The 57,100-nt window shown below is 69.2% G+C and carries 56 protein-coding genes (2 of these 56 only partly in view); 42 read left to right on the forward strand and 14 right to left on the reverse strand.

The window, feature by feature from the left end:
* The 11 genes from metH to NG1_RS19425 form a co-directional block, all read left to right on the forward strand.
* Window positions 1-2,851: the 3' portion of a methionine synthase gene (gene metH / locus NG1_RS19375; RefSeq protein ID WP_157114128.1), read on the forward strand. Its footprint begins 746 nt before the window's first position; only the last 2,851 of its 3,597 coding nucleotides appear in the window; the start codon falls outside the window, past its left edge; it ends in the stop codon at window positions 2,849-2,851.
* Between the two features lie 350 nt (window positions 2,852-3,201).
* Complete coding sequence (locus NG1_RS19380; protein WP_062972756.1) at window positions 3,202-5,013, forward strand: serine/threonine-protein kinase; 1,812 nt, start codon at window positions 3,202-3,204, stop codon at window positions 5,011-5,013.
* Window positions 5,014-5,317: 304 nt separating this feature from the next.
* Window positions 5,318-5,989, forward strand: coding sequence for an HAD family hydrolase (locus tag NG1_RS19385; protein ID WP_369691020.1), 672 nt, complete (start codon window positions 5,318-5,320; stop codon window positions 5,987-5,989).
* Window positions 5,990-6,148: 159 nt separating this feature from the next.
* Entirely contained in the window at window positions 6,149-7,012 is an 864-nt protein-coding gene (locus tag NG1_RS19390; protein ID WP_062972760.1) for a HalD/BesD family halogenase, read from the forward strand.
* A gap of 44 nt (window positions 7,013-7,056) precedes the next feature.
* Window positions 7,057-7,893 carry a class I SAM-dependent methyltransferase gene (locus tag NG1_RS19395; RefSeq protein WP_174315382.1) on the forward strand — a complete coding sequence of 279 codons (837 nt, stop codon included), beginning with the start codon at window positions 7,057-7,059 and terminating at the stop codon, window positions 7,891-7,893.
* Complete coding sequence (locus NG1_RS19400) at window positions 7,890-9,704, forward strand: choline/carnitine O-acyltransferase (RefSeq protein ID WP_062972764.1); 1,815 nt, start codon at window positions 7,890-7,892, stop codon at window positions 9,702-9,704. Before NG1_RS19395 ends, NG1_RS19400 begins: the two co-directional genes overlap by 4 nt.
* Window positions 9,705-9,806: 102 nt before the next feature.
* Window positions 9,807-10,088 (forward strand): phosphoribosyl-ATP diphosphatase, encoded by a 282-nt coding sequence (locus NG1_RS19405; protein ID WP_174315390.1) that lies wholly within the window; start codon window positions 9,807-9,809, stop codon window positions 10,086-10,088.
* 44 nt (window positions 10,089-10,132) lie between these two features.
* A complete protein-coding gene (gene hisG, locus NG1_RS19410; RefSeq protein ID WP_040867212.1) occupies window positions 10,133-10,984 on the forward strand; it encodes an ATP phosphoribosyltransferase in 852 nt (283 codons plus the stop codon).
* Between the two features lie 295 nt (window positions 10,985-11,279).
* A complete protein-coding gene (locus NG1_RS19415) occupies window positions 11,280-12,041 on the forward strand; it encodes a hypothetical protein (protein ID WP_157114129.1) in 762 nt (253 codons plus the stop codon).
* Complete coding sequence (locus NG1_RS19420) at window positions 12,038-12,325, forward strand: hypothetical protein (protein ID WP_062972768.1); 288 nt, start codon at window positions 12,038-12,040, stop codon at window positions 12,323-12,325. Before NG1_RS19415 ends, NG1_RS19420 begins: the two co-directional genes overlap by 4 nt.
* Window positions 12,318-12,899: a flavin reductase family protein gene (locus tag NG1_RS19425; RefSeq protein WP_062972770.1), complete on the forward strand. Its 582-nt coding sequence runs from the start codon at window positions 12,318-12,320 to the stop codon at window positions 12,897-12,899. Before NG1_RS19420 ends, NG1_RS19425 begins: the two co-directional genes overlap by 8 nt.
* 13 nt (window positions 12,900-12,912) lie before the next feature.
* Here the strand turns inward: NG1_RS19425 and NG1_RS19430 are convergent, their stop codons facing one another.
* Window positions 12,913-13,824 (reverse strand): RecB family exonuclease, encoded by a 912-nt coding sequence (locus tag NG1_RS19430; protein WP_062972772.1) that lies wholly within the window; start codon window positions 13,822-13,824, stop codon window positions 12,913-12,915.
* Window positions 13,825-13,899: 75 nt separating this feature from the next.
* On the opposite strand from NG1_RS19430, the gene NG1_RS19435 reads away from it, so the two are divergent.
* Entirely contained in the window at window positions 13,900-14,733 is an 834-nt protein-coding gene (locus NG1_RS19435; protein WP_040867339.1) for a tRNA (adenine-N1)-methyltransferase, read from the forward strand.
* 39 nt (window positions 14,734-14,772) lie between these two features.
* Here NG1_RS19435 and NG1_RS19440 read toward each other — a convergent pair whose 3' ends face one another.
* Window positions 14,773-15,291 carry a WKL family lipoprotein gene (locus NG1_RS19440; protein WP_062972774.1) on the reverse strand — a complete coding sequence of 173 codons (519 nt, stop codon included), beginning with the start codon at window positions 15,289-15,291 and terminating at the stop codon, window positions 14,773-14,775.
* Between the two features lie 178 nt (window positions 15,292-15,469).
* Between NG1_RS19440 and arc the strand changes: the two genes are divergently transcribed.
* Entirely contained in the window at window positions 15,470-17,230 is a 1,761-nt protein-coding gene (arc, locus tag NG1_RS19445; RefSeq protein ID WP_062972891.1) for a proteasome ATPase, read from the forward strand.
* Between the two features lie 81 nt (window positions 17,231-17,311).
* On the opposite strand, the gene NG1_RS19450 is transcribed toward arc, so the two are convergent.
* Window positions 17,312-18,322: an RNA polymerase subunit sigma-70 gene (locus NG1_RS19450; RefSeq protein ID WP_062972776.1), complete on the reverse strand. Its 1,011-nt coding sequence runs from the start codon at window positions 18,320-18,322 to the stop codon at window positions 17,312-17,314.
* Window positions 18,323-18,426: 104 nt separating this feature from the next.
* Between NG1_RS19450 and NG1_RS19455 the strand changes: the two genes are divergently transcribed.
* Both NG1_RS19455 and NG1_RS19460 read left to right on the forward strand, forming a co-directional pair.
* Window positions 18,427-18,792, forward strand: coding sequence for a nuclear transport factor 2 family protein (locus tag NG1_RS19455; protein ID WP_062972778.1), 366 nt, complete (start codon window positions 18,427-18,429; stop codon window positions 18,790-18,792).
* A gap of 181 nt (window positions 18,793-18,973) precedes the next feature.
* Complete coding sequence (locus NG1_RS19460) at window positions 18,974-19,171, forward strand: hypothetical protein (RefSeq protein WP_062972780.1); 198 nt, start codon at window positions 18,974-18,976, stop codon at window positions 19,169-19,171.
* 50 nt (window positions 19,172-19,221) lie between these two features.
* Here NG1_RS19460 and NG1_RS19465 read toward each other — a convergent pair whose 3' ends face one another.
* The gene (locus NG1_RS19465; protein ID WP_062972893.1) at window positions 19,222-21,306 is read right to left on the reverse strand and encodes an acyltransferase family protein; all 2,085 of its coding nucleotides are present in this window, start codon (window positions 21,304-21,306) and stop codon (window positions 19,222-19,224) included.
* 225 nt (window positions 21,307-21,531) lie between these two features.
* Between NG1_RS19465 and NG1_RS19470 the strand changes: the two genes are divergently transcribed.
* Window positions 21,532-22,014, forward strand: a complete 483-nt coding sequence (locus NG1_RS19470) for a cation:proton antiporter regulatory subunit (protein ID WP_062972782.1) — start codon at window positions 21,532-21,534, stop codon at window positions 22,012-22,014.
* Window positions 22,015-22,018: 4 nt separating this feature from the next.
* The gene (locus tag NG1_RS19475; protein WP_062972784.1) at window positions 22,019-23,200 is read left to right on the forward strand and encodes a cation:proton antiporter; all 1,182 of its coding nucleotides are present in this window, start codon (window positions 22,019-22,021) and stop codon (window positions 23,198-23,200) included.
* 59 nt (window positions 23,201-23,259) lie between these two features.
* On the opposite strand, the gene NG1_RS19480 is transcribed toward NG1_RS19475, so the two are convergent.
* Window positions 23,260-23,991 (reverse strand): peptidylprolyl isomerase, encoded by a 732-nt coding sequence (locus NG1_RS19480; RefSeq protein WP_245659959.1) that lies wholly within the window; start codon window positions 23,989-23,991, stop codon window positions 23,260-23,262.
* A 205-nt stretch (window positions 23,992-24,196) separates the two neighbouring features.
* Here NG1_RS19480 and NG1_RS19485 point away from each other — a divergent pair, with 205 nt between their 5' ends.
* Genes NG1_RS19485 through NG1_RS19500 form a run of 4 tightly spaced genes read left to right on the forward strand, consistent with a single transcriptional unit; the run spans window position 24,197 to window position 28,862 of the window.
* Window positions 24,197-25,033, forward strand: a complete 837-nt coding sequence (locus tag NG1_RS19485) for a nitrilase-related carbon-nitrogen hydrolase (protein WP_062972786.1) — start codon at window positions 24,197-24,199, stop codon at window positions 25,031-25,033.
* Window positions 25,034-25,047: 14 nt separating this feature from the next.
* On the forward strand, window positions 25,048-26,469 hold the full coding sequence (gene hydA / locus NG1_RS19490) for a dihydropyrimidinase (protein WP_062972788.1): 1,422 nt from the start codon (window positions 25,048-25,050) through the stop codon (window positions 26,467-26,469).
* 34 nt (window positions 26,470-26,503) lie between these two features.
* Window positions 26,504-27,550: a TIGR03842 family LLM class F420-dependent oxidoreductase gene (locus NG1_RS19495; protein ID WP_062972790.1), complete on the forward strand. Its 1,047-nt coding sequence runs from the start codon at window positions 26,504-26,506 to the stop codon at window positions 27,548-27,550.
* Window position 27,551: 1 nt separating this feature from the next.
* Window positions 27,552-28,862, forward strand: a complete 1,311-nt coding sequence (locus NG1_RS19500; protein WP_062972792.1) for an aspartate aminotransferase family protein — start codon at window positions 27,552-27,554, stop codon at window positions 28,860-28,862.
* Window positions 28,863-28,871: 9 nt separating this feature from the next.
* Here the strand turns inward: NG1_RS19500 and NG1_RS19505 are convergent, their stop codons facing one another.
* A complete protein-coding gene (locus NG1_RS19505; RefSeq protein WP_062972794.1) occupies window positions 28,872-29,375 on the reverse strand; it encodes a nitroreductase/quinone reductase family protein in 504 nt (167 codons plus the stop codon).
* Between the two features lie 102 nt (window positions 29,376-29,477).
* Between NG1_RS19505 and NG1_RS19510 the strand changes: the two genes are divergently transcribed.
* Together NG1_RS19510 and NG1_RS19515 are read left to right on the forward strand one after the other, a co-directional pair.
* Window positions 29,478-29,846 carry an arsenate reductase family protein gene (locus tag NG1_RS19510; RefSeq protein ID WP_062972796.1) on the forward strand — a complete coding sequence of 123 codons (369 nt, stop codon included), beginning with the start codon at window positions 29,478-29,480 and terminating at the stop codon, window positions 29,844-29,846.
* A 44-nt stretch (window positions 29,847-29,890) separates the two neighbouring features.
* Entirely contained in the window at window positions 29,891-30,571 is a 681-nt protein-coding gene (locus NG1_RS19515; RefSeq protein ID WP_062972798.1) for a TIGR00266 family protein, read from the forward strand.
* A 19-nt stretch (window positions 30,572-30,590) separates the two neighbouring features.
* Here NG1_RS19515 and NG1_RS19520 read toward each other — a convergent pair whose 3' ends face one another.
* Complete coding sequence (locus NG1_RS19520) at window positions 30,591-31,160, reverse strand: NUDIX hydrolase (protein WP_062972800.1); 570 nt, start codon at window positions 31,158-31,160, stop codon at window positions 30,591-30,593.
* Between the two features lie 54 nt (window positions 31,161-31,214).
* Here NG1_RS19520 and NG1_RS19525 point away from each other — a divergent pair, with 54 nt between their 5' ends.
* Entirely contained in the window at window positions 31,215-31,595 is a 381-nt protein-coding gene (locus NG1_RS19525; protein WP_062972802.1) for a nitroreductase family deazaflavin-dependent oxidoreductase, read from the forward strand.
* A 9-nt stretch (window positions 31,596-31,604) separates the two neighbouring features.
* Here NG1_RS19525 and NG1_RS19530 read toward each other — a convergent pair whose 3' ends face one another.
* The 5 genes from NG1_RS19530 to NG1_RS19550 form a co-directional block, all read right to left on the reverse strand.
* Complete coding sequence (locus NG1_RS19530; protein WP_084499036.1) at window positions 31,605-32,801, reverse strand: L,D-transpeptidase; 1,197 nt, start codon at window positions 32,799-32,801, stop codon at window positions 31,605-31,607.
* 444 nt (window positions 32,802-33,245) lie between these two features.
* The gene (locus NG1_RS19535) at window positions 33,246-34,043 is read right to left on the reverse strand and encodes an AraC family transcriptional regulator (RefSeq protein ID WP_309247300.1); all 798 of its coding nucleotides are present in this window, start codon (window positions 34,041-34,043) and stop codon (window positions 33,246-33,248) included.
* Between the two features lie 220 nt (window positions 34,044-34,263).
* Window positions 34,264-34,551, reverse strand: a complete 288-nt coding sequence (locus tag NG1_RS19540; RefSeq protein ID WP_062972804.1) for a DUF427 domain-containing protein — start codon at window positions 34,549-34,551, stop codon at window positions 34,264-34,266.
* A gap of 66 nt (window positions 34,552-34,617) precedes the next feature.
* Window positions 34,618-35,169 (reverse strand): NUDIX hydrolase, encoded by a 552-nt coding sequence (locus NG1_RS19545; RefSeq protein WP_062972806.1) that lies wholly within the window; start codon window positions 35,167-35,169, stop codon window positions 34,618-34,620.
* Between the two features lie 108 nt (window positions 35,170-35,277).
* On the reverse strand, window positions 35,278-36,495 hold the full coding sequence (locus NG1_RS19550; RefSeq protein WP_084499038.1) for a DUF418 domain-containing protein: 1,218 nt from the start codon (window positions 36,493-36,495) through the stop codon (window positions 35,278-35,280).
* Between the two features lie 121 nt (window positions 36,496-36,616).
* Between NG1_RS19550 and dop the strand changes: the two genes are divergently transcribed.
* From dop to NG1_RS19615, 13 genes are all read left to right on the forward strand, one after another.
* The gene (gene dop, locus NG1_RS19555) at window positions 36,617-38,116 is read left to right on the forward strand and encodes a depupylase/deamidase Dop (RefSeq protein ID WP_040867183.1); all 1,500 of its coding nucleotides are present in this window, start codon (window positions 36,617-36,619) and stop codon (window positions 38,114-38,116) included.
* A 689-nt stretch (window positions 38,117-38,805) separates the two neighbouring features.
* On the forward strand, window positions 38,806-39,000 hold the full coding sequence (locus NG1_RS19560; protein ID WP_014986166.1) for a ubiquitin-like protein Pup: 195 nt from the start codon (window positions 38,806-38,808) through the stop codon (window positions 38,998-39,000).
* The gene (gene prcB, locus NG1_RS19565) at window positions 38,997-39,851 is read left to right on the forward strand and encodes a proteasome subunit beta (RefSeq protein ID WP_062972808.1); all 855 of its coding nucleotides are present in this window, start codon (window positions 38,997-38,999) and stop codon (window positions 39,849-39,851) included. Before NG1_RS19560 ends, prcB begins: the two co-directional genes overlap by 4 nt.
* A gap of 2 nt (window positions 39,852-39,853) precedes the next feature.
* Window positions 39,854-40,630 (forward strand): proteasome subunit alpha, encoded by a 777-nt coding sequence (prcA, locus tag NG1_RS19570; protein ID WP_062972810.1) that lies wholly within the window; start codon window positions 39,854-39,856, stop codon window positions 40,628-40,630.
* A 219-nt stretch (window positions 40,631-40,849) separates the two neighbouring features.
* Complete coding sequence (gene pafA, locus NG1_RS19575) at window positions 40,850-42,208, forward strand: Pup--protein ligase (protein WP_174186519.1); 1,359 nt, start codon at window positions 40,850-40,852, stop codon at window positions 42,206-42,208.
* Window positions 42,209-42,218: 10 nt separating this feature from the next.
* The gene (locus tag NG1_RS19580; RefSeq protein WP_062972812.1) at window positions 42,219-42,515 is read left to right on the forward strand and encodes a thiamine-binding protein; all 297 of its coding nucleotides are present in this window, start codon (window positions 42,219-42,221) and stop codon (window positions 42,513-42,515) included.
* A 119-nt stretch (window positions 42,516-42,634) separates the two neighbouring features.
* Entirely contained in the window at window positions 42,635-43,630 is a 996-nt protein-coding gene (locus NG1_RS19585) for a helix-turn-helix transcriptional regulator (RefSeq protein WP_174315383.1), read from the forward strand.
* Window positions 43,627-44,604, forward strand: coding sequence for a helix-turn-helix transcriptional regulator (locus tag NG1_RS19590; protein ID WP_062972814.1), 978 nt, complete (start codon window positions 43,627-43,629; stop codon window positions 44,602-44,604). The genes NG1_RS19585 and NG1_RS19590 overlap by 4 nt, the downstream gene beginning before the upstream one ends.
* Window positions 44,605-44,626: 22 nt before the next feature.
* Window positions 44,627-45,676, forward strand: coding sequence for a 2-dehydropantoate 2-reductase (locus NG1_RS19595; protein ID WP_062972816.1), 1,050 nt, complete (start codon window positions 44,627-44,629; stop codon window positions 45,674-45,676).
* A 64-nt stretch (window positions 45,677-45,740) separates the two neighbouring features.
* Entirely contained in the window at window positions 45,741-45,998 is a 258-nt protein-coding gene (gene tatA / locus NG1_RS19600) for a Sec-independent protein translocase subunit TatA (RefSeq protein WP_062972818.1), read from the forward strand.
* Window positions 45,999-46,096: 98 nt separating this feature from the next.
* Window positions 46,097-47,050 (forward strand): twin-arginine translocase subunit TatC, encoded by a 954-nt coding sequence (gene tatC, locus NG1_RS19605; RefSeq protein WP_062972820.1) that lies wholly within the window; start codon window positions 46,097-46,099, stop codon window positions 47,048-47,050.
* 24 nt (window positions 47,051-47,074) lie between these two features.
* A complete protein-coding gene (locus NG1_RS19610; RefSeq protein ID WP_062972822.1) occupies window positions 47,075-49,756 on the forward strand; it encodes a DEAD/DEAH box helicase in 2,682 nt (893 codons plus the stop codon).
* Window positions 49,757-49,919: 163 nt separating this feature from the next.
* Entirely contained in the window at window positions 49,920-50,612 is a 693-nt protein-coding gene (locus tag NG1_RS19615) for a DUF4333 domain-containing protein (RefSeq protein ID WP_062972824.1), read from the forward strand.
* 304 nt (window positions 50,613-50,916) lie between these two features.
* Here the strand turns inward: NG1_RS19615 and NG1_RS19620 are convergent, their stop codons facing one another.
* Window positions 50,917-51,882 carry a 5'-3' exonuclease gene (locus NG1_RS19620; RefSeq protein WP_062972826.1) on the reverse strand — a complete coding sequence of 322 codons (966 nt, stop codon included), beginning with the start codon at window positions 51,880-51,882 and terminating at the stop codon, window positions 50,917-50,919.
* An 84-nt stretch (window positions 51,883-51,966) separates the two neighbouring features.
* Between NG1_RS19620 and NG1_RS19625 the strand changes: the two genes are divergently transcribed.
* Window positions 51,967-53,094 carry a M24 family metallopeptidase gene (locus tag NG1_RS19625; RefSeq protein ID WP_062972828.1) on the forward strand — a complete coding sequence of 376 codons (1,128 nt, stop codon included), beginning with the start codon at window positions 51,967-51,969 and terminating at the stop codon, window positions 53,092-53,094.
* A gap of 36 nt (window positions 53,095-53,130) precedes the next feature.
* Here the strand turns inward: NG1_RS19625 and NG1_RS19630 are convergent, their stop codons facing one another.
* The gene (locus NG1_RS19630; protein ID WP_062972830.1) at window positions 53,131-53,562 is read right to left on the reverse strand and encodes a PPOX class F420-dependent oxidoreductase; all 432 of its coding nucleotides are present in this window, start codon (window positions 53,560-53,562) and stop codon (window positions 53,131-53,133) included.
* A 101-nt stretch (window positions 53,563-53,663) separates the two neighbouring features.
* Here NG1_RS19630 and dprE2 point away from each other — a divergent pair, with 101 nt between their 5' ends.
* The 4 genes from dprE2 to NG1_RS19650 all read left to right on the forward strand — a co-directional run.
* Window positions 53,664-54,419: a decaprenylphospho-beta-D-erythro-pentofuranosid-2-ulose 2-reductase gene (gene dprE2 / locus NG1_RS19635; RefSeq protein WP_062972832.1), complete on the forward strand. Its 756-nt coding sequence runs from the start codon at window positions 53,664-53,666 to the stop codon at window positions 54,417-54,419.
* Window positions 54,398-55,681 carry a bifunctional cobalt-precorrin-7 (C(5))-methyltransferase/cobalt-precorrin-6B (C(15))-methyltransferase gene (locus NG1_RS19640; protein WP_062972834.1) on the forward strand — a complete coding sequence of 428 codons (1,284 nt, stop codon included), beginning with the start codon at window positions 54,398-54,400 and terminating at the stop codon, window positions 55,679-55,681. The genes dprE2 and NG1_RS19640 overlap by 22 nt, the downstream gene beginning before the upstream one ends.
* 78 nt (window positions 55,682-55,759) lie before the next feature.
* The gene (locus tag NG1_RS19645; protein WP_040867153.1) at window positions 55,760-56,377 is read left to right on the forward strand and encodes a DUF8020 domain-containing protein; all 618 of its coding nucleotides are present in this window, start codon (window positions 55,760-55,762) and stop codon (window positions 56,375-56,377) included.
* Window positions 56,374-57,100: the 5' portion of a cobalt-precorrin-6A reductase gene (locus NG1_RS19650; RefSeq protein ID WP_062972905.1), read on the forward strand. Its footprint extends 20 nt past the window's final position; 727 of the gene's 747 nt are visible here — the first part of the coding sequence; the start codon lies at window positions 56,374-56,376; the stop codon falls past the right edge of the window. The genes NG1_RS19645 and NG1_RS19650 overlap by 4 nt, the downstream gene beginning before the upstream one ends.

Below are 57,100 nucleotides of genomic sequence, written 5' to 3' on the forward strand. Positions count from 1 at the left end.
GCACGCGCAGGTGCCGGTCTCGGTGATGCCGAACGCGGGGCTGCCGGTGCTCGGCGCCCACGGGGCGGAGTATCCGCTCACGCCCGAGGAACTCGCGGTCGCGCTGCGCGGGTTCGTCAGCGAGTTCGGGCTGGCCCTGGTCGGCGGCTGCTGCGGGACAACGCCCGAGCACATCCGTCAGGTCACCGCCGCGGTGCGCGAGGTCGAGCAGGCCCTGCCGCCGATCGCCGAGCGGCGCAAGCCGGTGCACGAGCCGAGCGTGTCCAGCATGTACACCGCGGTGCCGTTCGAACAGGACGCCTCGGTCCTGATGATCGGCGAGCGCACGAACGCCAACGGCTCCAAGGCCTTCCGCGACGCCATGCTGGCCGAGGACTGGCAGAAGTGCCTGGACATCGCCAAGGACCAGACCCGCGACGGCGCGCACATGCTCGATCTGTGCGTCGACTACGTCGGCCGGGACGGCACCCGCGACATGAGGGAGCTGGCCGCCCGGCTGGCCACCGCCTCGACGCTGCCGATCATGCTCGACTCCACCGAGGCCCCGGTGTTGCAGGCCGGGCTGGAACATCTCGGCGGGCGTTGCGCGGTCAACTCGGTGAACTACGAGGACGGCGCAGGCCCCGATTCGCGTTTCCAGCAGACCATGCGGCTGGTGGCCGAGCACGGCGCCGCGGTGGTTGCGCTGACCATCGACGAGGAGGGCCAGGCCCGCACCGCGGCGAAGAAGGTGGAGATCGCCGAGCGGTTGATCGCCGACATCACCGGCAACTGGGGGCTGTCGGAGAGCGACATCATCATCGACACGCTCACCTTCACGCTCGGCACCGGCCAGGAGGAGTCGCGCCGCGACGGGCTGGAGACCATCGAGGCCATCCGCGAGCTCAAGCGCCGCCATCCCCGGGTGCAGACCACCCTGGGTCTGTCCAACATCTCCTTCGGTCTCAACCCGGCGGCCCGGCAGGTGCTCAACTCGGTCTTCATGCACGAATGCGTCGAGGCCGGTCTGGACTCCGCGATCGTGCACGCCTCGAAGATCCTCCCGATCAGCCGGATCCCGGACGAGCAGCGCGAAACCGCGCTGGATCTGGTGTACGACCGCCGCGCCGAGGACTACGACCCGCTGCAGAAGCTGATGGCGCTGTTCGAAGGCGTCTCCACCTCCTCGTCGAAGGCGTCGCGGGCGGAGGAACTGGCCGCGCTGCCGCTGTTCGAGCGGCTGGAGCGGCGGATCGTCGACGGTGAACGAGCGGGGATGGAGGCCGACCTCGACGCGGCCATGACCGAGGTGCCGCCGCTGCAGATCATCAACGAGACCCTGCTCACCGGGATGAAGACGGTCGGTGAGCTGTTCGGCTCCGGTCAGATGCAGCTGCCGTTCGTACTGCAGTCCGCCGAGGTGATGAAGGCCGCCGTCGCGTACCTGGAGCCGCATATGGAGGCCACCGACGACAGCGGCAAGGGCCGCATCGTGCTGGCCACCGTCAAGGGCGACGTGCACGACATCGGCAAGAACCTGGTGGACATCATCCTGTCGAACAACGGCTACGAGGTGGTCAATCTCGGCATCAAGCAGCCGATCGCCACCATCCTGGACGCGGCGGTGGACAAGAAGGCCGACGTCATCGGCATGTCCGGCCTGCTGGTGAAGTCGACGGTGGTGATGAAGGAGAACCTCGAGGAACTCAACGCCAAGGGCGTGGCCGAGCAGTTCCCCGTGCTGCTCGGCGGCGCGGCCCTCACCCGGTCGTTCGTGGAGAACGATCTCACCGCGGTGTACGAGGGCGACGTGCACTACGCCCGCGACGCGTTCGAGGGCCTGCGGCTGATGGACGACATCATGACCCGCAAGCGTGGCGGCGAACTCGACCCCGACAGCCCGGAGGCCATCGCCGAGCGGGAGAAGGCGGCCGAGCGCAAAGCACGTCACGAGCGCTCGAAGCGGATCGCGGCGGAGCGCAGGGCCAACGAGGCGCCCGTCGTGGTGCCCGAGCGCTCCGATGTCGCGGCCGACCTGCCGGTGCCGGTGCCGCCGTTCTGGGGCACGCGGCTGGTGAAAGGTCTTGCCCTGCACGAGTACTCGGGTCTGCTGGACGAACGGGCGCTGTTCCTGGGCCAGTGGGGCCTGCGCGGGCAGCGGAGCGGCGACGGACCGAGCTATGAGGAACTGGTGGAAACCGAGGGCAGGCCGCGCCTGCGCGCCTGGCTGGACCGGTTGAGCACCGAAGGTGTGTTGCAGCACGCCGCGGTGGTGTACGGCTACTTCCCCGCGGTGTCCGAAGGCGACGACGTCATCGTGCTCACCGAACCGGAGCCCGACGCGCCGGAGCGGTACCGGTTCACCTTCCCGCGTCAGCAGCGCGACCGCTTCCTCTGCATCGCCGACTTCATCCGTTCCCGGGACTACGCCCGCACGACCGGTCAGGTCGACGTCCTGCCGTTCCAGCTGGTCACCATGGGTCAGCCGATCGCCGACTTCGCCAACGAACTGTTCGCGGGCGACAGCTACCGCGACTACCTGGAGGTGCACGGCATCGGCGTCCAGCTCACCGAGGCGCTCGCCGAGTACTGGCACCGGCGCATCCGCGAGGAACTGGTGCTCGACGGCCACGCGGTCGCCGAGTCCGACCCGGCGGACGTGCTGGAGTACTTCAAGCTCGGTTACCGCGGCGCGCGCTACTCCTTCGGCTACGGCGCCTGCCCCGACCTGGAGGACCGCGCCAAGCTGGTCGACCTGCTCGAGGCCGATCGTATCGGCGTGGTGCTGTCGGAGGAGCTGCAGCTGCATCCGGAGCAGTCCACCGACGCGTTCGTGCTGCTGCATCCGGAGGCGAAGTACTTCAACGCGTAGGCGTACGGCACACCGCGAGCCATAGCGAAATGCTCTCGCGCCAAGGGCCTTTGCTACCTGGCCGGATGTCGATTCTCGCGCGGATCGGGTGCGCGTCGGCGCGTCATGGCGCGCGGGCGCGCGGTGTTGACCTGGGCGATCGCCCAGGCCCGCGCCGGGAGGTGGATGTCTGTCGGGTGGATGTGCCATTGTCGAAGGCGTTGTAACTGCATCCGGGGCAGTCGGCGGATGCGTTCGCTTCCCTGCTCAGTGGTGCGAAGCACCTCGGCGTGTACGCCTTCGGAGTCCTTGGCGGGCTTACGCGCGGAGTGCGAAACGGCTAGGCGCGTGAGTAGGAGAGGCACACCACCATGACGGCGGATCGATTGATCGCGGGACGGTACCGGCTCACGGATCCGATCGGCACCGGCGCCATGGGCGTGGTCTGGCGAGCGACCGATGTCCGGTTGCAGCGCGCCGTCGCGGTCAAACAGGTGTTGCTCGGTCCCGGCCTGTCCGGGTCGGCGGCGCTGGAGGCGAAGCGACGTGCCATGCGGGAGGGGCGGATCGCCGCCCGGCTGCACCATCCGAATGCCATCACCGTGTTCGACGTGGCCGAGGAGGACGGCCAGCCCTGGTTGGTCATGGAGTACATGGACGCGCCGAGCCTGGCGACCAAACTGTCGGGCAATCGCACGCTGCCGCCGATCGAGGTCGCCGAGATCGGCGCGCAAGCGGCGAGCGCCCTGGCCGCCGCGCACGACGCGGGGATCATGCACCGGGACGTGAAGCCGGCGAACCTGCTGGTCGCCGACGACGGCACGGTCAAGATCACGGATTTCGGCATATCCCGCGCGGTCGGCGACGTGACGGTCACCGCCACCGGCTTCCTCGCCGGGACGCCGGCCTATCTGTCGCCGGAGGTGGCGCGCGGCGAGGATCCGGAACCGGCTTCCGACGTCTTCGCCCTCGGTTCGACGCTGTACGCGGCCGTGCAGGGCACCCCGCCCTTCGGCGAGGGCGACAACCCGCTCGCCCTGCTGCACGCGGTCGCGCGGGGGGAGATCCCGCCTCCCGAGGCCGCGGGCCCGCTGGGGCCGGTGCTGATGTACCTGCTGGCTCCGTCCGTCGCCGACCGCCCGACCATGCGGGAGGCGAAAGCGGTCCTCGAAGCCGTTGCGGCGGGCCGGAATCCACAACTGCCCGTAGCGGTGACCAAGGTGATTCCCGCCCCCGCCACGGTGACGACCGTCCTGCCCGACCGAGCCGCTGCCGTATCGCCGGAGCAGCCGGTGGACGACGAGGTCACCGCTGTCGTGCCCTTCGCCGGGCCGAGTCCGTTCCCGCCGCAATCGGTCACGCCGCCGCCGGCGCCGAGGCGGCCCGGGCGGGCGGCGACGTTGCCGGGCGTACTGCGGGGCAGACAGCGCGGCCGGCTGATCGCCGTGGAAGTCGCCGCCGTGGTCGGGGTGCTGATCCTGGTCGCCATCATCGCGACGCTGACCACCGTCGACAGCGAGGGTGGCGACGCGGCGACGTCGTCGGCAATGCCTCCGGCCGCCGGGGCGCCCGAGAACGCGCCGTCATCGGCCGACACGGCCGGACCGGAGCCGCGACAGGCCCCGGCCCAAGCTCCCGCCCAACCCCCGGCTCAGGCGTCCTCCTCCCCGGCGCCCGCTCCCGTGCCCGGGCCCGCGACCACTTCCGCGGGAGCGCCGCCGCCCCCGCCCGCACCGGGAACCGCCCCGCCCGCGCAGACGACGAATCCCGCACCGAGCACCACCCCGCCGCCCGGCACCACACCCCAGCCCACCACGTCGAGCCCCGCCCCGACCACCACCGGCCCCACCGCCACCGCGACGACCGCCCCGTCCGGGCCGCCGACGCCCGACCGCATCGCCTCGTTCATCCAGGGTTATTACGGCATGCTGCCCGCCAACGTCTCCGGCGCCTGGACACAGCTCGCCCCTGGATACCAGTCGAAGACCGGTTACGACTCCTACGTGAACTTCTGGGGCTCCATCCGCTCGGTGAGCGTGGGCTCGGTCACGCAGAACGGTGCGAACCGGGCGGTGGTCGCGCTGACCTATACCCTGAAGAACGGCACGACGACCTCCGAGAACCGATGGATCGAGGTCGTCGGGGACAGTGCCAAGCTGCAGATCGCCGCGTCGGGCACCTAGACCGGTTCCCTCCGCGGTCGGCGCCTGCGGTGTGCGACTTCGGCGTGACCGCACCGATCGGGCAATGTCTCGGCCCTTGCTCGGGCACGGCGTGGAGGCGCGCCTGACGGTGCGCTTCGGGCGGCTGCCTCCGCCTCAGGCGGCACGATGGACGAACGCTGGGCAGCACCCGGTCCATTCGGCTGCACGGGTGAGCGGGGCTTCGCCCGGCGGTACGGTTCGTGGGCGCACTTCGCGGTGGGGGCGCGGACGGCCCGCCGAGCCGTGCCGATGACATGGACGAGATCTAGGAGAAGGACCGAACGTGACAGCGCGACTGGCCGGAGTGCTCTGGGACATGGACGGCACGCTGCTGGACTCGGAGAAACTCTGGGATGTCGCGGTGCGCGAACTGGCGCGCGAGCACGGCCGCGAGATGACCGACGCGATCCGGCACGCGCTGATCGGGGCGTCGGGTCCGAACGCTCTGCGGATCATGTTCACCGGCCTCGGCATCGCGCCGACGCCCGACTCACTGCGGGCGGCGGGGGAGTTCCTGGAACAGCGGGTGACCGAATTGATGACCGGCCCCATCCCGTGGCGGCCGGGTGCGAAGGACGCGCTGGCCATGGTTCGCGCGGCGGGGTTGTCCAGTGCGCTCGTCACCAATACCAAGCGGTCGCTCACGGAATTCGGTCTCGACACCCTGGGGCGCGACTTCTTCGACGTCTCGGTCTGCGGCGACGAGGTGGCGCACGGCAAGCCGGAGCCGGATGTCTACCTGCGCGCCGCCGAACTGCTCGAACTCGATCCGGAACACTGTGTGGCGGTGGAGGACTCGCCCACCGGCGCCCGTGCGGCGCAGGCCGCGGGCTGTGCGCTGATGGTGGTCCCGTGCGAGATCCCGGTGCCGCACGCGCCGGGACGGATGTTCCGGGATTCGCTGATCGGGCTGACCGTCGCGGATCTCGAACACGCTCTGCGCGTGCGTCGTTGAGCTGTTCGGGCGAGCGCCCGGAGCGCCGCTGCGGGCCGATGTGGACCGAGAGTTACTGTGCCGCAACGGGAGTGCGCGCAGATAGTAGGTGTGACCGTGATCACCGGCAATCTCGCCGAATCCCGGGCGTGTCGGCGACGGGTCCACCAAAATGACGCCATGGCAGCGTTGGGCGTACTCGACGAGATCGTAGATATCGCACAGTATCCCCTGGCGGATCCGGACGGGCCCGCGCTGCGGGAAGCGGTCCGTCGCGCCCGTGCGGAACTGGCCGACACCGGCTGCACCGTGTTGCGCGGGTTCGTCCGCCCGGAACTCACCGAGACCCTGCGGACGCAGGGTGAGCTGATGGCTCCGCACGCGCACTACGAGGTCGAGCGGGTCAACGCCTACAACATCCCCTTGGACACCGAACTGCCGGAGAATCATCCGGGCCGGATCGTGCTGGAGCGGGGTAACGCCTTCGTGCCGCGCGACCGCATCCCCGCCGACGCGCTGATCCACCGGCTCTACACGGACGAGCTGTTCCAGCGGTTCGTCGCCGACTGCTTCGGATTGGCCGAATTGCACGAGTTCGCCGATCCGCTCGCCGGACTGTGCCTCAACGTCGTCGCGCCGGGTATGTCGCATCCCTGGCATTTCGACACGAACGAATTCACCGTCTCGATGCTGACCCAGCCCGCCGAGGACGGTGGCGTCTTCGAGTACTGCCCCGCTATCCGCACACCCGAGGCGGAAAACCTCGACGACGTCCGCGCCGTGCTGACGGGCGACGGCGAGCGTTTCGTCCAGCGGCTCGAACTGCGCCCGGGCGACCTGCAGCTGTTCCAGGGTCGCTTCTCGTTGCACCGCGTCTCACCCGTGGGCGGTGCGCGCCAGCGCCATTCGGCCATTTTCGCCTACACCGATCGTCCCGGAATGGTCGGCACGGTGGAACGTACCCGGCAGTTGTTCGGCCGCGTGCTTCCCGACCACCTAGCCGCCGCGGCCGCTGCCGTGCGGGGCGATCGACTGCTCGACTGAGCCGAACGGCTCGACTGACCGAGCTCGACCCGAGAGGACCGACAGTGCCAGTGCCGTTACACACGACCGGGAAAGCGTCTTTCGACGACATCTACGACCGCCCCGATCCGCGCGCGTACTACGCGCGTATGTCCGACCTGGACTACCGCATTCCGGAACTGGCGAAACCGTTCTTTCAGCAGCAGATTCGGGAGTTCCGCGCCTCCGCGCGGGTCGCCGTGCCGACCGTGCTCGACATCGGCTGCTCCTACGGCGTGAACGCGGCGCTGTTGCGTTTCGACACCACGATCGGCGAACTGGCCGAGCACTACGCCGTGGCCGACATCGATCGGGCCGGTCTGATCCGGCGCGACCTGGCCCGCGTCGCGTCGCGGGCCGCGGCGGACGATGTGCGTTTCCTCGGCATGGACGCCTCCCGCCCCGCCCTCGACTACGCGCGGGAGGCCGGACTCCTGCACGACGTGGTGCACGCCGACCTGGAGTCCGGCGAACCGACCGACGAACAGCGCGCCCTGCTGGCGACCGCCGATCTGGTCGTCTCCACCGGCTGCATCGGCTACGTCACCGAGAAGACCTTGACTCGCGTGGCCACCGCGCACCCGCGCAGGCGGCCGTGGATGGCACACTTCGTATTGCGCATGTTCGACTTCGCACCGATCGAGGCGGAACTCGCCGCGCTCGGCTACCGGACCGAGCAGGCGCCGGGGTTGTACGAGCAACGCAGGTTCGCCTCACCGGCCGAGCAGGCGCAGGTGCTGAACACCCTGTCCGCCAACGGAATCGACACAACCGGCCGGGAAGACCAGGGATGGTTGTATGCCAACCTGTACGTGTCCAGGCCGCTGCCGAAACATCACGCCGACACCGAGGACTCGCATTGACCGAACGCACCTTCGCCGCCGACGACCACCTGCCCCGGGTGCCCCTGCCGACGCTGGAGGACAGCTGTGGGCGGTTCCTGCAGTGGTGCGAGCCGCTGCTGACCGCCGACGAACTCGCCGCCACCCGGGCGGCGGTCGACGACCTGCTGCGACCCGGCGGGCCGGGGCGCACGCTGCACGCGGCGCTCGCGGAGTACGACGCGACGCCCGGTGTCGGCAGCTGGCTCGACCTGTTCTGGCCGTCGCGGTACCTGGGCAGGCGGGACCGGATCGCCCTCAACGCGAACTTCTTCTTCCTGTTCCGGGACGACACCGCCCTGGCCGCCTCCACCGCCGCCACCCAGGTGGATCGCGCGGCGGGCATCATCTCCGCCGCCGTCGACTACAAGCTGGCGCTGGACCAGGAGACCGTCCCGCCGGTGACCCAGCGCGGACAGCAGCTGTCCATGTGGCAGAACAAGTACCTGTTCTCCGAGACCAGGATCCCCGGTGTGGAGCAGGACACCGTGCGGGTCCCCTACAGCGAGGAATGGCCGGGCCCCTCGCAGGCCCGGCACATCGTGGTGTTCTTCCACGGCAGCCCGTTCCGGATGGATGTGATCGGACCCGACGGAGCGCCGTACTCGCCGGAGGATCTCGCCGACGGGTTGCGCGCGGTGCTGAAAGCGGGCGCCCGCCCGGCCCGCACCGACACCGCCGTCGGGCAGCTCACCACCAAGGCCCGCGCGGAGTGGGCGCAGAGCAGGCAGCGCCTGCTGGCCGAACCGGCGAACGCTGCGGCACTGGACACCATCGAGACCGCGCTGTTCGCCGTCTGCCTCGAGGACTTCGCCCCGCGCGACGAACTGCACGCCTGCGACGAGCTGCTGCACGGTGACAGTGCGAACCGGTGGTTCGACAAATCGGTGTCCTTCATCGTCTTCGACGACGGCCAGGCGGGCATCAACGTCGAACACTGCGGACTCGACGGCACCACGATCCTCTCGTTCGTGGACGCCCTGCTGGAGACCCCGGTGCGGGAACACGCCACGCGCTCCGGCGCGCAGGCGCAGGGCCTGCCCGCGGTGGAGCCGATCGAGTTCGTGCTGGACGAGGCGCAGCGCGGCGATATCGCGGCGGCGGGCGCCGCCTTCGCCCGGTACGCCGCGGAGAACGCCACCCAGACGCTGTCGTTCCCGGACTTCGGCACCACCGCGGCCAAGGCGTTGGGCATCTCACCGGACGCGTTCGCGCAACTGAGCTACCAGCTGGCCCATCGGCGCAGCAAGGGGCTCACCGGCGCCACCTACGAGTCCATCGCGACCAAGCAGTACCGCAACGGCCGCACCGAGGCCATGCGGGTGGTCACCCCGGAGATGATCGCCTTCGTGGACGCGATGCAGGACTTGGACGCGGGCGCCGAGGCCCGGCTCGCCGCGGCGCGGACGGCGGCGGCCGCGCACGTGGAACGGGCCAAGCAGTGCCAGACCGGGGCCGCCCCGGAGCAGCACCTGTGGGAGCTGCAGTGGATCCAGCGCCGTCGCGGCGCGGAGCTGGGCGTCACCGACCCGATCCCGCTCTACGACAGCCCGGGCTGGACGATCATGCGCGACGACTACCTGAGCACCAGCTCGGCGCCGTCGGTCAACATCCGCTACTTCGGTTTCGGCTCCACCAGCTCCCGGTGCATCGGCATCGCCTACGTCCTGCTGCCGGACCGCTGGAATCTCTATCTGGCCACCCCGAAGCCGGTCGCCGACCAGATGTACGCCTTCGCCGACCACCTCCGCACGGCGGTCGCCGATCTGCAGGCGTTGCTCGCCGCGAACTAGGCGCCCTCCGCCCGGTTCCTCCGCACCCCGCCCGGGGCGGAGGAGCCGGGCGGTCGCCGTTCCCGGCCATCGTGGGCCGGAGCAACGGGCCCGCATCCGGGTCTGAAACAATGGCTCATCGTGAAGAACTTCGAATCCCTGTTCGCCGAGCTGCAGGATCGTGCGGTCAACCGCCCCGAGGGGTCCGGAACCGTTGCCGCGCTGGATGCCGGCGTGCATACCCAGGGTAAGAAGGTGCTCGAGGAGGCCGGTGAGGTGTGGCTGGCCGCCGAACACGAGAGCGACGAGTCGCTCGCCGAGGAGATCTCCCAGCTGCTGTATTGGGTGCAGGTGCTGATGGTGGGTCGCGGGCTGAAGCTCGAGGACGTGTACCGACATCTGTGACGGCCGTCCGACACCCCATTTCTCCTCCCGAAAGGACTCCTCCCATGCTGCGCGTCGCAGTTCCCAACAAAGGCGCCCTGTCCGAATCCGCCGTCTCGATCCTCGCGGAAGCGGGCTACCGCAAGCGCACCGATTCGCGTGATCTGACCGTTCTCGACCCGGCCAACCAGGTCGAGTTCTTCTTCCTGCGGCCCAAGGACATCGCCATCTACGTCGGCTCCGGAGAACTCGATCTCGGGATCACCGGACGTGATCTCGCGCTGGATTCCGGCGCGCCGGTGCAGGAACGACTCGCCCTCGGGTTCGGCCGCTCCACCTTTCGCTACGCCGCCCCCGCCGGGCGGGAGTGGAAGGTCGAGGACCTCTACGACAAGCGGATCGCCACCTCGTACCCGAACCTGGTGCTGAGCGACCTGCGCCGCCGGGGCATCGAGGCCGAGGTGATCCGCCTCGACGGCGCGGTGGAGATCTCCATCCAGCTCGGCGTCGCCGACGCGATCGCCGACGTCGTCGGCTCGGGGCGCACGCTGCGCCAGCACAATCTGGTGGCCTTCGGTGAATCGCTGTGCGATTCGGAGGGTGTGCTGGTCGAACGCAAGGACGCCGACCAGGGCGACCGGGCGCGCAACCAGCTCGTCGCCCGGATCCAGGGCGTGGTCTTCGCCCAGCAGTACGTCATGCTGGACTACGACTGCCCGAAGGAACTGCTCGACGAGGCATTCGTCATCACCCCCGGGTTGGAGTCGCCCACCGTCGCGCCACTGGCCGATACCGGCTGGATGGCCGTACGTGCGCTCGTTCCGCGCAAACAGAGCAACGAGCTGATGGACCAGCTGGCCGATCTGGGCGCCAAAGCCATCCTGGCCACCGACATTCGCTCCTGCCGAGCATTCTGAACGCCGGATTCGCCTGAGTACACGCGCTGCGCACTCGATGTGCGCAGCGCGTGCCGCAGCTGCCCCGGTTGCGGTCACACGACCCTCGGAGACGCTCTACGCTGCCTATACGTAGACCGACTGCGGCGGATGGGGGACCGTGATGATCGTGACGAGGTGGACCGGCGTCGAGGTCCACGCACTGCGTCGAGCGGCATTGCGTCGCAGCCAAGAAGAGTTCGCCGAGATGACCGGCTTCTCCGACGCCGTCGTGCGCAAGTGGGAGCGCCGTGGCGCGTCCATCACCCTGACGGGCATGTTCGCGGCCGGAATGGACACCGTGCTGGACAGTCTGGACGCGCGCCAGCTCGAGCGGTTCCGAACGGAACTGGCGGAGTCCGCCGGCATCGCCGATCGCAAGTCGGACGCGGACACTGAGCCGACTTTGCCGAGAGATCGGGCGAACGCCGAACAGTGGACCGATCCACGGATCGGCAGCACACTGGGAGATGGTTCCGTCGCTGCGGCGGAGCGGACAGTGCGGCAGTCGGGAGGTGACACTACGGACCGTCGAGAAGTCTTGCGGGCGGCGGGCATCACGGGAATTGCCGCCGGAGCGGGTCTACAGGCTTTGGTGTTCGATTCCGCCCGCGAATCAGCGCGTCTGGTCAGCGCTGTCGCTCGCCCGGGTGTCGATCCGGACAGCCTGCGCGACGCAGCCGATGACCTTCACCGGCTGGCAAGCGAATATGCCCACGCGCCCGATTTGCCCCGGCTTTTCCTTGCCTTGACCGTGTTGCGCGACCAGTTGGCGGCGGCGATCCAGCATGCGGGCAAGTCGGCGGATATGCGCGAGCCGCATGCCCTGTTCGCCGCGACCTGCATACTGCTGGCGTCGGTGTCGCACGACTTGGCCGAGCCACAGGCCGCGATGATTCAGACGCGCGCAGCCTCCAGGTTCGCGGTGCATGCCGGACACCGCAGCCTTGAATCCTGGGTTCGGTGCACTATTACGACGCTCTCACCTACGCGGAGCTCGGTGAATGGACGCAGGCGCATTCCGAAGCCGAGAGGGTGATCGAACTCTACGCCCCCACGAGGTCCCGAACGTGGCCGACGACGCTGACTCTGGCGCAGATCACTCTGGCCCGCGCACGGTTGCACAGTGACGGACCGGGCGCTGCTCTCGAAGCGCTCGATCCAGTGCTCACCGTTCCCGTAGGGCAACGGATCCCGCAGGTCGTGACGGCATTGCTCGCACTCGGGGCCGATCTGCAGGCCCAGCAGGTGGAACGGAGTTCGGACACGCGAACACTGGTGGATGCCATCGCTGCCTTCATCCCCGCGACCGCGCATGGCTGACGACGATCCGCTCCGGGTAGCTCATCGTCTGCTGGCACCACGCATTGCCTACCTGATCGGAACGCGTAGCCGAAACGGCACGGCGAATCTTATTCCGGTCTCCAACCTGACGTCGGTCTCGACTGATCCGCAGCAGATCGCCATCGCTGTATACAAGCAATGGGCGACATACGAAAACCTGCACAGTGCTGCGGGGTTCAGTGTGACCGTGCCAACCATCGAACAACTGGATGGGGTGTGGAAGCTCGGTGCCCGGTATTCGAAGTATCCGGCCTCCGAACCAGCCGAAAAACTCTCCTGCAGCGGGTTGGAAATCGATGACGGCTTGTCCGGCTACGGTCCCGTGGTGCCCGCCGGTCTCGGGTGGCTGAGCTGCCACACGATCGCCCGATTGGATCTGGGCGGCGACCACGGGATCGTTATCGGGCAAGTCGAGACGGTCCGGTTCAACCCACGTCATCTCAACAGCGACGGCACACCGAAGGGTGCCACGCGTCCGCTGATGCAGCAGACCGGCAACCTATTCACGACCGCGGCCGACGCGTTGACCTCGGTGCGTTACTTCCAGCAGTGAACGGCAGCCGTGCTCAATCCGAGACGGCTTCGGCCAGGGTCTCGTCCGGGGACTCGGTCGTGCCGCCGCTCGGCCAGCCGGGGTAGGGGGGTGGCGTGCCGCCGAACGCCGGGCACAAGGGCTTGTAGTCGCAGTACGAGCACATCCGGCCGGTGTTCGGCGGGAAGTCTCCGGTGCGGCCCGCCTCCAAGATGGCCGCCCACAGTGCGGAGAGCGTGCGCTCGAAGCGCAGCAACTCCTGCTCGTCGGGGGCGTAGGTGAGGATCTGCTCGTCGGCCAGGTAGATCAGCCGTAGCTGGGCGGGCACCAGGCCGCGGGTGCGCAGGACCACCAGCGCGTAGAACTTCAGCTGGAACAGCGCCTTGGTCTCGTGCGTCGGCCCAGGTACGCGACCGGTCTTGTAATCGACGACGCGCAGGGCGCCGCTCGGCGCGATGTCGATCCGGTCGACGAAGCCGCGCAGCAGCACGCCGTCGGCGAGTTCGACCTCCACCCGTGCCTCGCGCGATTCCGGGTCGAAACGCGTCGGATCCTCCAGCCGGTAGTAGCGGCGCACCAGTGCGCGCACCTCGCCGAGGAAGACGTCGAGCCGCTCGCCGGCGATCAGCTCCGCGACCTCCGGCTGCTCGGTGCGCACCCGCGCCCATGCCGCGGGCACCAGGGCATCGGCGCGCTCGGGCACGCGCTCGGCCGCGGGCAGCCCGTAGAGATCCTCCAGCACGGCGTGGACAACCGTGCCGCGCACCGCGTGCACCGACGGCTGCTCCGGTATCCGATCGATCGCCCGGAACCGGTATTTCAGCGGACACTGCTTGAAATCCATTGCCCGGGAGGGCGACAGCGCGGGCCGGGCGCGGCTCGCCGTCGCGTCGGGCTCGGAGGTCCGCGCGTCGTCGGCAGGGGGCGTGGACACGGGCGAGCACATACCTGGCAGGCTATCCGGCGGTACCGACACGCCGGTGCCGGACAGCACGGATTCCAACCAGCGGAACGGAGATTCATGACGGCCAGACGGACCGGGCCATTCACCATCGGTGACCGGGTGCAGCTGACCGATGCCAAGGGGCGCCTGTACACGGTGGTCTTGGAGCCGGGCAAGGAGTTCCACACCCATCGGGGCGGGATCAAGCACGACAGCCTGATCGGCGCCGACGAGGGCAGCGTGGTGCACTCCACCAACGGCACGCCCTACCTCGCGCTGCGTCCGCTGCTGATCGACTACGTGCTGTCCATGCCGCGCGGGGCCGCGGTGATCTACCCCAAGGACGCCGCGCAGATCGTGCACGAGGGCGACGTGTTCCCCGGGGCCCGCGTGCTCGAGGCAGGCGCGGGGTCCGGCGCGCTGACCTGCTCGCTGCTGCGCGCGGTCGGGCCGCAGGGGCAGGTGGTGTCCTACGAGATCCGCGCCGATCACGCCGAGCACGCGGTCCGCAACGTGGAGACATTCTTCGGCGAGCGCCCGGCGAACTGGTCGCTGACCGTCGGCGACGTGGCCGACTACACCGGAGAGCCGGTCGACCGCGCCGTGCTGGACATGCTCGCGCCGTGGGACGCGCTACCGGCGGTGTCGAAGGCGCTGGTGCCCGGCGGCGTGCTGATCGTCTACGTGGCCACCGTGACGCAGCTGTCCAAGGTGGTCGAAGCGCTGCGCGAGCAGGAGTGCTGGACCGAGCCGCGCTCCTGGGAGTCGCTGGTGCGCCCGTGGCACGTGGTCGGCCTGGCCGTGCGGCCCGAACATCGCATGCAGGGTCACACCGCCTTCCTGGTCAGCGCCCGCAGGCTCGCCGAGGGCACCGTCACGCCCAAGCCGCAGCGCAGGCCGTCGAAGGGCTGAGCGCGGCAGGGCGGCGACGGGGTGATCGGCGTGCCGGACTCAGACCGGGACGCAGGGCGCCTGCGCGAAGCCGAGCAGCAGACAGCCGCTCGCGTCCGACAGCTTCCAGGTGCCGTCGACGTTTTCCCAGGTCAGCGGGACGGCCGGAGCGGCGCCGTGCGGCGAGCTGATGGTCACCTGCGCGTTCGCGGTGTTGCCCTGGGTGGTGAGGTCGGCGACGGCGAAGGTCAGCGTGTAGCCCTGCAGGCCGGCATTCATCTGGTCGATGTTGGCGGTGCGCTTGTCACCGTTGACGATCAGCTTGGACTTCTCCGCGGTGGGTACATTCGGATCGGCGAGCCTGACCAGCATCGCCTGCAAGGTCTCGGCGGTCGGCGCGCCGGCCGCATGGTCGCCGTGCTCATGGGTACCCGAGGCGGCGGCGCTGATGGTGGCGGAGGTCGCCGCGCTGGTGGAAGAGTCGTCGTCGGAGCCGCACGCCGCCAACGCGCCGGAGATCGCCAGCGCCGCGGCGGCGGTGGCAAGGGAAACACGCAGGGTTCTCGCGGGAAGGAGCATGGTGGCAACCTTTCGGCTCGGGCGGCGAGCAGGCTCGCCAGGGTCGGGTTAGGGCAGGCTAACATGGTGGTCCGGCCGCCGATCGCGGCCCAGATGTGATCACCACGAAACCATGTCGGAAAGCGAGAACGGGTCGCGCCCGGTAGCGTTGATAGACCGGGACTGGGAGGAGCAGCACATGAGCCCCATCGAGAATTCGGATTCGGCGGCCTGGAGAGAGCTCGAGGCGGTACGCGCCGAAGCGGCTGCACTCCGAAGGCAACTGGCCGACTCGCCGGATCGCACACGGGAATTGGAAGCCCGCATCGATTCGCTGACCATTCGCAACACGAAGCTGATGGACACCCTCAAGGAAGCGCGCCAGCAGTTGGTGGCGCTGCGCGAGGAGGTCGATCGGCTGGGTCAGCCGCCGAGCGGATACGGCATTCTGATCGGTGTGTACGACGATCAGACGGTCGACGTGTTCACTTCGGGTCGCAAGATGCGGTTGACGTGTTCACCGAACATCGAGACCTCGACGCTCGAATACGGACAGACCGTCCGCCTCAACGAGGCGCTCACGGTCGTCGAGGCCGGGCACTACGACGCGGTCGGCGAGATCGGCACCCTCCGGGAGATCCTCGACGACGGACGTCGCGCCTTGGTCGTCGGCCATGCCGACGAGGAGCGCGTGGTGTGGCTGGCCGGCCCGCTGGCGAAGGTCGCCGAGATGGACGACCTGGACGACCCCGATTCCCCCATTCGCAAGCTGCGGCCGGGCGACTCGCTCCTGGTGGACACGAAAGCCGGATTCGCCTTCGAGCGCATCCCCAAGGCCGAGGTCGAGGACCTCGTGCTGGAGGAGGTGCCCGACGTCGACTACGGCGACATCGGTGGTCTCGGCAGGCAGATCGAGCAGATCCGCGACGCGGTGGAGCTGCCCTTCCTGCACAAGGACCTCTTCCGCGAGTACGCGCTGCGCCCGCCGAAGGGCGTGCTGCTCTACGGTCCCCCCGGTTGCGGCAAGACGCTCATCGCCAAGGCGGTGGCCAACTCGCTGGCCAAGAAGATCGCCGAGGCGCGCGGTGAGGATGCCAAGGAAGCCAAGTCCTACTTCCTGAACATCAAGGGCCCCGAGCTGCTGAACAAGTTCGTGGGCGAGACCGAGCGCCACATCCGGATCATCTTCCAGCGGGCTCGCGAGAAGGCGTCCGAGGGCACGCCGGTGATCGTGTTCTTCGACGAGATGGACTCGATCTTCCGCACCCGCGGCTCGGGCGTCTCCTCGGACGTCGAGACCACGGTGGTGCCCCAGCTGCTGTCGGAGATCGATGGTGTCGAGGGCTTGGAGAACGTCATCGTCATCGGCGCCTCCAACCGTGAGGACATGATCGATCCGGCGATCCTGCGGCCGGGCCGCCTGGACGTGAAGATCAAGATCGAGCGTCCCGACGCGGAGTCGGCGCAGGACATCTTCTCGAAGTACCTCACCGAGCACCTGCCGCTGCACGACGACGACCTGGCCGAGTTCGGCGGCGACAAGAACCTGTGCATCCGCGCGATGATCGAACGGGTCGTCGACCGGATGTACGCCGAAAGCGAGGACAACCGCTTCCTGGAGGTCACCTACGCCAACGGTGACAAAGAGGTCCTGTACTTCAAGGACTTCAACTCCGGCGCCATGATCCAGAACATCGTGGACCGCTCCAAGAAGTACGCCATCAAGGCGGTGCTCGACACCGGCAACCCCGGCCTGCGCATCCAGCATCTCTACGATTCGATCGTGGACGAGTTCTCCGAGAACGAGGACCTGCCCAACACCACGAATCCGGATGACTGGGCCCGCATCTCGGGCAAGAAGGGTGAGCGGATCGTCTACATCCGCACGCTGGTCACCGGCAAGAACGCCAGCGCCAGCCGCGCCATCGACACCGAGTCGAACACCGGTCAGTACTTGTAAAGGTTCGCCGGACCACGAAGGGCCGCGTCTCCTCGGAGGCGCGGCCCTTTCGCCGTTCGTGCCGGAGCGCAATCGCGCCGGTCACGCGGGCGGCGGGCCGGCCGGCAAGCGGTCGGGCAGGCCGAACCGCGGATAGAGAGCGTCGAGGTGGAAACGGGTGATCCTGCCGATGCGGTTGCCCGCGGGGGTGAGCACGATCAGGCCGGCCGGAGTCGCGACCGGTCGCAGTGCGTCGTCGAGGTATGCGCCGAATGCGGGCAGGCCGTTGGCGCCCGTCGGCACCAGGTGGATGCGGCGCTCACCACGGTAGGCGAAGGAGGCGGACAGGAATTCCGCGATAGCGGCCGGGCCGTGATACTCGTGCGGCGCGGGCGGCATCGAAAGCCACGCGTCGTCGGTGAGCAGCGCGATCACGCCGTCGACGTCGCCCGAGAGGTATGCCGAGGCGAAGCGGCGTGCGAGATCGTATTCGTCGGGAGCGGCTCGGCGCGGGATTGTTCGACCCCGATGCCGGTCGAGCGACGCTCGTGCGCGTTGCAGCTGTCCCTTGACCACGGTAGGCGTGACGCCGAGGAGGTCGGCCACCTCGGCGACGGGGAAACCGAGAACATCGCGCAGCACCAGGGTCGCGGCTTGGCGCGGCGAGAGTCGCTGCAACCCCATGACGAAGGCCAGCTCGACCGCTTCGGTGGCCGTGTAGCGGGCCTCCGGACCGGGCGCGGGGTCAGCGATGTCCAGCTTGCTGTCGGGGTATGGCTGCAACCAGCGCACCTCGTCCCGGCGCGTGGCTTCGGGCGGCGAGAACGGTGGCACCGGCTCGGGCGGCATTCGGCGACGGGCGTCGCGCAGCGCGTTGAGGCACCGGTTGGTGGCGATGCGATACAGCCACGAGCGCAGCGATGACCGCTGCTGGAACCCCGGCAGGCCGCGCCAAGCCGCCAGTAAGGCCTCTTGCACCATGTCCTCGGCATCGGTCAACGAGCCGAGCAGGCGGTAGCAGTGCAGTTCCAGTTCGCGCCGGTACGGGTCGGTGAGGATCCGGAACGCCGACTCGTCGCCCGCGCATGCCCGCTCCAGGGTCGTCTGCTGCACGCCGTCGATGGTGCCAGTTCGTCGCCGGACGTTCCATCGGGCCGGTTTCCGGTGTCACTACCTACAGCACGGCGAAGCGCCGATGCTTACCGGAAGGAGACACAATGTCGGAACCCATCGCTCTGCGGACCTCGCTGGCGTTCTATCGCGCCTGGACCGGACACGATTTCGGCAACGCCATGACCTACGTCGCCGACGACATCATCTGTGACGCACCGGCCGGGCGGATCGCGGGCGCCGCCGCGTTCCGCGATTTCCTCGAACCGTTCAGCCGGATCCTCACCGACTCGACCTTGCTCGCGTCGTTCGGCGATGACCGCACCGCGCTGCTGATGTACGACACCGTGACCGTTCCGGTTCCGAACGCGCCTGGCGCGGAGTGGCACACGGTGGTCGATGGACGGATCACCTATGTCCGGATCATCTTCGACCGGGCGCCGTTCGACGCGGTCCGGGCCGCCGCGCGCTAGGCCGGAGGGGTAGGCCGCTCGTGCTAACGGCGATTCCGGTGGTCGGAGCTCGCGACGGGTGTGGCATCCGCGTACCGGGCGCTGCCGGAACAGGAGCGGGCGGTGGCGGTGGTGATCGCCGATTCCTATTGGCAGGCAAGCGCTCTGGACGTCGATCGCGCGGCATACGGCTTGCCCCGCCGTGTACAGCCCGAGCCGCGGTTTCGGATACTTCGGCGCTCCGCCGGACACGGCGACCACGGTGCTGAGGGTGGGCGGCACCGAGACCGATGTGCTGGCACGCTGCGGGGAGGTGAGCGCGATCGGGCACGTCGACGCCCGGCTCGGATTTCCCGGCGTTACTCGCGCGGTCACCCTCTGGCTGCGCGCGACCGCGTGAGCCCTGGTCGCGGGCCTGGTCGGACATGTTGCGGCTGAACTGAGTCCGCTTCACCACCAGCCGAGGATCGGCGACAAGCGCCTGCCGAGTTCCGGTGCGAGCGAGCGCGAATAGCTCGCGGTGAGGTGGTGCTCGTCGTGGTAGATGAGGATGTTGCCCTCGGCGACCGCGCAGACGTCGCGTTCACACAGCGCGTCGGACAGATCCACCGGGAACACGTTGGGGAACGAGGCGGCGAACTCCAGCGCCGGGTTGACGGCATTCAGCGCGGCCGCCCGCGGCATGCCGCAGCTGATCCGGTCGCCCCGCTGGGCGAGGCAGTCGATGGCCCGGTACCGCACCCCGTCGCGGCGCAGCCATGGTGTGTCGCGGATGGCGAGCACGTTGAGTCCACGGTCGGCCAGCCGGGCCCAGACGTCCAGGTAGTCGCCCGGGGTCTCGTCGCCGTCGCCGTCTCGCGGCCGGGTCGCCGTGGTGAAGACCCACTCCGGGCGTTCGACGGCCAAGCGGTCGATCACCTCCACCGACCAGTCGCGGCAATCCGGATTCGCTTCGCCCTTGTACATCGGTTCCGCCGCCACCGTCAGCGGGCAGCCCATCTTCAGATACACCTCGACCCGGAAGGCGTGCTCGCGAGCGAGCAGGTCCAGGGCCGGCACCCAGTGCTCGGCGTGCGAGCTGCCCACCACCGCGAGGGTCCGCTCCGCGTGGGCATCCCCGTAGGTGCAGGTGATGACGTCGCGGGTGTCCCAGTCCGCGATGCAGCCGTCACGAGACGGGTAGGCGGCGTCCGCCGGCGCTTCGTACATGGTCGGACGCATCGGAGCCTCGGGCGTGCTCGCGCCGTCGACCAGCGCCTCCGCGCCGGGATAGTGCACCGGTTCCAGCGCCGTCACCGCCCGCGGCGGATTGGCTCTGGTCGCCACCTGCTCGCCGACCGACACCGCGAGCACCGCGATGCCCAGCGCCGCGACCAGCCGGCCGGTGTGGCGGGGGCGGACAGGTGTCTCGCGCGCCGAGCGGCCGGATCGCATCCGCAGCGGCTCTTCGACGAACCGGTTCGTCAGGTAGGCGAGCGCCAGCGACGCGCCGATGACCCCCAGGCCGACGCCGAGTCCGGCGGTCGCGGCTCCGGTCCGCGCCAGCACGAAGATCAGGATCGGCCAATGCCACAGGTACAGCGCGTAGGACAGTTCGCCGAGACGGACCGCGGCCGCCGCGCCGAGCAGCCGGTTGGGCAGCGGTTGCTCGGCGGCGGTCAGGCCGCCGCCCGCGAGGATCAGCGCCAGCGTGGCGCCGACCGGCACCAGCGCGGCGGGACCGGGAAACCGGTCGGCGCCGTCGATCAGCCATCCGCAGACCAGCACCATGACCGCACCGAGGACGGCCGCCGCGACCCGCACCGGGCGCGGCGGTTTCAGCCAGGGCGCCACGATCGCCAGCAGGCCGCCGGCCGACAACTCCCAGGCGCGGGCGAAGCTGTCGTAATAATTCCAGCCCTGCTGCACCGCGGTGCCGTGCGCGGCGTAGACGAACGAGGCCACCGTGCCCGCGGCGAGCAGGGCGGCCAACGCGGGGCGCAGCGCCCCGGGGCGGGCGAAACGCAGGCACAGGGCCGCCGCCGACGCCACGACGAGGATGGCGAGCAGGTAGAACTGCATCTGCACGGCCATCGACCACAGGTGCTGGAGCGGGCTCACCGACGGGTCGGCGGCCAGATAGTCCGACCAGGACAGCGCCAGATACCAGTTCTGGTAGTAGAGCAGCGACGCCAGCGTCTGCGCCGCCATCTCGCCCCACTGGGTGAACGGACGCAGCAGCACGGTCGCCGCGACCACGGCTGCCAGAAGCGTCACCAGCGCGGGCAGCAATCTGCGGGCGAGCCTGCCCGCGGTGTGGAGGACGCGGACGGTCCCGGTGGATTCCGCCCCGCGCAACAGCGAGCCGGTGAAGAAGAAGCCGGACAGCACCAGGAACACGTCCACGCCGCCTGAGACCCGCCCGAACCAGATGTGGAACGCCACGACCAGCGCTATCGCCACGCCGCGCAACCCGTCCAGATCGTGCCGGTATCCGCCGGCGTCCCCCTGCGGCCCCGCCGGGGCGACCGCACCCGGCCGGAGGAGCCGGTTCACCGCTCGGGCGACCGTCACCGGACTCGCACGGCGCGGTCGCCGCGGCAACGGAGTGCGACGGCTCGGCAACGGGACGAGATACGGGACACGTCATCTCTCTTACCACGGCCGGTGAACCCCGGTCCAACTCGCGGGGCCGGTCTATGGTGCGGAAACAGTCCCTTAATCCGGACAATTCGGTCACCTGCAGATCGGCCGACCTCGGCTGGTCGTTAGGGTGGAGTCGTGAACGTTGAGGTGACACCCCTGCCGGGTATCGGTGTGCGTAAGGATTTTCCGCTGGCCAATACACGACGCCGGATAGGAGTGATCGACCACCGTGACGGCACGATGGACCTCATCGTGAGCAAGCCGGATGACCCCGACGAGACCGAACAGGTACCGCTGACGGCGAAGGAGGCGGCGGTGCTGGCCAGCCTGCTCGGTGCGCCGCAACTGGTCGAGCAGCTGCGCGAGGAACACCGGGAGTTCACCGGCCTCACCACCCGCCAGCTGTCCATCCCGGACCGGTCCCGCTTCGACGGTCGCATGCTGGGCGAGACCCAGATACGTACCCGGACCAAAGCGTCCATCGTCGCGGTGGTGCGCAGCGGGCAGCCCATTCCCTCCCCGGGACCGGACTTCACCTTCACGGCGGGGGACGTGCTGGTCGTCGTCGGCACCGCGGAGGGCCTGGAGGCCGCCGCCAAGATCCTGTTAGACGGCTGAGCGCATGGTGGCACACGAGACCGCGCTCGCGCTGATCCAGCTGGGCGCGGTATTTTTCGGCCTCGGCCTGCTCGGGCGGATCGCCGCGCGCATCGGCATGTCGCCCATCCCGCTCTACCTGATCGGCGGGCTGGTGTTCGGCACCGGCGGCCTGGTCGAGTTGCGGCAGGTGGACGACTTCATCCACCTCGCCAGTGAGATCGGCGTCGTCCTGCTGCTGTTGCTGCTCGGCCTGGAATACAGCGCGCCGGAACTGGTCACCGGCATGCGCCGATCGTGGGCGGCGGGCGTGCTTGACCTCGTGCTCAACGCGACGCCGGGTGTGCTCGTCGCGTTCGGGCTGGGCTGGGGGTTCACCGGCGCCATCGCCATGGCCGGCGTCACCTACATCTCGTCCTCGGGCATCGTCGCGAAGGTGCTCGACGATCTGGGCAGGCTCGGTAACCGCGAAACGCCGGTGGTCCTGTCCATCCTGGTGTTCGAGGACCTGGTGATGGCCGGATACCTGCCGGTGCTGACGGCGGTACTGGCCGGTGTGGGCTTCGTCGCCGGACTGAAGACGCTGGGCATCGCCCTGGCGGCGGTCACCGTCGTGCTGATCGTCGCGCTGCGCTACGGCCGCTACGTCTCCGCGATCGTCGACAGCGCCGATCGCGAGATCTTCCTGTTGAAGCTGCTCGGATCCGCGCTTCTGGTGGCGGGCGCTGCCTCCGCGGTCCAGGTATCCGCGGCGGTGGGCGCCTTCCTGCTGGGCATCGCGATCTCGGACTCGACCGCGCACAACGCGACCAAACTGCTGGAACCCCTGCGCGATCTGTTCGCCGCGCTGTTCTTCGTGCTGTTCGGCCTGAGCACCGACCCGGCGAGCATTCCGCCGGTGCTGGGCTGGGCTTGCCTGCTGGCACTCGTCACCACGGCCAGCAAGATCGCCACCGGCTGGTGGGCGGCCAAGCGGGCCGGCGCGGGCCGCCTCGGCCGGGCGCGCGCGGGCACCGCACTGGTCGCCCACGGCGAGTTCTCGATCGTGATAGCGGGACTCGCCGTCGCCGCGGGCGCGGTTCCCGCCGAATTCGCCGCCCTGGCCACCACCTACGTGCTGTTGATGGCGGTTCTGGGTCCGATCGCCAGCCGGTTCGTCGAGCCGGTCATGGCGCTGGTGCTGCGGCGGCGTGCCGGCGTGTCCTGACCGACGGCGGGCTGAACCCGCGGTGGCGACGCCGGAGCGCACCGCCACCGCGGCGGGATTCAGTTCCGTCCGGCGGCGACGGAATTCAGCACGACCTCGACGGCAGGCTCGCCGTCGGACGAGCCGTCCTTGACGCCCGCGGCGGCGATGGACGACAGAACATCCATGCCCGCGGTGACCCGTCCGAACGGGGTGTAGCTCGGCGGCAGCGGCGCGTCGCGGTAGACCAGGAAGAACTGGCTGCCGTTGGTGCCGGGCCCGGCGTTCGCCATGGCGACCGTACCGGCCGGGTAAGTGGCCCCCGCCAGGTTCTCGTCGGGGAAGAAGTAACCGGGGCCGCCCATGCCGGTGGCGGTCGGGTCGCCGCACTGCAGGACGTAGATGCCTTCGGTGGTCATCCGGTGGCACTTCGTGTGGTCGAAGAACTGCTCACCGGCCAGGAAGACGAACGAGTTGACCGTGCGCGGCGCGTGTGCCGCGTCCAGGGCGATGGTCACGGTGCCACAGCTGGTGGTCAGCGTCGCCGTGTATCCGGCGTTGGCATCGATGGTCATGCCGGGCTCGGCGGCCCATTGCTTGCCGTTCGGCTGACCCGCGGCCGGTGCGCCGCAGCCGGCCGGGCCCTGCTCCCGAGCCGGCGCGGGGGTCGCCGAGACGACACCCGTCGCGGACGCCACCAGCGTCACGCCGACGGCGAGTACCCCGAGGATCCGCAGCGATCGCCACGGTAGGCTCCGGCGCCCCGTGCGCCGGCCGTTGACGAGTTCTCGCGCTTGCACTTCGCTGCTCACCGCTGAAAAGCTCCTTCACTCGGGGTTGCGCACCGGATGATGCAGCGCGAATCATTCCATCTCCCCCGCAGTGGTGGGGGAGTACGGCTCGATTTCCGCCTGCGCGGTCCGATGACAGGGCCTGCGATGGCCGCAGATCGGCCACAAAATGTTTCCGGCAACTTGTTGGACAACAGAATTTGTTCTCGGTGACGTATAACAAAGCATGGGAATCGTTCGAGCGGCGCTGGTCCAAACGAACTGGACCGGCGACAAAGAGTCGATGCTGAAGGCGCACGAGGCGTACGCGCGCCGGGCCGCCGCGCAGGGGGCCGCGGTGATCTGCTTCCAAGAGCTGTTCTACGGGCCTTATTTCTGCCAGCGGCAGGACACGGAATTCTATGACTACGCCGAATCCGTCCCGGGGCCGACCACGGAGCGATTCGCCGCGCTGGCGAAGGAATTGCGCCTGGTGATGATCCTGCCGGTGTACGAGCAGGAACAGCCGGGCCTGCTGTACAACACGGCCGCGGTGCTCGACGCCGACGGCAGCTATCTCGGTAAGTACCGCAAACACCACCTGCCGCACGTGCACGGGTTCTGGGAGAAGTTCTACTTCCGCCCGGGCAACCTCGGCTGGCCGGTGTTCGACACCGCGGTCGGCAGAGTCGGCGTGTACATCTGCTACGACCGGCACTTCCCGGAGGGCTGGCGCGCGCTGGCCCTGTCCGGGGCGGAGATCGTGTTCAACCCGTCGGCCACCTCGCGGGGTCTGTCCGGCTACCTCTGGAAACTGGAACAACCGGCGGCAGCGGTGGCCAACGAGTATTTCATCGGCGCCATCAACCGCGTCGGCGTCGAGGAGTACGGCGACGACGACTTCTACGGAACCAGCTACTTCGTCGACCCGGAAGGCAAGTTCGTCGGTGACGTCGCCTCCGACACCGACCCCGAGCTGGTCGTCCGCGATCTGGATATGGACCTGATCAAGGTGGTGCGCGATCGCTGGGCCTTCTACCGCGACCGCCGCCCCGACGCCTACGGGCCGCTGGTGGCCCCCTGAGACCGGGGAACGACATGGCGCGCACCTTCATCCACGGCGGCACGGTCGTCTCCGCCACCGGATCGCAGCCGCTCGACGTGCTCGTCGAGGGCGAGACCATCGTCGCCGTCCTCCAGCCGGGCTCCGCCGCGCTGGGCGCGGACCTCGCCGCCTCCGCCGATCGGGTGCTCGACGCGACCGGCAGATACGTCATCCCCGGCGGTGTGGACGGCCACACCCACATGCAGATGCCCTTCGGCGGGACCCGGGCCTCCGACACCTTCGAGACCGGCACCCGCGCCGCCGCCTGGGGCGGCACCACCACCATCGTCGACTTCGTCGTCCAGAAGCCGGGGGAGCGGGTGCAGGACACCCTGGCCGCCTGGCATGCGAAGGCCGCCGGACAGTGCGCGATCGACTACGGCTTCCATCAGATCATCGGTCAGGTCGACGACGAGTCCTTGAAGGGGATGAGCGAATTGGTGGCCGAGGGTGTCACCAGCTTCAAACTCTTCATGGCCTATCCGGGTGTCTTCTACTCCACCGACGGCCAGATACTGCGCGCCATGCAATCCGCGGCCGAGCTGGGTGCGCTGCTGATGATGCACGCCGAGAACGGGATCGCCATCGATGTGCTGGTCGAGCAGGCGCTCGCGCGTGGGCAGACCGCGCCGTACTTCCACGGCACGACCAGACCGTGGCAGCTGGAGGAGGAGGCCACCCACCGCGCGATCATGCTGGCCGAGCTGACGGGCGTGCCGCTGTACGTGGTGCATGTGTCGGCCCGGCAGGCGCTGGCCCGGATCGCTGCCGCCCGCGACGCCGGACGCAACGTCTTCGGCGAGACCTGCCCGCAGTACCTGTACCTCTCGCTCGAAGACCAGCTGGGCGCAGCGGGTTTCGAGGGCGCGAAGTGGGTGTGCTCGACACCGCTGCGATCGAAGGCCGAGGGGCATCAGGACGAGCTGTGGCGTTATCTGCGCACCGGTGACGTCACGACCGTGGGCACCGACCACTGCCCGTTCTGCATGAAGGACCAGAAGGAGCTGGGTCTCGGCGACTTCAGCAAGATCCCCAACGGCATCGGCGGCGTCGAGCATCGGATGGACCTGATGTTCCAGGGCGTCCGGAGCGGGCGGATCTCGCTGGAACGCTGGGTCGAGGTCTGCTGCACCGCGCCGGCCCGGATGTTCGGCATGTACCCGCGCAAAGGAGTGATCAGCCCGGGGGCGGACGCCGACATCGTCATCTACGACCCCGACGGCCACACCAGCATCGGTCTCGGCAAGACCCACCACATGAACATGGACTACTCGGCCTACGAGGGATTCGAGATCGACGGCCACGTCGACACGGTGCTGTCCCGGGGCCGGGTGGTCGTGGACGGCGGCGGCTATCTCGGTCGCGCGGGACACGGCCGGTTCGTCAAGCGTGACCTCTCGCAGAACCTGATCTGACGCGCCTTTCGATCCTCGAAACGGAGAGTGCCGCATGGACATCGGTCTGGTGCTGCAATGCACGCCCCCGGCCTCGCGGGTGATCGAACTGGCCAGGCTCGCGGAGACGTACGGGTTCTCCCACGTCTGGACCTTCGACTCGCATCTGCTCTGGCAGGAGCCGTACGTCATCTACAGCCAGATCCTGGCCGCCACCCGCAAGGTGATGGTCGGTCCGATGGTGACCAACCCGTCCACCCGGGACTGGACGGTGACCGCGTCGACCTTCGCCACGCTCAACGAGATGTTCGGCAACCGCACACTGTGCGGGATCGGCCGCGGTGACTCGGCGGTGCGCACGCAAGGCGGGAAACCCGCCACCCTGGCAACGCTGCGGCAAGCGGTGGAGGTGATCCGGGAGCTGGGCAACGGGCGCAGCGCGCGAATCGATGACACGGTGGTCCGGCTGCCGTGGGCGGCCGACTCGCGGCTGGAGGTATGGGTAGCGGGCTACGGGCCACGTGCTCTCGACCTGACCGGCGCGGTCGCGGACGGCTTCATCCTGCAGCTGGCCGATCCGGACATCACCGCATGGACCATCGCGCGGGTGCGCGCGGCGGCCGAGCGCGCGGGCCGGGACCCGGCGGCGGTGCGGATCTGCGTCGCCGCGCCGGCTTACGTCACCGACGGGACGGATGCGGCGCTGGCGCACGCGCGCCGACAGTGCCGATGGTTCGGCGGGATGGTCGGCAACCACGTGGCGGAGATCGTCGCGAGATACGGGACGACGGGCGATATTCCAGCCGCCCTCACCGACTACGTCGAAGGCAGGCGAGGTTACGACTACAACCAGCACGGACGCGCGGACAACGTGCACGCCGAGTTCGTACCCGACGCCATCGTGGACCGCTTCTGCCTGCTGGGCACGCCCGACGACCAGCTGTCCCGGTTGCGCGGCCTCGCGGAACTCGGCGTGGACCAATTCGCCGTGTATCTCCAGCACGACGCGAAAACCGCGACCCTCCAGGCGTACGGTGAATCGGTGCTGCCTCGTCTCGCTCCCCTCGTGACCGCTACCCAGCCCACCGAAGGGAGCAACTAGCGTGGTCGATCACGTCTTCTACCCTTGGAGCGCGCAGGCCGAGCTGAACCCGGCTCCCATCACCGGGGCGTTCGGCTCCTACTTCTGGGACGACACGGGCAAGCGCTACCTGGACTTCTCCTCACAGCTGGTCAACGTGAACATCGGTCACCAGCACCCGGACATCGTCGCCGCGATCGTCGCCCAGGCACAGCGGTTGGCGACCATCTCGCCGACCGTCGCCAACGACGTACGCAGTGAACTGGCCCGGCTGATCGTCGAGCGGGCTCCGGGCGAGCTGAACCGGATCCTGTTCACCACGGGCGGCGCGGAGGCCGTCGAACACGCGGTGCGCCTGGCGCGAAGCTACACGGGGCGCACGAAAATGCTCGCGGCCTACCGCTCCTACCACGGCGGCACCGGGGTGGCGATCGGCCTCACCGGGGAACCGCGGCGCTGGGGCGCGGAGCCGACCAACGTCGACGTGGTGCGATTCTTCGGGCCCTACCCCTACCGATCGCCCTGGGGCACGGCCGGTCCCGAGGAGGAGACGGCCGCCGCGCTGGCGCACCTGCGGCAGGTGATCGAGCTGGAGGGTCCGCAGCACATCGCCGGGCTGATCCTGGAGACGGTGGTGGGCACCAACGGTGTGCTCGTCCCGCCGCCCGGTTACCTCGCGGGCGTGCGCGCGCTGTGCGACGAGTTCGGCATCGTCTACATCGCCGACGAGGTGATGGTCGGGTTCGGCCGGGTGGGTGAATGGTTCGCGGTGCAGGCGTTCGGTGTCGAGCCGGACATCATCACCTTCGCCAAGGGGGTGAACTCCGGCTATGTTCCGCTCGGGGGCGTACTCATGGCCGAACGCATCGCGCAGCGCTACGACCATGTGGTGTATCCGGGCGGCCTCACCTACGCGGGGCACCCCTTGGCCTGCGCGGCCGGCGTCGCTTCGATCGCGGTGTTCGAGCGTGAGGGAATTCTGGATCACGTGCGTTCGGTGGGCGCCGATGTGCTCGGAAAAGGCCTGCGTGAGCTGGCCGCTCGTCATCCGAGCGTCGGCGAGGTCCGTGGACTGGGGTTCTTCTGGGCGCTCGAGCTGGTTCGGGATCAGCGCAGCGGGGAACCGCTGATCCCGTTCGCGGCGACGGGCGCGGACGCCGAACCGATGCTCGCGGTCACCGCGGCGGCCAAGTCTCGCGGGCTGTGGCCGTTCAACGCGGGCAACCGTTTCCAGATCGCGCCGCCGCTCACCACGACGGCCGACGAACTGCGCACCGGCCTGGAGATCGTCGACGAAGTGCTCGACGTCGCCGACGGTTACGTCCGGAACTGACCCGCCCGCTCAGTGCGGCGTCAGTTCCACCACCACGCCGCCCTGCTGCCAGGTCTGGTAGATGTCGGCCTTGGAGGGCGAACCGTCGGCGGTGAAGCCGATGCCGTTGTATTTCGCGTTCTGCTTGTTGTCCCGTGCGACGATCTCGTAGAGCCGCAGCACGTCGGCCTCGGCGGTGTGGACGACCGGGACGAATGTGCGCGGTTCGGCGCCGAAGGAGCCCCGCACGGGATCACCCGCCCGCAGGTTCTTCACCCACGGACGCAGGGCGGTGCCGATCAGCAGGCTGTCACCGTGCCGGGTGTAGGCCAGCGGCACATCGTAGACCTTCCCGGACTTGCGTCCGACGACGTGCAGGACCATCAGCCGTTTGCCGACGACGCCGGATATGCCCGGCACGCGCAGCAGCGTCCGCACGACCCGATTCATCAGGACCTGGTACGACGGGATGGGTTCGGGACCGGACGTGGTCGGTGTGCCGTAAGGGTTTTCGGACGACGCGTGCTCACTCATGCTCCCAGTATCGGAGTACGCGCCGCACTTCGCGGGACGACGTCCGAGATCCGCGAATGGGCACCGGATGGCGGCGGCGGTCGCCCTCGGTACCCTCCGTGTATGACTTCCGGGCAAACAGAGATCTGGCACAACCCGCGGTGCAGCAAGAGCCGCAACGCCACCGCGTTCCTGGACGAGGCCGGTGTCGACTACACCGTGCGGAAGTATCTGGACCAGCCGCCGACTGCCGCCGAGCTGCATGAGGTGCTGCGGCGGCTGGGCGCCGAGCCGTGGGACATCACCCGCACCGGCGAGCAGACCGCCAAGGATCTCGGCATGGCGAGTTGGACGCGGACCGCCGCCGACCGCGACCGCTGGATCGAAGCACTGGTCGAACATCCGGGACTGATCCAGCGACCGATCGTGCTGACCGCCGACGGCGGGGCGGCCGTGGCCCGCGACGACGCCGCGCTGCGCGACCTGCTCTGACGGCCGTGCCCGCGGGGCAGGCCCCAGCGGTAGGGTCGGCGGGCATGAAGGTACAACTGCGCCACAGCCCGGCCGCCGCCATCGCGCGCTGCTTCCTCGCGGGCGGCGAGCCGATGCGGGTCGAGAGCGGTGCCATGGTGGCCCATTCGGCGGGAGTGACGTTGCAGGCCAAGGCCGAGGGCGGCATCCTGGCCGGGTTGAAGCGGTCGGTGCTGGCCGGGGAATCGTTCTTCGTCTCGACGTTCACCGCGCCGCCGCAGGGCGGCTGGGTCGACGTGGCCCCCGCGCTTCCCGGTGACGTGCTCAATCTGCAGATCGCCCCGGACCGGCCGTTCTTCATCAGCCGCGGGGGCTGGATCGCCAACTCGCACAGCGTGCAGGTGGAGAGCAAGTGGGGCGGTTTCGCCAACCTGTTCGGCGGCGAAGGCGGGTTCGGCCTGCGCGCGCACGGCGAAGGCGAGATCGTGGTGGGCGTGTTCGGTGCGATCGATGTGATCGACTTGCAGCCGGGCGAGCCGATCACGATCGACACCGGGCATGTGGTCGCCTACGACCTGGCGATGAATTTCACCATCCGGCGGGCGGTTTCGGGTCGATCGATCCAGTCGTTGAAGTCCGGCGAGGGCTTCGTCTTCGACTTCACCGGCCCCGGCCGGGTGCTGCTGCAGACACGCAATCCCGGCGCGTTCGCCGCCTGGGCCGGGTCGGCCGCGTCGCCCAGCTGATCACGGTGTCGTCCTGCCACTACCCGGCGCTCGCCAGCAGGTCCCCGATCAGCAGGCGGGTGTCGGGGACGAACGGCCAGTCCGGATCGACCAGACGCGCGCGCAACTCGGCGTCGGTCCACCACCATCCGTCGGCGATCTCGTCGGGTTGGTGACGGACGGGACCGTCGTAGCGCAGTTCGTACGCATACAGGTGGCATCGCATCGGCCGGCCGTCCCATTCGCCGTCCCAGGAGACCCGCGCCAGCGGCTCCGGGGACAGCTGGGCGGGGTCCGGCGTCACACCCAATTCCTCGGCCAATTCCCGCAGGGCGGTCTCGTGCGGCGCTTCGCCCGGCGCGACCACACCACCGGCCAGGCAATCGTGCATGCCCGCGAAAACGAGCTTGGTGTGGGTGCGACGGTGCACGTAGACGCGCTCGCCGTCACCGGACCGCAGGAGCACACCGGCGCTGGCGTGCCACAATCCCTCGCGATAGACCGTGGCCCGCTCGGCCTCGCCGACCGGATTACCCGCCCGGTCGTAGACCGCGATCGACTCGGCCCTCGGATCTCCGGCGTGGGGCGACGCACGATGCGGAGCGGACATGGGGTCGAGGGTAACGTGAACACCGCACGCCACAGGGAGAGAGGATCGCCGCCCATGGTGCTTCCACACGCACTGGCGAATTTCAACCGGCATGTCACCAATCCGACCGCGGGCCTGGTCGCGGGCCGCGCCCCCGGCTTCGGCATCGTGCTGCACAAGGGCCGGAAATCGGGACGGTCCTATCGCACCCCGGTCATGGTCTTCGAGCAGGACGGCGCGTACCGGATCGCGCTGACGTACGGCCGGAATGTCGACTGGGTCAAGAACATCAGCGCGGCGGGCACATTCGCGCTGGAAACCCGCGGTCACCTCGTCGAACTGACCGATCCGGTAGTGCGGCGCGACCCCTCCGCGGCGTGGGCGCCGGTGGGGGTCCGGCAGGTGCTGAAGACGATCTCGGCGGACTATTACGTCGAGTCCCGTCCGGTGGGGTGAAGGCCGCCGTCAGGCGGGGGCGCCACCGCGAAGCCAGTCGGCCCACGGGATGCTCCAATCGCCGTTGTGCCAGATGTCGAGGGGGTCGCCGCCGGTGTTACGGACCTCGACCACATCGCCGGGGATGACGAAGTCGTAGAACCACGCGGCGTCGGCAGGGGAGATGTTCAGGCAGCCGTGTGAGACGTTGGTATTGCCTTGGGCCCACATGCTCGCGGCCAATTCGTGCACGAAGATTCCGTCGTGGCTGATGCGGACCGCGTGGTTGATGCTCGTGCGGTAGCCGAGCGCGGAGCCGGTGGGCAGGCCGTAGCTGGCGGAGTCCATGATCACCGGATCGTTCTGGTCCAGCACGGTGTAGATACCCGGGCGAGTCCAGAACGACATGACTGTGCCGCCGACGACCGCGGTGCCGCCCATGCCCATCGAGGTGGGCATGGTGCGCACGAGATTTCCGTTGTCGAAGACCTCGATCTGTTTGGTCTCGTCGTCGGCGATCGCGATGTGCGCGGGCCCGATATTCACCGAAACCCGTTGATCGCGCGCGCCGTAGCGGCCATCGCCCAGCGCGCGGCCGAAGAGTTCGGCCGCGATCGTGATCCTGGTGCCCGGGGCGTGATAGTGCTCCGGCCGCCAGTGTGCGTTCTGATCGTCGAGCCAGTACCACGCGCCGGCGACGGCCGGCTCGGTGATGACCTTCAGGTGGCGTTCCACGGCGGCCCGGTCCACGGGTTCGCCGAAATGGGCGACGAGCACGAAACCTACTCCGTAGCTGTCGTTTTCGGTCAGATCGACGAGATTGGCGGAGCGCAGGGAGACGTCGATGAGCTGGCGCGGTGCCACCGTGGTGCAGGTTGCGGTCGCGGTGACGTCGCCGGTCTCACCGTGAGCGACGGCTTTCGCGGTGTAGGTGTGTCCGTAGCCGAGTGGTTCGGCGGTGGTCCAGGACCGATGATCGGGTGCCGGTACGCCCGGCAGCGATCTGCCCGTTTCATCGGTCCATTCGACCGACCGCAGCGTCCCGTCGGTGATGGTGATCGTGCCGGGACTGCGTGCTTCGACATCGTGTGCGCCGGGTGCGGGATCGAACCGGATCGTGGCGGGTACGGGAGGTGGCGCGAGTTCTCGCGTCCACCCCCATCCGGCCAGGGCGAGGCCGCCCGCACCGGCGAAGCCGATCAGCAGCCGACGACGTGCCAATGCCACCGTCTATCTCCCTTCTCCGGGGTGCTGGGCCGACCTCTGTCCGTCAGCATGCGGCAGCTGAGCCCCACCAGGGATACCGACGCCCAGCATCTCCACCGATCCGCCGCACAACCGATACCGTTCCTCGATCGATCCGGGTTCGCGTAAGACGCTCGACGGTGATCTGCCAGGACCTGGATCGGATGTTCGCGCCGACTCCACTCACCGGCGGCCTGCTCGGCCACCTCGGGCACCCCCATTGCGAGTCCGTTGCCCTCGGCCACGTGCTCGCAGCACCGCGCCGGCGGCACTCCACGGGCGGGCGACTCTGCCCCATCGCCGGTGACGGCAGCAGCTGGTCGGCGCCGGTGGCGAGACGGTGGCTGCTGGATCGTCGCGCCCCCGCGACGGAGAAGAACGATGGGCGAGTAGGGGCGAGCGCGAGCCGATCGCGGGACGGAAGAGTTACGCGTCCGCAGCCGGTTCGTCGGTGCGGCTCAGCACCGAGGGCGGCAGACCGAAAGTCCGGCGGCAGGTGCGGGTGAGGTCCGCGCCGTCGGAGAAACCCGCGGCGTGCGCGGCGGTCGTGAGGTCGTCCCCGGCCAGTGCGCGGGTCCGCGCGATGTGCAGCCGCAGCCAGACGATGTAGCGGCGCAACGGGATGCCCATCTGCTCGGTGAACAGATGGGAGAGCCGGGGCGCCGGAATGCCGAGTTGGCGAGCGACGTCCGAGCCGCGCACCGAGCCCGTGCGCACCAGAGCGGGCAGCAGTTGCAGGGCCGCCGTGATCACCGCGTGCCGCTCGCCCGCGCCGGACGCTCCGTCCTGCGGCAGCAGTTCGTCGACGACGGCGGTGACCTGCGCGGTCAGATCGCCGCTACCGGCCGTGATGCCCAGGGTGTCGGTGCTGTCGGCCCAGCCGTTGAGATGGGCTCTGCGGTCCGCCGCCGCACCGGCCGCGGTCTCGGGATCGAGGTAGACGGCCGTGCCGTGCGCGGCGCCCACGTCGATGCGGTGGGGCGCGTCGGTCGGCACGATGACGTGGGTGCCCTGCCTGCGGACGCCGCTGCCGTCCACCACCACGATCGGAGTGCTCGCGGCGACGATCTGCACCGCGTGGTGCGCGTGCAACTCCGTCGGACCGATCGATCCGGCGAAAGCCAAGACCCCGGGCCGCAGCAGCGCGACACCCGCCTGCGATGGTTCGTCCGCTGCGCCCACAGGCGACATCGAGAAGCCGTTGGTGACCAGAGCCTTCATCATGGGATGCTCCCGGCTGAGACACTCGCGCTGAATCCTGGGATGAGCGTATCGGTTTCGCGCGGGCGGTATTCCCGATTCCTCCGATTACCACCTGTCGCCGGGATCGGGCTCGCGGTGCCGCCGACCCGGCCCGCCGATCACCACCCGGACGGCCTCACGACCGGATTCCGGCATCGATCATGAGTTCGCTACTCGATTGCTCGCAGCGAAAGTCCGTCGGTCAGTTCTCGGTCACCTCGACGCCGCGCCAGAACGCGACATAGTCCTTGATCTGCGCCGCCTTGGTCTTCGGCTCCGCGTAGTACCAGGCGGCATCGGTATTGGAGTCTCCGTCGACCACCACCGTGTAGTAGCTGGCGGTGCCCTTCCACGGGCAGTAGGTGTGCGTATCGGAGGGCTGGAAGAACTCCGGCCGGATGGAGTCCGGCGGGAAGTAGTGGTTGCCCTCGATGAGGATGGTGTCGTTGCTGGTCGCCAGGACGCGGCCGTGCCAAGTTGCCGTTGCCATCCTTCGATTCTGCCCCGATCCCGTGGGTGGTGCGGCGTCCGAACAGGCCGGGCCGAGGCCAGGCGGTCACATGGGACGATCGGGCCGCAACGCGGGCCGGTGCAGCTCGACGGCCAATGCCACGAGTTCGCTCAGGTGCTCGCCGTCGGATTCGGCCCGCCGCATCGCCTCGGCGACCGGAAAAGTGCGCACCTCGAGGATCTGCTCGGCGTCGTCGGGATTGGTCGGCGCGGAATCGAGCACCACGTCGGCGGTGCACCAGAGCCACGCCTTGTGCGGATGGGGCTGCCACTCGCGATGCGGCGCGGCGCTGTTGCTCGTCGCGTGGTGGGCGCCGAACCATGCGATCGGTCCGAGCGGGCACGCTCCCGCCTCCTCGAGCAGTTCGCGGCGTACACAGGCGTCGATCGACTCGCCGCGTTCCCTGGTGCCGCCGGGAATCAGCCAGACGTCGCGATCGTCGCGGCACAGGACGATCTCGTCGCCGACGAAGCAGACCACGTGGATGTTGGTGACCAGCTCGTCGGACGGGAGCGTGGTGGAGAACCGCACATCCAGATCACCCCATGCCCAGTGAGCGGGGGTGTGCAGCAAGGGGTAGCGATCGGCGAGCGTCACAGTAAGACGGTAACGGCAGCCGAGCGCCGCGTCCGGCCCTCTCGTCCGCGCCCCGGTGCGACAAGCCCGGTGGCGCAGCCGAGTTCGGCGCCGAGCCGGTCGGCATGGTCAGGCCCGCGGGCGTTCGCGGCGTTCCCGGGCCAGCGTCCGGTAGCTCACGTTCCAGAACCACTCCACCGGCCCTCGCTCGAAGCGGCGTAACCACAGGTGCGCTCCGCTCGCGATGATCACCGCCACCAGCAGGTAGACACCGATGGTGAACGGGACGCGGTCGCCGGGTGAGACGCGGGCGGCGAGTCCGAAACCCCAGCCGTAGCAGAGCATCGATGCCACCAGGTTCTGCAGGATGTAGCAGCTGAGCGCGGTGCGGCCGATCTCGGTGAGGCGCCGCCCGGCGAACCCGGCCACGGGACGCCGCAGGTACCACTCGGCGACCGCCGCCAGAATGCCGAGACCGACGAACGGGGCGCTGCCGTAACGGGTGAACAGGATGAGGTCGCCACCGCCGATGAGGCCGACGGCCGAGTCGATCGGCGCAGCCACGCCGAACCCGAGGATCATCAGCCGCTTCCGGATCCGCCGACCTTCCGGGCCGAACACCCCGGCCCGGAACAGCCGGGCTCCGGTCAGGAACAGCGCGACCGACATCGCGAAGACGAAGACCGCCTCCACCCGGAACAACCCGGCGTGGCCGAGCCGGAACATCGCGAGATCCCAGAACGAGCCCTCCGCGTACGGATTCGGGTCCAGCGCGGGACGTGCGGCCGCATCTCGGCGCGGTGCGAACACCAGAGCCAGCGCGATGAGCGTCAACAGCGACGCGTGCACGGCCGCCGCGCCGACCAGCCAGCGCCGCTGCGCACGCTCGCCGGTGGCGAGCACGAACGCGACGACGAGGCCGGTCACCGCGTAACCCATCAGGACGTCGAACTCGGCGACGAAGACGAAATTGAGCAGACCGTCCAGCAGCAGGAGTCCCGCGCGCCAGGGGTACTTGCCCGGCCAGCGGCGCCCGGCCGTCGTCGCGGAGCGCTGCTGGATGGCCAGGCCGATGCCGAACATGACGGTGAGCAGCCCGAGGAACTTGCCCTGCGCCGCCTGTTGGAGCACGCGCTCGGTCCACGTCCATCCGCCGGCCTGCCCGCCCAGGTCGTGCAGGTAGCCGACCAACCCCTGCGGGTTGGTCATGATCCAGATGTTGGTGCCGAGGGTGCCCAGAATCGCGATCCCGCGTAGCACGTCCAATGCGACCAGCCGGGTGCGGGCGGGCGCCGATCGGCGCTGTTCGGTGCTCTCCGCGCGGCGGTCGGCGATCGATTCGGACATGTCCCGACTATCGCGCCGACCTGCGCCGCGACGAGTCCTCCGGAAGTACCACCTGCGGTATGACATTGGACTCCGCCGGTCGCGACCGGTTGCGCCGGGTGCGTCGCATAGGCTCGACAGCATGCAGCGCATCATCGGAATAGAGGTCGAATACGGCATCTCGACCCCGACCGAGCCGTCGGCCAACCCGATCCTCACCTCGACCCAGGCGGTCTTGGCCTACGCCGCGGCGGAGGGCGTGCCGCGCGCGAAGCGCACCCGCTGGGACTACGAGGTGGAGTCGCCGCTGCGCGACGCGCGCGGATTCGACCTGAGCCGGATGAACGGGCCCGCGCCGGTGATCGACGCCGACGAGGTGGGTGCCGCCAACATGATCCTCACCAACGGCGCCCGGCTCTACGTAGACCACGCCCACCCGGAATACTCCGCGCCCGAGGTCACCGACCCGCTGGACGCGGTGATCTGGGACAAGGCGGGCGAGCGGGTGATGGAGGCCGCCGCGCGGCACGCCTCGAGCGTGCCGGGGGCCCCGCGGCTGCAGCTGTACAAGAACAACGTCGACGGCAAGGGCGCCTCCTACGGCACCCACGAGAACTACCTGATGAGCCGGGACACCCCGTTCAACCAGATCATCGTCGGGCTCACCCCGTTCTTCGTGTCCCGGCAGGTGGTGTGTGGCTCCGGCCGGGTCGGCATCGGCCAATCCGGCGACCACGCGGGCTTCCAGCTGTCCCAGCGCTCGGACTACATCGAGGTCGAGGTCGGCCTGGAGACCACGCTCAAGCGGGGCATCATCAACACCCGCGACGAACCGCACGCCGATGCCGACAAGTACCGCAGACTGCACGTCATCATCGGGGACGCCAACCTGGCCGAGATGTCGACCTACCTCAAGGTCGGCACCACCGCCCTGGTCCTCGACCTGATCGAGGCGGGCGAGGACCTCTCGGACCTGCAATTGGCGCGCCCGGTCACCGCGGTGCACACGATCAGTCACGACCCCACGCTGCGGGCGACCGTCGCGCTCGCCGACGGCCGCGAGCTGACCGGCCTCGCGTTGCAGCGCGTCTACCTGGACCGGGTGGTGAAATTCGTCGATCGCACCGGCAACGACGACAAGCGCGTCCAGGACATCATCGAGAACTGGGCGATGGTGCTCGACCTGCTCGAACGCGATCCGATGGAGTGTGCCAACCTGCTCGACTGGCCCGCCAAGCTGCGCCTGCTCGAGGGCATGCGCAGCCGGGAGGGTCTCGGCTGGGCGGCCCCCAAGCTGCACCTGATGGACCTGCAGTACTCCGACGTGCGCCTGGACAAGGGCCTCTACAACCGTCTGGTCGCCCGCGGCTCGATGAAGCGCCTGATCAACGAGCAACAGGTCCTCGACGCCATGACCAACCCGCCCACCGACACCCGCGCCTACTTCCGCGGCGAATGCCTGCGCCGCTTCGGCGCCGACATCGCGGCGGCCAGCTGGGACTCGGTGATCTTCGACCTGGGCGGCGACTCCCTGGTCCGCATCCCCACCCTGGAACCCCGCCGCGGCACCAAGGCCCACGTCGGCAAGCTCCTCGACGGCGTGACCACGGCCGCCGACCTGGTCGAACAGCTCACGACGTAATCTTCGGCAGCGCGTGTCCCGGCCATCCCGCGGGTCGGCCGGGCTACGCGTGTTCGGCGACGCCGGGGACGCTCGGGAGATCGGCGATGCTGCCCAGTTCGTAGACCGAGGCGTCGTACTCGACCGCGGGCCCCGCGTCGGGCGGTCGCGCTACGGGGTGCCGCTCGCGAATCTTCGGCGAACGCGTTGCCCGCGCACCGGCAAAGGCTGCGAGACACGATGCTCGGCGGGCCTGTACACCGGTCGGCGTGAAGTTGTGGTCGCGGTCGTAGTCCGGCAGGTTCGGCGCCGTCGCGCTGAGATTCGATGGCCGACCGATTCACTCGACCGATTCACTAGTGCGCTACGCCACCACCAGCTCAGCCCCAGGTTTCGAGCGAAGCGAGACCGAGCATGTTCCGTTCGCGGCCCGGCTCGCGTCCGAGTGGCCACCGCGTAGGCGACGAAGGAGCAAGCGGTGGCCACTCGGACGCGAGCCACAAGGGGGCCGCGAACACGCAGCGCCGCAGGTGCTGCAAACAAACACCGCCCGCGAACACGCCGCGCCCGCGCGGCCGATGACAGGGCAAAATAGGCACACTGTCGGTGCTGGTAGGTAGTGTTGAGGAACGAGCACGGACAATGCTCATGATCGGGATCGTGCTCACGATGGGTCCCGGTCATGGTGAGGACAGAGGAGGTCGGCTGCCATGGCACAAGAGCAGACCAAGCGCGCCGGGGGTGGCGACGAGGACGAGGGCCCGGACGGTGTGGATGCCGCCGGTCAGGAGCGCCGCGAGAAGCTGGCGGAGGAAACCGACGACCTGCTCGACGAGATCGATGACGTGCTCGAGGAGAACGCCGAGGACTTCGTCCGCGCGTACGTGCAGAAAGGTGGCCAGTGACAGTCGGTGACCCCTCGCGTCTCCACCTGGGGTACGCCCTCTCTTCCTTCTCCGACTATCTCCGTATGCATGCTCCGGACCTGTTGCCTGCCACCAGGTTCGGACAGGGTGCCGCCGGAATATCCGGCGGCACTTCCGCGAAGGAGATAGCCCCGCACGGCACCACCATCGTCGCGGTGAGTTACCGCGGCGGTGTGCTGATCGCCGGTGACCGGCGAGCGACGCAGGGGAACCTGCTGGCCAGCCGAGACATCGAAAAGGTCTACATCACCGACAGCTATTCCGCCGCAGGCATCGCGGGCACCGCGGGCATGGCGGTGGAGATGGTGCGGATCTTCGCGGTGGAGCTGGAGCACTACGAGAAGCTCGAGGGCGTGCCGCTGACCTTCGACGGCAAAGCCAACAAGCTGTCGAAGATGGTGCGCGAGAATTTGCCCGCGGCCCTGCAGGGTCTGGCGGTGGTGCCGATGCTGGTCGGTTACGACCTGGGCGCCACCGACCCGGACAAGGCGGGTCGCATCGTGTCGTTCGATGTGGTGGGTGGACGCAGCGAGGAGCGTTTCGGGTACGCCGCGGTCGGTTCCGGCTCGGTGTTCGCGAAGTCCGCGCTGAAGAAGTTGTACGCCAAGGGAATCGATCAGGATCGCGCGCTGCGCATCGCCGTCGAGTCGTTGTACGACGCGGCCGACGACGATACCGCGACGGGTGGCCCGGATCTGGTGCGCGGCATCTTCCCGACGGCGATCGTGATCGATGAGGAGGGTGCGGTCGAGGTGACCGAGTCGCGGCTCGCGGAGATCACTCGCGGAATCGTCGCCGACCGTGAGGCCGCCGAAGAAGGGACCGCCTGAGCATGACGTTGCCGTACTACGCGTCGGCCGAGCAGATCATGCGCGACAAGACCGAACTGGCCCGCAAGGGCATCGGTCGGGGGCGCAGCGTCGTGGTGCTGACGTACGAGAAGGGTGTGCTGTTCGTCGCGGAGAATCCGTCCACGACACTGCACAAGGTGAGTGAGCTGTACGACCGCATCGGGTTCGCCGCGGTCGGCAAATACAACGAGTTCGAGAATCTGCGCAGGGGCGGCATCCTGCAGGCCGATATCCGCGGGTATCAGTACGATCGCCGCGATGTGACCGGTCGTGCGCTGGCCAACGCCTACGCGCAGGCCCTCGGATCCATCTTCACCGATCAGCTCAAGCCTTACGAGGTGGAGATCTGTGTGGCGGAGGTGGGCTATCCGGAGCAGGCGCCGCAGTCGGTGCTTTACCGGATCACCTTCGACGGATCGATCGTGGACGAGCGGGAGTACGTGGTGATGGGCGGCACGACCGAGCCGATCGTCACCGCCTTGAAGTCGTCCTACCAGCCGGGTCTGGACCTGGCCTCCGCGGTCGGCGTCGCGGTGCGCGCGCTGCAGGCGGGCGTGCCGGAGGGCACCGAGAAGGAGAAGCGGGTCCTGGGCGTGAACACGCTCGAGGTCGCGACCCTGGAGCAGGCGCGTCCGCGCCGGGCGTTCCGGCGGGTCGCGGATGCCGCCCTGGAGCGGCTGCTCAGCCCGGCGGAGGCGACCGATGCGTCCGAGAAGGAAGCGGAGCCCTCGGCGAAGGACAACCCGCCGGCGGAGTGATCGGCTCGGGCCGACGAGCTCGGCGGCCCGCGAACGATACCTCGTTCGCGGGCCGCGTCGGCATGTCCGCAGCCGGTGTCGAGGTGGGCATCCTTCGGTCGAAGCGGCGTTTCGTCCGGGCAAATTCCGACAAAGCGGGCCAAATCGTTGTGAAGACGTATGCATACGGGTTGTTCGGTGCACCCCGCAAGTCCCGCACATGGCTGTACTGTCGATGGTGTGCAGCGACGAATTATGGGGATCGAGACCGAGTTCGGTGTGACATGCACCTTCCACGGTCACCGTCGACTGTCCCCCGACGAGGTGGCCCGGTATCTGTTCCGCCGGGTGGTGTCCTGGGGCCGTAGCTCGAACGTGTTCCTCCGCAACGGTGCTCGGCTCTACCTCGATGTCGGGTCCCACCCGGAGTACGCGACCGCGGAGTGCGACAACCTGGCGCAACTGGTGACCCACGACCGTGCGGGCGAGCGGGTCCTCGAAGAGTTGCTGATCGACGCCGAGCAGCGTCTGGCCGAAGAAGGCATCGGCGGCGACATCTACTTGTTCAAGAACAACACCGACTCCGCGGGCAACTCCTACGGCTGCCACGAGAACTTCCTGGTGGTTCGCGCGGGCGAGTTCTCTCGGATCTCGGACGTGCTGCTGCCGTTCCTGGTCACCCGCCAGCTGATCTGCGGCGCGGGCAAGGTGCTGCAGACCCCGAAGGCGGCCACATTCTGCCTGTCGCAGCGTGCCGAGCACATCTGGGAGGGCGTCTCCTCGGCGACCACCCGCTCGCGGCCGATCATCAACACTCGCGACGAGCCGCACGCCGACGCGGAGAAATACCGCCGCCTGCACGTGATCGTGGGCGACTCCAACATGTCCGAGACCACCACCATGCTCAAGGTCGGCACGGCCGCCCTGGTGCTGGAGATGATCGAGGCGGGCGTCTCGTTCCGCGACTTCGCCCTGGACAACCCGATCCGTGCGATCCGCGAGGTCAGCCACGACCTGACCGGTCGCCGTCCGGTGCGCCTGGCCGGTGGACGGCAGGCCAGCGCCTTGGACATCCAGCGCGAGTACTACGCCCGCGCCGTGGAGCATCTGCGCAATCGGGACCGCGATCCCCAGATCGACCAGGTGGTCGACCTGTGGGGCCGCACCCTGGACGCGGTCGAGGCGCAGGACTTCGCGAAGGTGGACACCGAGATCGATTGGGTGATCAAGCGCAAGTTGTTCCAGCGCTACCAGGACCGGTACGGCATGGAGCTGTCCGATCCCAAGATCGCCCAGCTGGATCTGGCCTACCACGACATCAAGCGCGGGCGCGGCGTCTTCGACCTGCTGCAGCGCAAGGGTCTGGCCAAGCGCGTCACCGAGGACGAGGCCGTGGACGCGGCGGTGGACACTCCGCCGCAGACCACCAGGGCCAAGTTGCGCGGTGACTTCATCACCGCCGCGCAGGAGGCGGGCCGCGACTTCACCGTCGACTGGGTGCACCTCAAGCTGAACGACCAGGCGCAGCGCACCGTGCTGTGCAAGGACCCGTTCCGCTCGGTGGACGAGCGCGTCGATCGCCTGATCGCGTCCATGTGACCGGGCGGGCATGATCATCGCCTTCTCCGTCACACCGCTCGGGACCGGCGTCGATGTCGGGCGCGCGGTCGCCGAAGCGGTCCGCGTGGTGCGCGCCAGCGGACTGCCCAACCACACCGATGCCATGTTCACCACCGTCGAGGGCGAGTGGGACGAGGTGATGGCCGTGGTGAAACAGGCGACCGATGCCATCCTCGCCGTAGCGCCACGGTGCAGCCTGGTGCTGAAGGCCGATATCCGGCCCGGCGTGACCGATGCGATCACCACCAAGGTGGAGAAGGTCGAGCGATACCTGGCCGGGGGCTGACAGCGGTTTCGTCCGGCACACTGTCCCTGGCGCTGTGAACCGTCGACGTCGCGGCCGAAACAACGCCGAATCGCGCGCCGCCGCGCGGTCTCGCGGGTGCGCAGATTACCCTCTATCGGGTGGCGATATCCAAGGTCGAGCGGCTGATGAATCTGGTCATCGCGCTGCTGTCGACCCGGCAGTTCCTGACCGCTGAGCGGATCCGGGACAGTGTGGCCGGATACGAGGACTCCGCCAGTGACGAAGCGTTCAGCCGGATGTTCGAGCGGGACAAGAACGAACTGCGCGATCTGGGCATTCCGCTGGAAGTCGGCCCGGTGAGCCGGTACTCGACGATCGAGGGTTACCGGATCAACCGCGACGCCTACGAGCTACCCGACATCGACCTGACCGACCAGGAGGCCGCCGCGGTCGCGGTGGCCGTGCAGATGTGGGAATCGCCCGAGCTGGCCGCGGCCGCGGAGGGCGCGCTGCTCAAGCTGCGCGCCGCGGGCATTCACGTGGAGACCGACGTCGCGGTGGCCTCCGTGCCCGCCGTTCCCGCTCGCACCCGAGGCTCGGAACCGGTGCTCGGGAAGCTCTTGGCCGCGATCGATGCCGGTCAGGCGGTGCGGTTCGAACACCGCGGCGCGATCAACGCCCCCTATCTGATGCGCGATGTGGAGCCGTGGGGCGTCGTCACCCATCGGGGCCGCTGGTACTTGGTCGGGCACGACCGTGACCGGGACGCGGTGCGCAGCTTCCGGCTGTCGCGCATCGGTGACCAGGTGACCGCGTACGGCGCGCGCAATGTGGTCCGCAAGCCCGCGGGCGTGGATCTGCGTGCCATCGTCGACCAGGTCACCAGCACCTCGCCGGTCAGCGGGTCGGCGACGGTCTGGGTCGCCGAGGGCCGGGGACGTGAGCTGCGCAGGATCGGGCAGGTCGTCGGCGAGCGCACCGTGGGCGGCCGCGCGGGTTCGGTGGTGGAGCTGCCGGTGCGATCGCGAGACTGGCTGGCTCGGCTCATCACCGGCCTCGGCCCGGACGCGGTGGTGCTGGCTCCCGAGTCGCTCCGCGCCGATGTCATCGCGCGGTTGCGTTCGGTGTTCGACCGGACGGAGGTGCGGGCATGAGCTCGCGGCTCTCGGTGCGGCTTTCCAGGCTGCTGAACATGATCCCGTACTTCATCGCCCACCCCGGCATCAGCGCCGCCGAGGCCGCCGCCGACCTGGGCGTCACCACCAAGCAACTGATGAGCGACCTCAACCAGCTCTGGATGTGCGGGCTGCCCGGCTACGGTCCGGGTGACCTGATCGATCTGTCGTTCTCCGAGGAGAGCATCGAGGTCACCTTCTCCGCAGGGATCGACCGGCCGTTGCGGCTGACCTCCACCGAAGCGACCGCGCTGCTGGTCGCGCTGCGCTCGATCGTCGACATGCCCGGCATGGTGGACCCCACCGCGGCGCACGCGGCCATCGCGAAGATCGAATCGGCGATCGCGGGCGGCGCGTCCACCGACGCCGACGGGCGATTCCCGACGCCGCCGCAGGAGGCGCCCACGGTGGCGGCCGTGCGCTCGGCGCTGGCGCTCGGCCGGGCGCTGCGGCTGGTGTACTACTCCGCCAGCCGCGACGTGGTGTCCGAACGCATCGTCGACCCGATTCGCATCGTTCTCGTGGACGACAACAGCTACCTGCAAGCCTGGTGCAGGCAGGCCGAGGGAGTGCGGCTGTTCCGCTTCGACCGGATCGAGGCCGCGACCGAGTTGGACGAACTCGCCCGGCCGCCGAAGCATGCCACCGAGGCGACGGCGGGCCTGGACCTGTTCCAGGACGATCCGGCGGTGCCCTTAGCGCGTTTACGAATCCACGCCGACTACGCCTGGGTTCTCGATCAGTACCCGATGCACCGGCTGGCGGTGCATCCCGACGGCAGCTTGGAGGCGACCATGCGGTTCGCCACGCTGGACTGGATGGCCCGCCTGCTGCTCGGTTTCGGGGCGGGCGTCACCGTCCTCGGGCCACCGGAGCTGGTCGCGGCGGTGCGCGAGCGGTCCAACGCCGCGCTGGCCGCCTACGAGGAAGCCGGATTCCTGGGGGCTCGATGAGAGACGAAGAGGCCCTACCGGCATGAACAGTCGTGTGCTGGTAGTAGGCGCGGGCAGCATCGGCAACTTCGTCGGCGGCAAACTCGGCGTGGCGGGCGCGGAGGTCACCCTGGTCGGCCGCAGACGGGTGCTCGACGAACTCGGCTCGTCCGGGCTCCGGCTCACCGACCTCGACGGCGGTGACGAGGCGTTACCCGCGGACCGATTCCACCGCGCCACCGAACCGGATGACGTCGGATCGGCCGATCTGGTGCTGGTCACGGTGAAATCGGCGGCGACAGCGGCGGCGGTGCGCGATCTCGCGGGCAAGATCAGGCCGGGCACCGTGGTGCTCAGCCTGCAGAACGGTATCGGCAACGACTCGGTGATCCGCGAGATCCTGCCGCATTGCGTGGTGCTGGCAGGCATGGTGATGTTCAATGTCGTGCACCATCCCGGCGGCCGTTTCCATCGCGGCACCGAGGGCGGGCTCGCGGTGCAGGACGACCCGGCGCTGGCATCGTACCTGGACGTGTTCGAGCGGGCGGGACTCGGCTTGCGGCGGTATCCCGACCTGCGCCCGGTGCAGTGGGCGAAGCTCCTGCTCAATCTCAACAACCCGATCAACGCGCTGTCGGGGCGCCCGCTGCGGGAGGAGCTCGCCGAGCGGGACTACCGTCGCTGTCTCGCGCTGACGCAGCGCGAAGCGCTCGCGGCGATGAACAAGGCGCGAATTCGCCCCGCCCGGCTGACTCCGCTGCCGCCCCGGGTGATGGCGACACTGCTGACCGTCCCCGACGGCCTGTTCCAGCGGCTGGCCGGACAGGTGCTGGCCATCGATCCGATGGCGCGTTCGTCCATGGCGGACGACCTGGAACTGGGCCGTAAGACCGAAATCTCCTGGTTGTGCGGAGAAATCGTGGGACTGGGCGCGATGGTCGGGATGCCGACACCGGTGAATCAGCGGCTGATCGAATTGATCGTCGCCGCCGAACAGGGCGGCAGGCGCGCGTGGACCGGCCGGGAATTGCTCGGCCAGTTGCGGGCCGCCGCGGCGGGCGCCGTGCCCGGACGCGGGGCGAACGAGCAGTGACGGCAGCGTTCGCGCACGTCACGGTCCGGTAGCATCGAGGCATCACAGTCTTGGGAGGTAGATCATGGGCAGTCTGAGCATCTGGCACTGGCTGATCATTGCGGTGGTTTTCGTGATGTTCTTCGGCGCGAAGCGGATGCCCGACGCGGCCCGCAGCCTGGGCCGGTCGTTGCGCATCTTCAAGAGCGAGGTCAGTCAGATGCAGCACGAGAGCAACGCGTCCGACAGCGGCGCGCCGGCTCAGCAGCCCGCACCGCAGCTGCCCGCCGCGCAGCAGTCGCCGCAGGCCACCGAGCCCCGTACCGAGCCGAAGTCGGTCTGAGCGGATCCGCTCGCGCCGGAGTGAGGAACAGCTCACTCCGGACTCAGTGCTGTTGCCGAGCTGAGCGAGGCACGTGAACCCAGGGGCGATCACCAACCATGCGAATCCCGTTCGATCCGCGGCGTAGCAAGCGCAGGATGAATCCCGACGGCACGATGTCGTTGGTCGAGCATTTGCAGGAGCTGCGTTACCGGTTGCTGGTGTCGATCGCGGCGGTGATCGCGACGACGGTACTGGGGTTCCTGTGGTACGGGCACGGGTTCCTGGGGGTGGAGAGCCTGGGTGAGATCCTGCGCGGGCCGTACTGTTCGCTGCCCTCCTCGGCGCGCGCGACGTTGAGCCAGGACGGGGAATGCCGTCTGCTGGCGACCGCGCCGTTCGAGCAGTTCACGTTGCGATTGAAGGTCGGCATGACCGCGGGCGTCGTGCTGGCGGCGCCGATCTGGCTGTACCAGCTGTGGGCGTTCATCACCCCGGGCCTGTATGCCAAGGAACGCAAGTACGCGATCGGGTTCGTTTCCTCGGGCACGGTGTTGTTCGCCGCGGGGGCGGTGCTGGCCTATGTGGTGATCGCGCACGCGCTGAGCTTCCTGCTGACCATCGGCGACAACGTGCAGATCACGGCGCTGAGCGGGTCGCAGTATTTCAGTTTCATCCTGCAGTTGCTGATCATCTTCGGGGTCAGTTTCGAGACGCCGTTGCTGATCGTCGGGTTGAACCTGGTGGGAGTGCTGACCTATCAGCGGCTCAAGGCGTGGCGGCGCGGGATCACCTTCGGCTTGTTCGTGTTCGCGGCGATCGTGACGCCGCAGGATCCCTTCTCGATGCTGGCGCTGGCGTTGGCGCTGACGGTGTTGTTCGAAGTGGCGATCCAGTTCTCCCGGATCAACGATCGCCGCCGGGCGCGCAAGGAGCGCGAGGGCCTCGGTGCGTTGTCCGACGAGGAGGCCTCCGATCTGGGCGCCCCGGAGCCGATCGATCCGGCCGAGTCGCTCACCACCCCCGCGGAGAAATCCACACGACCGGTGTCGGACTACTCAGATACGCTCTGACGAGTGACAGATGACCGGTCGCAGATGGGCGAGTTGGCCGAATTTTCCGCCGAGCTGAAGTTCCGGCTGGATCCCTTTCAGCATGCTGCCTGTGCGGCGCTCGAGGAAGGCCACAGCGTCTTGGTCTGCGCGCCGACGGGCGCGGGCAAGACGGTCGTGGGCGAGTTCGCCGTTCACCTGGCGCTGGCGGCCGGTGGGAAGTGCTTCTACACGACGCCCATCAAGGCGCTGTCGAACCAGAAGTTCGCCGACCTCACCGAGCGCTACGGCCGTGACAGCGTCGGACTGCTGACCGGCGACCAATCGATCAACCCGGGCGCTCCGGTGGTCGTGATGACCACCGAGGTGCTGCGCAACATGCTCTACGCCTCCTCGGACGCGCTGCGCGGACTGTCCTACGTCGTGATGGACGAGGTGCACTACCTCGCCGACCGGTTCCGCGGCGCCGTGTGGGAAGAGGTCATCCTGCACCTGCCTCCGGACGTGCGGCTGGTCAGCCTTTCGGCCACGGTGAGCAATGCCGAGGAGTTCGGCGCCTGGATGGAAACCGTGCGCGGCGACACCGCGGTGGTGGTCGACGAGACCAGGCCCGTGCCGCTGTGGCAGCACGTCATGGTGGGGCGGCGAATGTTCGACCTGTTCGACACGAAATCCACCGAACAGAAGGTGCTCGTCGACGAGGATCTGGTGCGGTTCATCCGCCACCGCGAGGCCGCCGACCGGATGAACAGCTGGGGGCCCCCGCGCAACGGCCGCGGCGGCCCGCGCCGGGATTTCCGTCCGTTGCCGCGGCCGGAGGTGCTCGCCAAACTGGACGAAGAGGGCCTGCTGCCCGCGATCACGTTCATCTTCAGCCGTGCGGGTTGCGACGGCGCGCTCGCGCAGTGCCTGCGCTCACGGCTCGACCTGAGCCGTGCGGAGGAGCGCGACGAGGTCGACGCGATCATCGACAAGCACACCGGCGATCTGCCCAAGACCGATCTCGAGGTGCTCGGTTACTGGGAGTGGCGCGAGGCGCTGCACCGCGGCCTGGCCGCGCATCACGCCGGGATGCTGCCCGCGTTCCGGCACACCGTCGAGGAATTGTTCGTCAAGGGGCTGGTGCGTGCCGTCTTCGCCACCGAAACGCTGGCGCTCGGCATCAACATGCCCGCGCGCACCGTCGTGCTGGAGCGGCTGGTCAAGTTCAACGGCGAATCGCACGCCGAACTCACGCCCGGCGAGTACACCCAGCTGACCGGGCGCGCGGGGCGGCGCGGCATCGACGTCGAAGGCCACGCGGTGGTGCTGTGGCAGCCCGAGGTGGACACCAGCGCGGTCGCCGGTCTCGCCTCGACGCGCACCTACCCCCTGCGTAGTTCGTTCCGGCCGGGCTACAACATGTCGATCAACCTCATCGACCGGATGGGCGCCGACGAATCGCGCACCCTGCTGGAGCGGTCGTTCGCCCAGTTCCAGGCGGACCGGTCGGTGGTCGGGCTGGTGCGCGGTATCGAGCGCAACGAGGCGGCGCTGCGCAAGCTGCGCGACCAGATCGGCGGCGCGGAAGGCGGGTTCCTGGAGTATCTGTCGCTGCGCGACCGGATCAAGCAGCGCGAGCGGCAGCTGACCCAGCAGAGCCGCGCCGACCGGCGAGGCGCGGCGGTGGACGCGCTCGGCGCGCTGCGGCGTGGCGACGTGGTGGCGATTCCCTCCGGCCGCCGCGCCGGGCTCGCGGTGATCCTGGAGCCGGACGCGACGCCCGGCGATCCGCGGCCGCTGGTGCTCACCGAGGACAAGTGGGCCGGCCGGGTGTCGGTCGCCGACTTCCCGGTGCCCGCCGAGGCGCTCGGGCACATGCGGCTGCCGCGCCGGGTGGATCACCGGACCGCGCGCATCCGCCGCGATCTGGCCTCCGCGCTGCGCAGCACGGGGATCTCGGTGCCGGGCAGGCCGCGGCGCGGCAGGCAGTCCGCCGCTGCCGACGACCGGGAACTGGCCACGCTGCGCCGCAGCCTGCGCGCGCATCCGGCCCACTCGCGGCCCGATCGCGAGCAACTGGCCCGGGTGGGTGAGCGCTACAACCGGCTGCTGCGCGAGACGGAGGCGATGCGCCAGAAGGTTGCCGCGACCACCAATTCGCTGGCGCGCACCTTCGATCGCATCCTCGGCCTGCTGGAGGAACGCGGATTCGTGCAGGAGAGCGAGGTGACTCCGGACGGACGCAGGCTGGCTCGCCTCTACGCCGAAAGCGACCTGCTGGTCGCCGAATGCCTCAGGAAGGGGCTGTGGCGCGGCCTCGGCCCGGCCGAACTCGCCGGCGTGGTGTCGGTCCTGGTGTACGAATCCCGCCAGGAGGGTGGCTATCTCGGCGCCAGCGGTCCGACGGCGCCGATCCGGCGGGCGGTCGGCGCGACCATCGGGGTCTGGTCCGAACTGCGATCCGACGAGGCGCGGCACAAGCTCCCCCCGACCAGGGAGCCCGATCTGGGTTTCGTCGACGGCGTCTACAAATGGGCGCGGGGCGATGGATTGGCGGAGTCGTTGCTCGCCAGCGGTGACCAGGGCGCCCCGCTGTCGGCCGGTGATTTCGTGCGCTGGTGCAGGCAGGTGATCGATCTGCTCGACCAGATCCACGGCACCGCCGACGATCCCGAGGTCGCGGCCACCGCGGCCAAGGCGGTGCGGGCGATCCGCCGGGGCGTCGTGGCGGTGGACGCCGCCTGAGCGGCGTCAGCGCCGGGCACGCGGCGGCGGCAATAACAACACGGCGGATTCGATTGTGATTTGATTTCTTTCGCGTACCGACCGTGGCGGAATAGTCGTGTCATGCGACGAGGCCCACGCGGGGGGCTACCGTGTGTACAACGATGCGAGTGGAGGCAAGCAGATGAGCGGCCCGTACGGACCGAACGACCCCGGGGAGGGACGCAACGATCCCACCCAGCAGTGGAGTGGACAGCAGGCGCCGGGCGGAGCCGGTCCCACGCAGCAGTGGGGTGGTCAGCCGCAGACCCCGGCCTCCGCCCAGCCGACCCAGCACTGGGGTGAGCAGCAGCAACCGCAGCAGCAGTGGGGTCAGCCGCAGCAGCCGCAGTGGGGCCAGCAGCCGCAGCAGCCGCAGTGGGGTCAGCAGCCCGCTCAGGGCCAGCCGCAATGGGGCCAGCCGCAGCAGGACTGGGGCCAGCAGGGACAGCAGCCGCAGTGGGGGCAGGCGCAGCAGCCCCAGCCGCAGTGGGGCGCTCCCGGCCAGCAGCCGCCGCAGCAGGGTGGCAAGGGTAAAGGCCTGATCATCGGTCTGTCGCTGCTCGGCGTCGCGGTGGTCGGCGCGATCGTCGCGCTCGTGCTCGTGCTGACCGCCAAGGACCAACTGGACCAGGCCGCGGTGCAGGACGGCGTGAAGAAGGTGCTGTCGGACTCCTACGGCATCCAGGACATCAGCGACGTCTCCTGCCCCTCCGGACAGGAAGTCAAGGTCGACGCCACCTTCGAATGCAGCGTGAAGGTCAGCGGCGAGGCCAAGAAGGTGAACATCAAGATCACCAAGGACGACGGCACCTACGAGGTCGGTCGCCCCAGCTAGGCTGTCGGTTTTCCCAGCGCTTGCGGCGCTGGGTGTTCGCGGCCCCTTGGTGGCTCGCGTCCGAGCGACCGCCGCTTGCTCCTTCGTCGGGTACGCGGCGGCCACTCGGACGCGAGCCGGGCCGCGAACCGCCCATGCTCAGTCTCGCTTCTCTCGGAACCTGTAGTTGAGCCGGTGTGATTGCGCCGGAGGTAGCCGCCCCTCGGATCCTGGGCTGGGCCGCGAACGGCGCCTGCTCAGAGCTTCGCTCGGTCGGGCCGGAGTTGTCGTGCGTAACGCGGTGGGGCTTCCGCGTCTCCCGGATTCAGCTGAGGCGGGCCGCGAGGGCGGTGATCAAGCGCGTGACCGGGCTCTCGGCGTTGTAGGCGGTGGCCAAGGCGCGCAGACGGTCCGGGTCGGCGGGTTCGGTGGGGAGAGCGTCGCTGCGGGACAGGGTGACCTCGGCGTCGCAGACCACTCGCACCACCGGCGCGGCGGCCTTCAGATAGTCCTCGGCGGCGCGCAGCCGGGCGCGCACGGTTTGGGACAGGTCGGCATCCGGGTCCTCGACAGCCGCGACCAGTGCTTCCAGGGAACCGAAACGGGAGATCAGCGTGGAGGCGGATTTCTCGCCGATGCCCGCCACCCCCGGCAGGCCGTCGGAGGCGTCGCCGCGCAGCGTGGCCATGTCGGCGTAGGCCGGGCCCGCGTTTCGCAGCGGTACGCCGTACTTCGCCGATACCTCGGCCGGGCCGAAGAGTTCCGCCTTGGCCAGCCCCCGTCCGGCGTAGAGCACCCGTACCTGGGGCGTCGGCTCGTCTCGTACCAGTTGCAACAGGTCGCGGTCGCCGCTGACCACGATCACCTCGTCGGTGCGCTCTCGGGTGGCCAAGGTGCCCAGCACGTCGTCGGCCTCCAGGCCCTCCGCGCCGCCGGTCGCGATGCCCGCCGCGGCGAGCACCTCCAGGATCATGTCCACCTGCGGGGTGAGCGTGTCCGGAACGGTTTCGGCGCCGGGTGCGGCGTCCGGTGAGGTATCCAACCGGTGTGCCTTGTAGGACGGCACCAGCTCGACCCGATACGCCGGCCGCCAGTCCAGATCCAGGCACACCACCAGCCTGCTCGGTGCGAACTTGGTGATCAGCGACGCCACCATGTCGGTGAAACCGCGCAACGCGTTCACCGACCGCCCGTCGGGCGCGGTGATCTTGTCGGGGATGGCGTGGAACGCGCGGAACCACAGACTGGCGCCGTCCAACAGCAACAGGGGCCCACCGGCAGCAGAGGTCACGGGCCGAGGTTACTCGCCTGCACCGACAGCGCCCTGGCGAAGTTCGGCGTTCCTCCCACGCGCCCGGCAGGTAACGTCGGACGAATGAGCTCGCATACGGAATCGAGGTTCGCGGCGGACGTCTACGGTGCCCGGCTGGAGCGGGCAGTGGAGCTGATGCGGGCCGCCCATCTCGACGCTTTGCTGATCACCCCCGGGCCGGACCTGCGCTATCTGATCGGCTCGGCGGCCGAGTCGTTCGAGCGGCTGACCTGCCTGGTGATCCCGGCGGACGGAGCCACGCCGTCGGTCGTGATCCCGAAACTGGAGCTGGCGTCGCTGGAGGGCTCCGCGGCGGGTGAACTGGGCCTGCAAGTGCTGGACTGGGTCGACGGCACGAACCCGTACGGCCTGGTGAAGTCCGCGCTGCACGTGGGCTCCCGGGTGGCCGTGGCCGATGTGATGCCCGCGCTGCATCTGCTGCCGCTGGCCGAGTCGTTCACCGGTCTGCCGGTATCGGCCACTCCCGTGCTGCGCGAACTGCGCATGATCAAGGACCCGGCCGAGGTGGACGCCCTGCGCCGAGCGGGCGCCGCGATCGACCGGGTGCACGCGCGAATGGGGGAGTTCTTGCAGGTGGGGCGCACCGAGGCAGAGGTCGGCCGCGATATCGAAGCCGCGATCCTCGCCGAGGGGCATACCGAGGCGGCGTTCGTCATCGTGGGCAGCGGTCCGCACGGCGCGGACCCCCATCACGGCGTGTCCGAACGCCGGATCGAGGCCGGGGACGTGGTGGTCGTCGACATCGGCGGCCCGGTCGAGCCCGGCTACTACTCCGACTCCACCCGTACCTACGTCCTGGGCGAACCCGACCCGGAGGTGGCCGCCCGGTACGCCGAACTGGAAAGCGCCCAGGCGGCGGCGGTGGCGGCCGTCGGTCCCGGCGTCACCGCGGCCGCGGTGGACGCCGCGGCGCGAAACCCGTTGACCGAAGCCGGTTTCGGGCCCGCTTTCGTGCACCGCACCGGTCACGGCATCGGCCTGTCGGTGCACGAGGAGCCCTACATCGTCGCGGGCAACGACCTCGTCCTGCGGCCCGGCATGGCATTCAGCGTCGAGCCCGGCATCTACTTCCGCGGCGAGTGGGGCGCGCGCATCGAGGACATCGTGGTGGTCACCGAGGAGGGCGGCGAATCCCTGAACAAGCGGCCGCACGGCCTCACGGTCCTGTGATCGACGGCTGAAGGGCCGGCCGTCGCGGCGAAGCTGCTAGGCGCCTGCGCCGTTCGTATCGGCGGCCGGTGCGACGAGCGTGCTGCTGGACAGGACGCGCCGGACCTGGATGGCGATCACCACACGGGTCGGGTTCTCCCGCGGCACGCGATAGCGGCCCGCGTACTGCTCGACCGCCTCGGCGACGTCGTCCGGGGCGTCGAGCACGGTGGCCGGGCCCTCCAAGGTGATCCACCGGATCCCGTCGACCTGACTGACCGCCGCGTATCCGGAGCGGCGCACGTTGCGCACCTTCACCGACCCGTCGTTGGTGATCACGCGCGCGATCCCGGCGTCCTGGTCCCAGGTGAACCCCACCGCCACGACATGGGGCGTTCCGTCCGCCCGCAATGTCGTCAGCGTGGCGAGATGCCGTTCGGCGACGAACTCGAGGGCGGCGGGCGACAACTCAGCAGTACTCGTCGGCATCCCCCGACCGTAGCCGTCGGCACGGGTCGGCGCCGCACCAGCCCGGTCCGCGACAGGTGAGCGATGACGGGCCGCACCCATGGCAATGAAAGACTGACCTCATGGGAACGCGTGGATTGGCCGACGGCACGGTACTGCTGCTGGGCGGTCGCAGCGAGATCGGGCTCGAAGTGGCGCGGCGGCTGGCGCCCGGGCGCGCGGTGGTTCTGGCGGCCCGGCGCAGCGGCGAGCTGGACGCGCAGCGGGCGCAGATCACCGCGGCGGGCGCGAGCGAAGTGCACGCCGTCGAATTCGACGCCGACGACGTGGCGAGTCATCCGGCGCTGCTGGAGAAGATCGCCGCCGAGCACGGGCCGATCGGCATCGCGGTGCTCGCCTTCGGCGTGCTCGGCGATCAGCAACGCGCCGAGCGGGATCCCGCGCACGCGGCGGCGATCCTGCACACCGACTTCGTCGCCCAGGCGAGTGTTCTCACGTCACTGGCGAACCTGATGCGCGCGCGGGGGGCGGGACAGCTCGTCGTGTTCAGTTCGGTCGCGGGCGTGCGCGTCCGGCGTGCCAACTACGTCTACGGGTCGGCCAAGGCGGGCCTCGACGGATTCGCCTCCGGTCTCGCGGATGCCCTGCACGGCAGCGGGGTTCGGTTGCTGCTGGTCCGGCCCGGGTTCGTCATCGGGCGGATGACCGAGGGGATGTCGCCGGCGCCGTTCTCCAGTACTCCTGATCAGGTCGCCGGCGCGGTGGTCGCGGGTTTGCGCCGCGGCGGGAGCCGGGTCTGGGTACCCCGGATCCTGCAACCGGTGTTCTTCGCGATGCGTCTGCTGCCGCAACCGATCTGGCGTCGGATGCCGCGGTGAGCGCCACGCCCGCGTCGTGGACCGGCGCGCCGATCGCGGTCGTCGGCATCGGCGCCGACGGCTGGGACGGTCTCGGTCGCGCCGCGCGGGAGGCGGTCGGCGACGCCGAATTCCTGTTCGGTTCCGCGCGTCAGCTCGCACTCGTGCCGCCCACCGTGGCGGCGCGGCGGATGACCTGGCCGTCGCCGCTGCTGCCCGCGCTGCCCGGCCTGTTCGAACGGTATTCCGGCGCGCGATTGTGCGTCCTGGCCAGCGGCGATCCCATGTTCTACGGGATCGGCGTCACCTTGGCCCGGCTGCTGGGCCCGCAGGCGCTCCGGGTGCTGCCCCAGCCGTCTTCGGCTTCCCTGGCCTGCGCCAGGCTGGGGTGGGCGCTGGCCGAAACGCCGGTGGTCAGCGTGGTCGGGCGTCCGCTGGCGACGGTGCTGCCCGAGTTGGCCGACCGCAGGCGGCTGCTGGTGCTCAGCGCCGACGAGCACACGCCGCAAAGCTTGGCGCAGTTGCTGGGCCGGAACGGTTTCGGCGGTTCCGAGCTGACGGTCCTCGAGCAACTGGGCGGTTCCGCCGAACGGCACCGCGCCGGAATCGCGAAGCAGTGGGAACATCCGCCGGGCGACCCGTTGAACATCGTGGCGATCACCTGCGCGTCCGACCCGGACCAGCCGCGTGCCACACGCCTGCCCGGGCTGCCGGACGAATTGTTCGGGGGCGACGGGCAGCTCACCAAGCACGAGATCCGTGCGCTGACACTGGCGGCGCTGGCGCCCGCCCCCGGTGAACTGCTGTGGGATGTGGGCGGCGGGTCGGGCAGTATCGCCATCGAATGGTGCCGGGCGCACCCGGGCAACCGGGCCGTCACGTTCGAACGGCTCGAGCGCAGGCGGCGGCAGATCTCCGGCAACGCGGACGCTCTGGGCGTGCCGCACATCCTGGTGCGCGGCGAGGTGTGTGCCGAACTCGCCGCCGACAGCGAGATCATTGCTCCCGACGCCATTTTCGTGGGTGGGGGCCTGACTCAGGATGGCCTGCTCGAGACATGCTGGGCGCAGTTGCGCCCACGCGGCAGACTCGTCGCGAACGCGGTGACCGCCGAATCGGAATCACTGCTGCTCAGCTGGTCAAGTGCCCAGGGCGGCGTCTTGCGGAAGTTCCAGATCTATCGCGGGGAGCCCCTGGGGTCTTTCACCACTTGGCGCCCGCAGCTTCCCGTCACGCAGTGGTCGGTGGTGAAAACCGCGGCGGCGTTCCCCGCAGAGGGGTGAACACGTTACCGGTCACGCGGTAGGGTCGGGGCCGAGTTCCGGTCGTGACCGGAAATCCGATTCCTGTTGGGGAGATAGATGAGATACAAGAAGTTCGCCGCTACCGCATTGCTGGCCGTCGCCGCCACCGGAGTGACCGCCGGTACCTCCTACGCCGCTCCCACGCCGCCCGCGGCGCAGGACCAGTCCGCGGCCGCGCCCACCGTCACGGGCACGGACCAGGGCGTCGGTTACGCGTTGCAGCTCGCCGACGCGGGCAAGTCGGTCGTCACCAGTGTGACCGGCGGCGCGTTCAGCGTCGACACCGACAACCGGTCGGTCACCCTGAAGAACTCCGCGGGCGAGACCGTCACCAGCATTCCGCTCACCGCGACGGCCAAGGGCCAAGAGGTGAACATCGCGGCGGCCGTCGCCGACGAGGGCAGGCAGCTGACGCTGACCCCGCAGGTCGCGCCGACCGCGAACGCGCCGGTCGCCGCCGAGTTCATCGGCGCGCAGGAGTGGTTCTTCGCCGAGCTGCAGCGCGCCTCGCTCGGCGCTCTGGTCGGCGGCCTGATCGGCGCCGCCATCGGCATCGTCTTCTTCGGTGTCGGCATCCTGCCGGGCGCGGTGCTCGGCGCGCTGATCGGTCTGGCCGTCGCGGGCGGGCCGTCGCTGCTGAACGCGGGTATCGCCTACTTCAGCGGCCAGCCCTGAGAGTTCTGATTCTGGGCGGCACCCGGGAAGCGCGGGAGCTGGCCCATATCGCTTCCGGCGAGCGAGGATTCGACATCGTCTCCTCGCTCGCCGGTCGTGTGCGCGCACCCTTGCTACCGGAGGGCGCGGTCCGCGTCGGCGGTTTCGGCGGCGCCGAGGGACTGCGCGCCTGGCTCGCGGCCGACGAGACGGCCGCGATCGTCGACGCCACCCATCCGTTCGCGGCGGCCATCAGCGCCAACGCGGCGGCGGCCGCGCATGCCTCCGGTGTGCCGCTGGTGCACCTGCGACGGCCCAGATGGGTGGAGCGGACGGGGGACCGGTGGGTGCGGGTACCCGATCTCCCCGCCGCGGCGAGGGAAGCGGCCGCTCTCGGCGAGCGAGTCTTCCTGACCATCGGCAGGCAAGGCGTCGACGCGTTCGCGGGTTCGGTCCGGCAATGGTTCCTGATCCGCGCCATCGACCCGCCCGAAGGCGCGCTGCCGCCGCGACACGAAGTGCTCCTCGCCCGGGGGCCCTTCGCGGTGGAGGGCGAATCGCGGCTGCTCGCCGAGCATCGGATCGACGTGCTCGTCACCAAGGACAGCGGCGGCGACCAGATCGAAGCCAAACTCGCCGCCGCCCGCGCGGCCGGAATTCCGGTCGTCGTCGTGGACCGCCCGCCGCTGCCCGAGGGCGCGCCGATCGTGGAATCACCCGAGCAGGCACTGAATTGGTTGCGCG

The organism is Nocardia gamkensis NBRC 108242 (genome assembly GCF_001612985.1).
GTDB classification, from domain to species: Bacteria; Actinomycetota; Actinomycetes; order Mycobacteriales; family Mycobacteriaceae; genus Nocardia; species Nocardia gamkensis.

Bases quoted from the DNA above. Each gene is read 5' to 3' on its own strand.
- NG1_RS19485 (WP_062972786.1), top strand. From the start codon at position 24,197: ATGGGAATCGTTCGAGCGGCGCTGGTCCAAACGAACTGGACCGGCGAC.
- NG1_RS19515 (WP_062972798.1), top strand. From the start codon at position 29,891: ATGAAGGTACAACTGCGCCACAGCCCGGCCGCCGCCATCGCGCGCTGC.
- hisG (WP_040867212.1), top strand. From the start codon at position 10,133: ATGCTGCGCGTCGCAGTTCCCAACAAAGGCGCCCTGTCCGAATCCGCC.
- tatC (WP_062972820.1), top strand. From the start codon at position 46,097: ATGCGAATCCCGTTCGATCCGCGGCGTAGCAAGCGCAGGATGAATCCC.
- NG1_RS19505 (WP_062972794.1), bottom strand. From the start codon at position 29,375: ATGAGTGAGCACGCGTCGTCCGAAAACCCTTACGGCACACCGACCACG.
- NG1_RS19590 (WP_062972814.1), top strand. From the start codon at position 43,627: ATGAGCTCGCGGCTCTCGGTGCGGCTTTCCAGGCTGCTGAACATGATC.
- NG1_RS19390 (WP_062972760.1), top strand. From the start codon at position 6,149: ATGGCAGCGTTGGGCGTACTCGACGAGATCGTAGATATCGCACAGTAT.
- arc (WP_062972891.1), top strand. From the start codon at position 15,470: ATGAGCCCCATCGAGAATTCGGATTCGGCGGCCTGGAGAGAGCTCGAG.
- NG1_RS19645 (WP_040867153.1), top strand. From the start codon at position 55,760: ATGAGATACAAGAAGTTCGCCGCTACCGCATTGCTGGCCGTCGCCGCC.
- NG1_RS19510 (WP_062972796.1), top strand. From the start codon at position 29,478: ATGACTTCCGGGCAAACAGAGATCTGGCACAACCCGCGGTGCAGCAAG.
- NG1_RS19525 (WP_062972802.1), top strand. From the start codon at position 31,215: ATGGTGCTTCCACACGCACTGGCGAATTTCAACCGGCATGTCACCAAT.
- NG1_RS19520 (WP_062972800.1), bottom strand. From the start codon at position 31,160: ATGTCCGCTCCGCATCGTGCGTCGCCCCACGCCGGAGATCCGAGGGCC.
- NG1_RS19540 (WP_062972804.1), bottom strand. From the start codon at position 34,551: ATGGCAACGGCAACTTGGCACGGCCGCGTCCTGGCGACCAGCAACGAC.
- NG1_RS19610 (WP_062972822.1), top strand. From the start codon at position 47,075: ATGGGCGAGTTGGCCGAATTTTCCGCCGAGCTGAAGTTCCGGCTGGAT.
- NG1_RS19430 (WP_062972772.1), bottom strand. From the start codon at position 13,824: ATGTGCTCGCCCGTGTCCACGCCCCCTGCCGACGACGCGCGGACCTCC.
- NG1_RS19435 (WP_040867339.1), top strand. From the start codon at position 13,900: ATGACGGCCAGACGGACCGGGCCATTCACCATCGGTGACCGGGTGCAG.
- NG1_RS19415 (WP_157114129.1), top strand. From the start codon at position 11,280: ATGTTCGCGGCCGGAATGGACACCGTGCTGGACAGTCTGGACGCGCGC.
- NG1_RS19425 (WP_062972770.1), top strand. From the start codon at position 12,318: ATGGCTGACGACGATCCGCTCCGGGTAGCTCATCGTCTGCTGGCACCA.
- hydA (WP_062972788.1), top strand. From the start codon at position 25,048: ATGGCGCGCACCTTCATCCACGGCGGCACGGTCGTCTCCGCCACCGGA.
- NG1_RS19615 (WP_062972824.1), top strand. From the start codon at position 49,920: ATGAGCGGCCCGTACGGACCGAACGACCCCGGGGAGGGACGCAACGAT.
- NG1_RS19560 (WP_014986166.1), top strand. From the start codon at position 38,806: ATGGCACAAGAGCAGACCAAGCGCGCCGGGGGTGGCGACGAGGACGAG.
- dop (WP_040867183.1), top strand. From the start codon at position 36,617: ATGCAGCGCATCATCGGAATAGAGGTCGAATACGGCATCTCGACCCCG.
- NG1_RS19475 (WP_062972784.1), top strand. From the start codon at position 22,019: ATGGTGGCACACGAGACCGCGCTCGCGCTGATCCAGCTGGGCGCGGTA.
- NG1_RS19495 (WP_062972790.1), top strand. From the start codon at position 26,504: ATGGACATCGGTCTGGTGCTGCAATGCACGCCCCCGGCCTCGCGGGTG.
- NG1_RS19440 (WP_062972774.1), bottom strand. From the start codon at position 15,291: ATGCTCCTTCCCGCGAGAACCCTGCGTGTTTCCCTTGCCACCGCCGCC.
- tatA (WP_062972818.1), top strand. From the start codon at position 45,741: ATGGGCAGTCTGAGCATCTGGCACTGGCTGATCATTGCGGTGGTTTTC.
- prcA (WP_062972810.1), top strand. From the start codon at position 39,854: ATGACGTTGCCGTACTACGCGTCGGCCGAGCAGATCATGCGCGACAAG.
- NG1_RS19380 (WP_062972756.1), top strand. From the start codon at position 3,202: ATGACGGCGGATCGATTGATCGCGGGACGGTACCGGCTCACGGATCCG.
- NG1_RS19625 (WP_062972828.1), top strand. From the start codon at position 51,967: ATGAGCTCGCATACGGAATCGAGGTTCGCGGCGGACGTCTACGGTGCC.
- NG1_RS19595 (WP_062972816.1), top strand. From the start codon at position 44,627: ATGAACAGTCGTGTGCTGGTAGTAGGCGCGGGCAGCATCGGCAACTTC.
- NG1_RS19630 (WP_062972830.1), bottom strand. From the start codon at position 53,562: ATGCCGACGAGTACTGCTGAGTTGTCGCCCGCCGCCCTCGAGTTCGTC.
- NG1_RS19550 (WP_084499038.1), bottom strand. From the start codon at position 36,495: ATGTCCGAATCGATCGCCGACCGCCGCGCGGAGAGCACCGAACAGCGC.
- NG1_RS19580 (WP_062972812.1), top strand. From the start codon at position 42,219: ATGATCATCGCCTTCTCCGTCACACCGCTCGGGACCGGCGTCGATGTC.
- NG1_RS19535 (WP_309247300.1), bottom strand. From the start codon at position 34,043: ATGATGAAGGCTCTGGTCACCAACGGCTTCTCGATGTCGCCTGTGGGC.
- dprE2 (WP_062972832.1), top strand. From the start codon at position 53,664: ATGGGAACGCGTGGATTGGCCGACGGCACGGTACTGCTGCTGGGCGGT.
- NG1_RS19455 (WP_062972778.1), top strand. From the start codon at position 18,427: ATGTCGGAACCCATCGCTCTGCGGACCTCGCTGGCGTTCTATCGCGCC.